Source organism: Exiguobacterium artemiae (assembly GCF_033342815.1).
Lineage (GTDB): Bacteria > Bacillota > Bacilli > Exiguobacteriales > Exiguobacteriaceae > Exiguobacterium_A > Exiguobacterium_A artemiae_A.
Genome location: NZ_JAWPEN010000003.1, coordinates 115343 through 172237, shown reverse-complemented (window position 1 = coordinate 172237; position 56895 = coordinate 115343). Strand labels below are relative to the sequence as shown.

Annotated in this window: 63 protein-coding genes (2 of these 63 only partly in view); 60 read left to right on the top strand and 3 right to left on the bottom strand. The window is 47.7% G+C overall.

Going from position 1 to position 56895, the window contains the following annotated elements:
* On the top strand, positions 1 to 41 hold the 3' portion of the coding sequence (locus R7V76_RS05140; protein ID WP_318091496.1) for a thiamine diphosphokinase. It extends 568 nt beyond the left edge of the window; the window shows 41 of its 609 coding nt (coding positions 569-609); the start codon falls outside the window, past its left edge; the stop codon is at positions 39 to 41.
* 64 nt (positions 42 to 105) lie between these two features.
* On the opposite strand, the gene R7V76_RS05135 is transcribed toward R7V76_RS05140, so the two are convergent.
* Together R7V76_RS05135 and rpmB are read right to left on the bottom strand one after the other, a co-directional pair.
* Complete coding sequence (locus tag R7V76_RS05135; RefSeq protein WP_318091495.1) at positions 106 to 1509, bottom strand: amino acid permease; 1404 nt, start codon at positions 1507 to 1509, stop codon at positions 106 to 108.
* A gap of 130 nt (positions 1510 to 1639) precedes the next feature.
* Positions 1640 to 1828, bottom strand: a complete 189-nt coding sequence (gene rpmB / locus R7V76_RS05130) for a 50S ribosomal protein L28 (RefSeq protein ID WP_012370787.1) — start codon at positions 1826 to 1828, stop codon at positions 1640 to 1642.
* 283 nt (positions 1829 to 2111) lie between these two features.
* On the opposite strand from rpmB, the gene R7V76_RS05125 reads away from it, so the two are divergent.
* The 11 genes from R7V76_RS05125 to rnc all read left to right on the top strand — a co-directional run bounded on the left by R7V76_RS05125 (position 2112) and on the right by rnc (position 12289).
* Positions 2112 to 2474, top strand: a complete 363-nt coding sequence (locus R7V76_RS05125; protein WP_026827974.1) for an Asp23/Gls24 family envelope stress response protein — start codon at positions 2112 to 2114, stop codon at positions 2472 to 2474.
* A 25-nt stretch (positions 2475 to 2499) separates the two neighbouring features.
* Positions 2500 to 4173 (top strand): DAK2 domain-containing protein, encoded by a 1674-nt coding sequence (locus R7V76_RS05120; protein WP_440137041.1) that lies wholly within the window; start codon positions 2500 to 2502, stop codon positions 4171 to 4173.
* A 91-nt stretch (positions 4174 to 4264) separates the two neighbouring features.
* Complete coding sequence (sdaAB, locus tag R7V76_RS05115; RefSeq protein WP_012370784.1) at positions 4265 to 4927, top strand: L-serine ammonia-lyase, iron-sulfur-dependent subunit beta; 663 nt, start codon at positions 4265 to 4267, stop codon at positions 4925 to 4927.
* Positions 4928 to 4931: 4 nt separating this feature from the next.
* Positions 4932 to 5828: an L-serine ammonia-lyase, iron-sulfur-dependent, subunit alpha gene (gene sdaAA / locus R7V76_RS05110; protein WP_026827977.1), complete on the top strand. Its 897-nt coding sequence runs from the start codon at positions 4932 to 4934 to the stop codon at positions 5826 to 5828.
* Entirely contained in the window at positions 5812 to 7842 is a 2031-nt protein-coding gene (gene recG, locus R7V76_RS05105; RefSeq protein ID WP_318091494.1) for an ATP-dependent DNA helicase RecG, read from the top strand. The genes sdaAA and recG overlap by 17 nt, the downstream gene beginning before the upstream one ends.
* 85 nt (positions 7843 to 7927) lie before the next feature.
* The gene (fapR, locus tag R7V76_RS05100) at positions 7928 to 8497 is read left to right on the top strand and encodes a transcription factor FapR (protein WP_012370781.1); all 570 of its coding nucleotides are present in this window, start codon (positions 7928 to 7930) and stop codon (positions 8495 to 8497) included.
* Entirely contained in the window at positions 8494 to 9489 is a 996-nt protein-coding gene (gene plsX, locus R7V76_RS05095; RefSeq protein ID WP_318091493.1) for a phosphate acyltransferase PlsX, read from the top strand. The genes fapR and plsX overlap by 4 nt, the downstream gene beginning before the upstream one ends.
* Positions 9490 to 9502: 13 nt before the next feature.
* Positions 9503 to 10423 carry an ACP S-malonyltransferase gene (fabD, locus tag R7V76_RS05090; protein WP_012370779.1) on the top strand — a complete coding sequence of 307 codons (921 nt, stop codon included), beginning with the start codon at positions 9503 to 9505 and terminating at the stop codon, positions 10421 to 10423.
* Entirely contained in the window at positions 10420 to 11151 is a 732-nt protein-coding gene (gene fabG, locus R7V76_RS05085) for a 3-oxoacyl-[acyl-carrier-protein] reductase (RefSeq protein ID WP_012370778.1), read from the top strand. The genes fabD and fabG overlap by 4 nt, the downstream gene beginning before the upstream one ends.
* Before the next feature lie 69 nt (positions 11152 to 11220).
* Positions 11221 to 11460, top strand: a complete 240-nt coding sequence (gene acpP, locus R7V76_RS05080) for an acyl carrier protein (protein WP_012370777.1) — start codon at positions 11221 to 11223, stop codon at positions 11458 to 11460.
* A 58-nt stretch (positions 11461 to 11518) separates the two neighbouring features.
* Complete coding sequence (gene rnc, locus R7V76_RS05075; RefSeq protein WP_012370776.1) at positions 11519 to 12289, top strand: ribonuclease III; 771 nt, start codon at positions 11519 to 11521, stop codon at positions 12287 to 12289.
* A 50-nt stretch (positions 12290 to 12339) separates the two neighbouring features.
* Here rnc and R7V76_RS05070 read toward each other — a convergent pair whose 3' ends face one another.
* Positions 12340 to 12540, bottom strand: coding sequence for a DUF1128 family protein (locus R7V76_RS05070; RefSeq protein WP_012370775.1), 201 nt, complete (start codon positions 12538 to 12540; stop codon positions 12340 to 12342).
* A gap of 126 nt (positions 12541 to 12666) precedes the next feature.
* Between R7V76_RS05070 and smc the strand changes: the two genes are divergently transcribed.
* The 48 genes from smc to R7V76_RS04830 form a co-directional block, all read left to right on the top strand.
* Positions 12667 to 16236 carry a chromosome segregation protein SMC gene (smc, locus tag R7V76_RS05065; protein WP_318091492.1) on the top strand — a complete coding sequence of 1190 codons (3570 nt, stop codon included), beginning with the start codon at positions 12667 to 12669 and terminating at the stop codon, positions 16234 to 16236.
* Positions 16233 to 17237: a signal recognition particle-docking protein FtsY gene (ftsY, locus tag R7V76_RS05060; protein ID WP_214763931.1), complete on the top strand. Its 1005-nt coding sequence runs from the start codon at positions 16233 to 16235 to the stop codon at positions 17235 to 17237. The genes smc and ftsY overlap by 4 nt, the downstream gene beginning before the upstream one ends.
* A gap of 101 nt (positions 17238 to 17338) precedes the next feature.
* Positions 17339 to 17659 (top strand): putative DNA-binding protein, encoded by a 321-nt coding sequence (locus R7V76_RS05055; RefSeq protein WP_012370772.1) that lies wholly within the window; start codon positions 17339 to 17341, stop codon positions 17657 to 17659.
* Positions 17660 to 17670: 11 nt separating this feature from the next.
* Positions 17671 to 19023, top strand: coding sequence for a signal recognition particle protein (gene ffh, locus R7V76_RS05050; RefSeq protein ID WP_012370771.1), 1353 nt, complete (start codon positions 17671 to 17673; stop codon positions 19021 to 19023).
* Positions 19024 to 19118: 95 nt separating this feature from the next.
* A complete protein-coding gene (gene rpsP, locus R7V76_RS05045) occupies positions 19119 to 19394 on the top strand; it encodes a 30S ribosomal protein S16 (RefSeq protein WP_012370770.1) in 276 nt (91 codons plus the stop codon).
* 89 nt (positions 19395 to 19483) lie between these two features.
* On the top strand, positions 19484 to 19993 hold the full coding sequence (gene rimM / locus R7V76_RS05040; RefSeq protein ID WP_290828837.1) for a ribosome maturation factor RimM: 510 nt from the start codon (positions 19484 to 19486) through the stop codon (positions 19991 to 19993).
* On the top strand, positions 19990 to 20718 hold the full coding sequence (gene trmD, locus R7V76_RS05035; protein ID WP_318091491.1) for a tRNA (guanosine(37)-N1)-methyltransferase TrmD: 729 nt from the start codon (positions 19990 to 19992) through the stop codon (positions 20716 to 20718). The genes rimM and trmD overlap by 4 nt, the downstream gene beginning before the upstream one ends.
* A 112-nt stretch (positions 20719 to 20830) precedes the next feature.
* Complete coding sequence (rplS, locus tag R7V76_RS05030) at positions 20831 to 21184, top strand: 50S ribosomal protein L19 (protein WP_012370767.1); 354 nt, start codon at positions 20831 to 20833, stop codon at positions 21182 to 21184.
* Positions 21185 to 21284: 100 nt separating this feature from the next.
* The gene (gene lepB, locus R7V76_RS05025) at positions 21285 to 21824 is read left to right on the top strand and encodes a signal peptidase I (protein ID WP_012370766.1); all 540 of its coding nucleotides are present in this window, start codon (positions 21285 to 21287) and stop codon (positions 21822 to 21824) included.
* Between the two features lie 214 nt (positions 21825 to 22038).
* Complete coding sequence (ylqF, locus tag R7V76_RS05020; RefSeq protein WP_214848876.1) at positions 22039 to 22905, top strand: ribosome biogenesis GTPase YlqF; 867 nt, start codon at positions 22039 to 22041, stop codon at positions 22903 to 22905.
* 59 nt (positions 22906 to 22964) lie between these two features.
* Entirely contained in the window at positions 22965 to 23717 is a 753-nt protein-coding gene (locus R7V76_RS05015; RefSeq protein ID WP_318091490.1) for a ribonuclease HII, read from the top strand.
* Between the two features lie 13 nt (positions 23718 to 23730).
* Positions 23731 to 24609: a hypothetical protein gene (locus R7V76_RS05010; RefSeq protein WP_290828829.1), complete on the top strand. Its 879-nt coding sequence runs from the start codon at positions 23731 to 23733 to the stop codon at positions 24607 to 24609.
* A complete protein-coding gene (locus tag R7V76_RS05005) occupies positions 24606 to 24866 on the top strand; it encodes an EscU/YscU/HrcU family type III secretion system export apparatus switch protein (protein ID WP_214763980.1) in 261 nt (86 codons plus the stop codon). The genes R7V76_RS05010 and R7V76_RS05005 overlap by 4 nt, the downstream gene beginning before the upstream one ends.
* An 88-nt stretch (positions 24867 to 24954) precedes the next feature.
* Complete coding sequence (sucC, locus tag R7V76_RS05000; protein WP_012370761.1) at positions 24955 to 26115, top strand: ADP-forming succinate--CoA ligase subunit beta; 1161 nt, start codon at positions 24955 to 24957, stop codon at positions 26113 to 26115.
* 13 nt (positions 26116 to 26128) lie between these two features.
* Positions 26129 to 27043, top strand: a complete 915-nt coding sequence (gene sucD / locus R7V76_RS04995) for a succinate--CoA ligase subunit alpha (protein ID WP_290828825.1) — start codon at positions 26129 to 26131, stop codon at positions 27041 to 27043.
* Positions 27044 to 27107: 64 nt separating this feature from the next.
* Complete coding sequence (gene dprA, locus R7V76_RS04990) at positions 27108 to 27935, top strand: DNA-processing protein DprA (protein ID WP_012370759.1); 828 nt, start codon at positions 27108 to 27110, stop codon at positions 27933 to 27935.
* A gap of 47 nt (positions 27936 to 27982) precedes the next feature.
* Positions 27983 to 30079 carry a type I DNA topoisomerase gene (gene topA, locus R7V76_RS04985; RefSeq protein WP_290828824.1) on the top strand — a complete coding sequence of 699 codons (2097 nt, stop codon included), beginning with the start codon at positions 27983 to 27985 and terminating at the stop codon, positions 30077 to 30079.
* Positions 30080 to 30082: 3 nt separating this feature from the next.
* The gene (trmFO, locus tag R7V76_RS04980) at positions 30083 to 31387 is read left to right on the top strand and encodes an FADH(2)-oxidizing methylenetetrahydrofolate--tRNA-(uracil(54)-C(5))-methyltransferase TrmFO (protein WP_318091489.1); all 1305 of its coding nucleotides are present in this window, start codon (positions 30083 to 30085) and stop codon (positions 31385 to 31387) included.
* Positions 31388 to 31558: 171 nt separating this feature from the next.
* Positions 31559 to 32437 carry a tyrosine-type recombinase/integrase gene (locus R7V76_RS04975; protein ID WP_318091488.1) on the top strand — a complete coding sequence of 293 codons (879 nt, stop codon included), beginning with the start codon at positions 31559 to 31561 and terminating at the stop codon, positions 32435 to 32437.
* Positions 32406 to 33002 carry an ATP-dependent protease subunit HslV gene (gene hslV, locus R7V76_RS04970; RefSeq protein WP_440137040.1) on the top strand — a complete coding sequence of 199 codons (597 nt, stop codon included), beginning with the start codon at positions 32406 to 32408 and terminating at the stop codon, positions 33000 to 33002. Before R7V76_RS04975 ends, hslV begins: the two co-directional genes overlap by 32 nt.
* Positions 32995 to 34365 carry an ATP-dependent protease ATPase subunit HslU gene (gene hslU / locus R7V76_RS04965; protein ID WP_318091487.1) on the top strand — a complete coding sequence of 457 codons (1371 nt, stop codon included), beginning with the start codon at positions 32995 to 32997 and terminating at the stop codon, positions 34363 to 34365. Before hslV ends, hslU begins: the two co-directional genes overlap by 8 nt.
* A 16-nt stretch (positions 34366 to 34381) precedes the next feature.
* Entirely contained in the window at positions 34382 to 35161 is a 780-nt protein-coding gene (gene codY, locus R7V76_RS04960; RefSeq protein ID WP_012370753.1) for a GTP-sensing pleiotropic transcriptional regulator CodY, read from the top strand.
* Between the two features lie 249 nt (positions 35162 to 35410).
* Entirely contained in the window at positions 35411 to 35773 is a 363-nt protein-coding gene (gene flgB, locus R7V76_RS04955) for a flagellar basal body rod protein FlgB (protein ID WP_318091486.1), read from the top strand.
* Positions 35774 to 35776: 3 nt separating this feature from the next.
* Positions 35777 to 36175: a flagellar basal body rod protein FlgC gene (flgC, locus tag R7V76_RS04950; RefSeq protein WP_318091485.1), complete on the top strand. Its 399-nt coding sequence runs from the start codon at positions 35777 to 35779 to the stop codon at positions 36173 to 36175.
* 16 nt (positions 36176 to 36191) lie between these two features.
* Positions 36192 to 36479 carry a flagellar hook-basal body complex protein FliE gene (gene fliE, locus R7V76_RS04945; protein WP_026828005.1) on the top strand — a complete coding sequence of 96 codons (288 nt, stop codon included), beginning with the start codon at positions 36192 to 36194 and terminating at the stop codon, positions 36477 to 36479.
* 28 nt (positions 36480 to 36507) lie between these two features.
* Positions 36508 to 38076 carry a flagellar basal-body MS-ring/collar protein FliF gene (gene fliF / locus R7V76_RS04940; protein ID WP_318091484.1) on the top strand — a complete coding sequence of 523 codons (1569 nt, stop codon included), beginning with the start codon at positions 36508 to 36510 and terminating at the stop codon, positions 38074 to 38076.
* A gap of 4 nt (positions 38077 to 38080) precedes the next feature.
* Complete coding sequence (gene fliG / locus R7V76_RS04935; protein WP_318091483.1) at positions 38081 to 39088, top strand: flagellar motor switch protein FliG; 1008 nt, start codon at positions 38081 to 38083, stop codon at positions 39086 to 39088.
* Positions 39072 to 39797: a FliH/SctL family protein gene (locus R7V76_RS04930; protein ID WP_318091482.1), complete on the top strand. Its 726-nt coding sequence runs from the start codon at positions 39072 to 39074 to the stop codon at positions 39795 to 39797. Before fliG ends, R7V76_RS04930 begins: the two co-directional genes overlap by 17 nt.
* Positions 39790 to 41103, top strand: a complete 1314-nt coding sequence (gene fliI / locus R7V76_RS04925; RefSeq protein WP_318091481.1) for a flagellar protein export ATPase FliI — start codon at positions 39790 to 39792, stop codon at positions 41101 to 41103. Before R7V76_RS04930 ends, fliI begins: the two co-directional genes overlap by 8 nt.
* Positions 41104 to 41116: 13 nt before the next feature.
* A complete protein-coding gene (locus R7V76_RS04920; RefSeq protein ID WP_318091480.1) occupies positions 41117 to 41551 on the top strand; it encodes a flagellar export protein FliJ in 435 nt (144 codons plus the stop codon).
* Positions 41548 to 42096, top strand: a complete 549-nt coding sequence (locus tag R7V76_RS04915; protein WP_318091479.1) for a MotE family protein — start codon at positions 41548 to 41550, stop codon at positions 42094 to 42096. The genes R7V76_RS04920 and R7V76_RS04915 overlap by 4 nt, the downstream gene beginning before the upstream one ends.
* Before the next feature lie 16 nt (positions 42097 to 42112).
* Positions 42113 to 43303 (top strand): flagellar hook-length control protein FliK, encoded by a 1191-nt coding sequence (locus R7V76_RS04910; protein ID WP_318091478.1) that lies wholly within the window; start codon positions 42113 to 42115, stop codon positions 43301 to 43303.
* Positions 43296 to 43766: a flagellar hook capping FlgD N-terminal domain-containing protein gene (locus tag R7V76_RS04905; protein ID WP_318091477.1), complete on the top strand. Its 471-nt coding sequence runs from the start codon at positions 43296 to 43298 to the stop codon at positions 43764 to 43766. The genes R7V76_RS04910 and R7V76_RS04905 overlap by 8 nt, the downstream gene beginning before the upstream one ends.
* Complete coding sequence (gene flgG / locus R7V76_RS04900) at positions 43766 to 44602, top strand: flagellar basal body rod protein FlgG (RefSeq protein WP_318091476.1); 837 nt, start codon at positions 43766 to 43768, stop codon at positions 44600 to 44602. The genes R7V76_RS04905 and flgG overlap by 1 nt, the downstream gene beginning before the upstream one ends.
* Positions 44599 to 44835 carry a flagellar FlbD family protein gene (locus R7V76_RS04895; protein ID WP_026828015.1) on the top strand — a complete coding sequence of 79 codons (237 nt, stop codon included), beginning with the start codon at positions 44599 to 44601 and terminating at the stop codon, positions 44833 to 44835. The genes flgG and R7V76_RS04895 overlap by 4 nt, the downstream gene beginning before the upstream one ends.
* Complete coding sequence (locus R7V76_RS04890) at positions 44810 to 45259, top strand: flagellar basal body-associated FliL family protein (protein ID WP_318091475.1); 450 nt, start codon at positions 44810 to 44812, stop codon at positions 45257 to 45259. The genes R7V76_RS04895 and R7V76_RS04890 overlap by 26 nt, the downstream gene beginning before the upstream one ends.
* 9 nt (positions 45260 to 45268) lie before the next feature.
* Positions 45269 to 46252: a flagellar motor switch protein FliM gene (fliM, locus tag R7V76_RS04885; RefSeq protein WP_012370738.1), complete on the top strand. Its 984-nt coding sequence runs from the start codon at positions 45269 to 45271 to the stop codon at positions 46250 to 46252.
* 1 nt (position 46253) lies between these two features.
* The gene (gene fliY / locus R7V76_RS04880; RefSeq protein ID WP_318091474.1) at positions 46254 to 47384 is read left to right on the top strand and encodes a flagellar motor switch phosphatase FliY; all 1131 of its coding nucleotides are present in this window, start codon (positions 46254 to 46256) and stop codon (positions 47382 to 47384) included.
* Between the two features lie 12 nt (positions 47385 to 47396).
* The gene (locus tag R7V76_RS04875; protein WP_012370736.1) at positions 47397 to 47762 is read left to right on the top strand and encodes a response regulator; all 366 of its coding nucleotides are present in this window, start codon (positions 47397 to 47399) and stop codon (positions 47760 to 47762) included.
* Positions 47759 to 48253 (top strand): flagellar biosynthetic protein FliO, encoded by a 495-nt coding sequence (locus tag R7V76_RS04870; RefSeq protein WP_318091473.1) that lies wholly within the window; start codon positions 47759 to 47761, stop codon positions 48251 to 48253. Before R7V76_RS04875 ends, R7V76_RS04870 begins: the two co-directional genes overlap by 4 nt.
* Positions 48250 to 48918 carry a flagellar type III secretion system pore protein FliP gene (gene fliP / locus R7V76_RS04865; RefSeq protein ID WP_114595506.1) on the top strand — a complete coding sequence of 223 codons (669 nt, stop codon included), beginning with the start codon at positions 48250 to 48252 and terminating at the stop codon, positions 48916 to 48918. The genes R7V76_RS04870 and fliP overlap by 4 nt, the downstream gene beginning before the upstream one ends.
* Positions 48919 to 48929: 11 nt before the next feature.
* A complete protein-coding gene (gene fliQ, locus R7V76_RS04860) occupies positions 48930 to 49202 on the top strand; it encodes a flagellar biosynthesis protein FliQ (RefSeq protein WP_012370733.1) in 273 nt (90 codons plus the stop codon).
* Complete coding sequence (fliR, locus tag R7V76_RS04855; protein ID WP_318091472.1) at positions 49199 to 49966, top strand: flagellar biosynthetic protein FliR; 768 nt, start codon at positions 49199 to 49201, stop codon at positions 49964 to 49966. The genes fliQ and fliR overlap by 4 nt, the downstream gene beginning before the upstream one ends.
* 1 nt (position 49967) lies before the next feature.
* Positions 49968 to 51059, top strand: coding sequence for a flagellar biosynthesis protein FlhB (gene flhB / locus R7V76_RS04850; RefSeq protein WP_318091471.1), 1092 nt, complete (start codon positions 49968 to 49970; stop codon positions 51057 to 51059).
* Between the two features lie 14 nt (positions 51060 to 51073).
* Entirely contained in the window at positions 51074 to 53098 is a 2025-nt protein-coding gene (gene flhA / locus R7V76_RS04845; protein ID WP_318091470.1) for a flagellar biosynthesis protein FlhA, read from the top strand.
* A gap of 3 nt (positions 53099 to 53101) precedes the next feature.
* Positions 53102 to 54181: a flagellar biosynthesis protein FlhF gene (gene flhF / locus R7V76_RS04840; RefSeq protein ID WP_318091469.1), complete on the top strand. Its 1080-nt coding sequence runs from the start codon at positions 53102 to 53104 to the stop codon at positions 54179 to 54181.
* On the top strand, positions 54178 to 55032 hold the full coding sequence (locus tag R7V76_RS04835) for a MinD/ParA family protein (protein WP_318091468.1): 855 nt from the start codon (positions 54178 to 54180) through the stop codon (positions 55030 to 55032). Before flhF ends, R7V76_RS04835 begins: the two co-directional genes overlap by 4 nt.
* A gap of 21 nt (positions 55033 to 55053) precedes the next feature.
* Positions 55054 to 56895 carry the 5' portion of a chemotaxis protein CheA gene (locus tag R7V76_RS04830; RefSeq protein WP_318091467.1) on the top strand. It continues 150 nt past the right edge of the window, so the window shows 1842 of its 1992 coding nt (coding positions 1-1842); it begins with the start codon at positions 55054 to 55056; its stop codon lies beyond the right edge, outside the window.

Here is a 56895-nt window from a genome sequence, read left to right as displayed (position 1 = left end):
CAGGTGAAGTCATCGCATTACGGAGTTTGTCGGATCAGTAAAAAAGCGTGTTCGTTAGGATTTCCTAACGAACACGCTTTTTGTGATTCTGCAGGTGGCGGTAGTTCAAGATTCTAATGTGGAACTGGCTGCCTGACGCTCGGTTTGAGCTGCAATATGTTTTCCTTTGACGAACAGGTGGTAACAACCCCATGTCAAGAGGAAGAACGGAACACCGATATACAGTGCGATCCGTTGATCCGCCTGAAACGCCAAGCTGATCAACACGAGCATGTTCAAAGAAAACGAGATGATTGGCAAGACCGGGAAGAACGGTGTCTTGAATTTCAATTCACTGACTGAATGCCCGTCTTTGATGAATTGACGGCGAAACGCAATTTGTGAAGCGGAAATCGAAATCCAACCGACTTGTGCCCCGAGTCCTGCTAGTGACAACAACCAGATGAAGACGGTATCTTCCGCGAAAAAGGCGGTCAGAAGCGATAACATCGCAAACAGCATCGTAAAGCATAACGCCCGCATCGGTACACCACGCGAGTTGACGATGGCAAGTTTTTTCGAGATCATACCTTCTTGAGACATCGACCATAACATCCGGGTAGCCGCGTATAATCCTGAGTTCCCGACCGACAGTAAGGCAGTCAGAACGACGATATTCATCAAATCGGCCGCGTACGGAATCCCGATCGCATCAAAGACCATGATGAACGGACTGCTGATACCGCCGGCTGTTTCATAAGGAATTAAGGCGCCGACGATTGTGATCGAAAGAACAAAAAAGATGAACGTCCGCCAAACCGTATTCCGGATCGCTTTCGGAATCGATTTTTCGGGATCGTTTGACTCTCCGGCCGCAACCCCGATCAATTCCGTCCCCTGGAACGCGAAGTTGACGGCGATCATCGTCGTCAAGACTCCGAGCGCACCGTTCGGGAACAATCCGTTTGAAGTAAAGTTGGCGAATAAACTTTCCGGACGTTCTGCCGTCATGTCGATCCAGCCAAACCAAGCCGCTCCCCCGAGCGCGATGAAAAATAGAATGGCCAGGACTTTCAGGCTCGAGAACCAGAACTCAGCCTCCCCAAAGGCTTTGGCAGATACAGCGTTAAGTCCGAATAAAACGACGGTGAAGATGGCACACCAGATGACGATAGGGGTGTTCGGAAACCACCGATCCATCAGACTTCCGGCTGCTGTGATTTCAAGTGCCACCGTCACGGCCCATCCGAGCCAGTAAATCCAGCCGACGGCAAATCCGATACCCGGTCCGATGAAACGTGTCGTATACGTTTGAAATGATCCAGAAACCGGCATATGGACAGCCATCTCTCCTAAACATAACATTGTCAGGTACATGATGGTCCCACCCACGATGTAACTGAGGACCGCCCCGAGTGGTCCTGCTTGCGAAATCGTTAATCCGGAACCGAGGAACAGTCCCGTACCGATAATCCCTCCGAGTGAAATCATGAAGAGATGCCGGCTTGTCATTTCTCTTTTTAACTGCATGTCTGACCCTTCCCCCTTGAAAAAAATAACTGCTCACTTATTGTAAGCGTTTTCAATTATTCCGACAATTAGTTTATAAGAAAAATAAAAAAAGAACCGGAAGGGAAGATTCCCATCCGGTTACTGCGCCTTATACGCGTTCGACTTTACCTGATTTGAGCGCTCGAGCTGAAACCCAAACCTTTTTAGGTTTACCGTCAACGAGGATACGTACTTTTTGTACGTTGATTCCCCAAGTGCGTTTCGTTTTGTTCAATGCGTGTGAACGGTTGTTTCCCGACTTCGGCGATTTCCCAGTAACGTAGCATTTACGTGCCATGTGTTCCGCCTCCTTTTATGTTGTTTTGCGTTCGTCCTAATAGACACTTTGCTATCTTAGCATGCTGTTAAGACGGTTGCAACATAAAAAAAGTAGCTGACAAGAAAAAAACTTGACAGACAACCTCAAAATTTAAAATAATGAATGAGGATGATGGTAAAAGTTCATTTGACCGCTACTATTTTTCACATATTCATTGTATAGTCAGTACGGCGACTTTTCAATAGTAGGTCCTTATAGTAGAATTATGGGAAGAACACAATTAACAAAGGGGGCTACTCAGGTGGCGATCGAGATGAAAACGACCTATGGAAAAATTGATGTAGACAACGATGTCGTTGCGCAACTTGCAGGCGGAGCGGCGATGGAATGTTTTGGTGTCGTTGGTATGGCATCCCAGTCACAAATCAAAGACGGGCTGGCTGAACTGCTGAAACGCGAAAACTTTGCACGCGGTGTCATCGTACGTCAGGTATCGGAACAAGTTCACATCGATATGCATATCATTGTTAGTTACGGTACGAAAATCTCAGAAGTCGCAAACAACGTCCAGAGCCGTGTGAAATACTCACTCAGCCAGGCACTTGGTTTAGAAGTGACATCTGTAAATATTTTTGTCCAAGGAGTCCGCTTGACGAATGTCTAAGGCGGGAATAGAGGAGGAAACTTTAGTGAGTGTAGATCGTTTAACAGGAGCGCAACTGGTCAAGATGATTCAGAATGGCGCAGCGAATCTCTATCAAAATGCGGATTTTGTCGATTCGCTGAACGTTTTCCCGGTCCCAGATGGTGACACGGGAACAAACATGAATTTGACGATGACGTCGGGTTCAAAAGAAGCAGCCAAAACAACAACAGACTCGGTCTCAGAAGTTGCCACGGTCTTTGCACGTGGTCTTTTAATGGGAGCGCGCGGAAACTCCGGCGTTATCTTAAGCCAATTGTTCCGTGGTTTCTCAAAATCAATCGAAGGAAAAGATGCGATTGATACAAAGGAATTCGCAGATGCCCTGCAAAAAGGGGTCGATACAGCGTATAAAGCAGTCATGAAACCGGTGGAAGGAACGATTTTGACGGTAGCACGCGAGACAGCTGTCGCGGCGATCGCCCAGTCCGAGACAACAACGGATTTACTCGAACTGATGCGCGGTGTCGTTGAAGCTTCAAAAGTGTCACTCGAAGGGACACCGGACTTGTTACCTGTACTTAAAGAAGTCGGTGTCGTCGATTCCGGTGGTCAAGGACTGGTTTGTATCTATGAAGGATTCCTTGCGACCCTCGAAGGGAAAGAGCTTGAGAAACCGCATGCGCCTGTCATGGAAGCACTCGTCGAAGCAGAGCATCACAAATCGGCTCAAAGCTTCATGTCAACGGAAGAAATTCATTACGGTTACTGCACGGAAATCATGGTGCGTTTCCAGGACGATAAATTAGCAGATACGCCGTTCAGTGAAGAAGCATTCCGGAACGAGCTCGCGGAATTCGGTGATTCATTACTCGTCGTTGCAGACGAAGAGTTACTGAAGGTTCATGTTCACGTGGAAACACCGGGTGAAGTCATCACGAAAGGTCAGCGTTTTGGTGAACTTGTTGCCGTCAAGATTGAAAACATGCGTCAACAGCACTCGACGATCCTCGAAGAAGAAGGCGTCAATCAAGTGGCGGCTCCGGTTGCGACAAAAGCAAAAGCCCAGTCAGCGCTTGTAACGGTAGCGATGGGTGAAGGAATCAGCGAACTCTTTAAATCACTTGGCGTCAGTGTCGTCATCGAAGGCGGACAAACGATGAATCCGTCAACGGAAGACATCGTCAAAGCCATTGAAGATGCCCATGCGGAACACGTCTACGTGTATCCGAACAACTCGAATATCATCATGGCAGCAGAACAAGCGGCATCAGTTGCTTCTTGTGGTGTGACGGTCGTGAAGTCGAAGACCGTACCTCAAGGACTGGCGGCGACCATCGTCTACAATCCGGAAGCAACAGTCGCTGAAAACGAACGTCATATGACGGATGCGATCGCAGCAGTTAAATCCGGTCAAGTCACATATGCCGTCCGCGATACAAGCATCGATGGTGTCGAGATTAAAAAAGACGATCATATGGCGATTGCCGAAAAACAAATCATTGCAACGGATCATTCAAGCCTCGGGGCTGTCAAGAAACTCGTGGATACACTTGTGACAGACGAAGATGAAATCATCACGGTTCTGTTTGGTGAAGGAGTGGCACAAGAAGAAGTCGACGAACTGGTCGCCTACATCGAATCCATCAATCCGGAAGCGGAAGTAGAAGTCCATGATGGAAAACAACCGCTCTACTCGTATATCTTAAGCGTCGAATAATATAAAACGTGAACGTACCTTTTCACATATCCCACCATCTGCGATAATAGAGGTGGGATTTTTGTTTAGTTGAAAGAGAGGGGAAAAGAAGATGAAGTATCGGAGTGTATTTGATATCATCGGTCCAATCATGGTCGGACCATCCAGTTCGCATACGGCGGGGGCAGCACGGATTGGATTGATGGCGGGGAAATTGTTTGGCGAGCAGCCGACGGATATTACGATTACGTTTTATGGGTCATTTGCGGACACGTACCGGGGACACGGAACGGACGTCGCCATTATCGGCGGTGTCCTCGGCTATGATACGTTTGACGACCGGATTCCGGAATCAATCAAGATTGCGGAACAAAAAGGAATCCGGATTCATTTTGAAACAAGTGAAGCCTTGACGGATCATCCGAACACGGCACGTGTTCATCTGACGGATGGACAGGCGGAGTTTGAGCTCGTAGGCATTTCAATCGGCGGGGGAACGATTGAGATTACCGAGTTGAACGGAGTACCGTTGAAACTGTCAGGCGGTGGACCGGCCCTGATCGTCCTGCACCATGACCGCTTTGGGGCCATCGCAGCTGTCACAAGTATTTTGGCCGATTATGAAATCAACATCGGTCACATGGAAGTATCGCGTCACGAAAAAGGCAAGCAGGCATTGATGGCGATCGAAATCGACGACCGCATGCCGACTGCCGTACTCGAAGAAATCAACCGTTTACCACAAGTCGAGCGTTCTGTCATGATGGGAGAGTGAAGAGATGTTTAAATCCGTAAAAGAACTCGTCGCACTGGCGACTGAAAAAAATGTACCGATTTCAGAAATCATGATTGAACAGGAAATGACGGTCCGGCACCTTGAACGGGATGAAGTCCTCGGAATGATGGAACGGAATCTTGAAGTCATGGAAGCAGCGGTCGAACGGTCGCTGACAGGGGATGGTGTCGAATCGGTCACTGGTCTGACCGGCGGCGATGCTGTGTTGTTACAGCGATATCGGGCAAGCGGACAAGGATTATCCGGCGATCTGTTGTTAGACGCCGTCAGTAAGGCGATTGGCACAAATGAAGTCAATGCAGCTATGGGGAAAATCTGTGCGACACCGACAGCCGGTAGTGCAGGCGTCGTTCCGGGCACGTTATTCGCAGTTCGGGAACGTTTGAATCCGAGTCGCGAACAGATGCTGCGCTTCCTGTTTACATCCGGTGCGTTCGGTTTTGTTGTGGCGAACAACGCGTCCATTTCCGGCGCGGCGGGCGGATGTCAGGCGGAAGTCGGTTCGGCAACGGCCATGGCAGCGGCGGCAATCGTTGAAATGGCAGGTGGAACACCCGATCAATCGGCCCACGCGTTTGCGATCGCCCTTAAAAACATGCTCGGACTCGTCTGCGATCCGGTTGCCGGACTCGTTGAAGTACCATGCGTGAAACGAAATGCCATGGGCGGAGCGAACGCGCTTGTTGCAGCCGATATGGCGTTAGCCGGTATCACGTCACGGATTCCGTGTGACGAAGTCATCGGAGCGATGTATGAAATCGGTCAAATGATGCCGTCCGCCTTACGGGAAACCGCGAAAGGCGGACTCGCCAACACACCGACAGGGCGTTGGCTCGAATCAAAAATCTTTGGGGAACTCTCGAATGAATCCATCAAATAAAGTAACCGCATTAAAAGGAGTCGGGCGCGATTTAGCCCGTAAACTCGAAGAAATGGATATGTTGACGATTGCGGACGTGCTTGAGCACGTCCCGTTTCGTTATGACGATTTTGTGACCGGCAGTCTGACAGAGGCAATCCATGAAGATAAGGTGAAATTCACAGGACAGGTTCAATCGGAAGCACTTGTCCGGTATTACGGAAAAGGAAAAAACCGACTCACGTTCCGTCTGCTTGTCGAAGACCGTTACAGCGTCACCGTGACGATGTTCAACCGTGCTTTTTATAAAGATCAGTTAAAACTCGGTGAAGAAGTGACGGTCAGCGGCAAATGGGATTTACACCGGATGACGATCTCAGCGACAGAATTACAATTCGGAGCGATTGAAGGGGAATTGACACCGGTCTATTCGCTCAAAGGGGACATGCGGATGAAGACGTTCCGGCGGGTCGTCGAACTGGCTTTTGCCGAATGCGAAGCCCTCGAGGAACGAATTCCGGAAAACATTCGTAAGACCTATCGACTACTGGACCGGATGACGATGTTGCGTCGGTTGCACTTCCCGACAACCCGGCAAGATTTAACGACTGCCCGGAGAAGTTATGTCTATGAAGAATGTCTGTACTTCCAACTGAAGTTACAGACGTTACGCCTCGGGAAACGAAAGGGACAAGGTCTTGCTTTACCGTTGTTCCAGCAAGAAATCGATCAATTCATTGCCACGTTACCGTTTCCGCTCACCGGAGCGCAAAAGCGGGTGACGGACGAAATTTTGGCTGACATGCATCGACCGGAACGGATGAACCGGCTTCTCCAAGGAGACGTCGGAAGTGGAAAAACAGTTGTGGCGGCGATTGCCCTCTTTGCGGCGGTCCGCGCGAATAAACAAGGGGCACTGATGGTGCCGACAGAAATTTTAGCGGAACAGCATGCCTCTTCGCTTGCACCGCTCCTCGAGCCGCTCGGCATTAAAGTTGGATTATTGACGAGTTCCGTCAAAGGAAAAAGCCGGCTCCTTCTGCTGGAAGCGTTACGGCAAGGGGAAATCGACGTATTGGTCGGGACTCATGCCTTGATTCAAGATACGGTCGTCTTCAAGGACCTTCATCTCGTCATCACGGATGAACAACACCGGTTTGGAGTCGAACAACGAAAACGCCTGCGGGCGAAAGCAGAACAGGCAGATGTTCTTTACATGACAGCGACACCGATTCCACGGACGCTAGCAATTTCCGTGTTTGGCGATATGGATGTCTCAATCATTGACGAGATGCCGGCAGGAAGAAAAGAAATTGAAACTTATTGGGCAAAACCGGAACAAATGGAACGGGTTTTCGGGTTTGTCGAAAAAGAGTTACTGCTCGGTCATCAAGCGTATGTCATCACGCCACTGATTGAGGAATCTGAATCACTGGATGTGCAAAATGCAATCGAGCTGCATTTGCTTTTAACAGAACGGTTTTCCACGCAACGTGTCGGATTGATGCACGGCCGTCTCAGTTCGTCCGAAAAAGACGACGTCATGCAGGCCTTTAAAGAAAATCAAGTGCAAGTCCTGGTCTCGACAACCGTCGTCGAAGTCGGTGTCAACGTCCCGAATGCCTCGATTATCGTCATTTATGATGCGGAACGGTTTGGTTTGGCCCAATTACACCAGTTACGCGGCCGGGTCGGGCGGGGAGCAGCCCAGTCTTTTTGTATCTTGATCGCCGATCCGTCTTCCGATACCGGAAAAGAACGGATTAAAACGATGACGGAAACGAACGACGGATTTAAGTTGGCAGAAAAGGATCTTGAGTTACGCGGAGCCGGAAACTTTTTTGGGACCGAACAAAGCGGCTTGCCACGATTTGTGTTGACCGATCCGGCACTCGACATCCAGGTGATGGAGACGGCGCGAAACGATGCGGTTCGTCTGCTCCGTTCCGATGCCTTTTGGCAACACCCGGAGTACGCGGTTTTACGCCGATATATCGAACAGCAGGGACTGCTGGATGGAGAAAGAATCGAATAATACTTGAAAGTGAACAACAAGGGATATATACTACTATTAGTACCAGGTAATAATGGTAGTTATCCTTCTTGTGGGAGGAACGTACATGCGGGTACCTAAAAAAGAGCGACAAACTGAACTACAGCATACAATTGAACAAAATCCGTTCATTACGGATGAAGCATTAGCCACTCATTTCAATGTCAGTATCCAGACGATTCGACTGGACCGGATGGAAATGAAGATTCCGGAATTACGTGAACGGATTAAACACGTCGCGACGGAACGGCTAGATGATGTGCGTACATTGACTGAAAATGAAGTCATTGGTGATATGATTGACCTGAAACTAGATACATCGGCGATTTCGATTTTAGAAATCCTACCGGAACACGCGTTCAGCCGAAATGCCATTGCCCGCGGACATATTTTGTTTGCCCAAGCCAATTCATTGGCCATCGCCTTGATTGATGATGAACTGGCTTTGACGACAAAAGCCAACGTCCAGTTTACACGGTCCGTTCACGTCGGTGAACGTGTCGTGGCAAAAGCATTCGTCAGTTCGCACCGGCAGGATGGCAGATCGGACATCAACGTCGAGAGTTTTGTCGGCGATGAGTGTGTGTTCATCGGTGAATTTACGGTGTATCGAAGTAGTAAGGAGGAGTCAAAATGATTTTAGCAGTAGACGCAATGGGAGGAGATCATGCTCCACGCGCCATCGTAGAAGGAGTCGTTCAATTTTTAGCGGAGCGTCCGACGGAACAGATTGAAATCCGTCTGGTCGGCGACGAATTGAAATTACGTTCGTATGACATCAAGGATCCGCGTGTGAAAATCGTTCACGCCGCATCTGTCATTACCGGAGAAGACGAACCGGTCCGAGCAATCCGTCGCAAGAAAGACAGCTCACTCGTGGTGGCTGCAAACCTGGTGAAATCAAAAGAAGCAGATGCTTTGATTTCAGCAGGCAACACGGGTGCACTCATGACAGCCGGATTGTTCGTGATTGGTCGGATTGAAGGGATTGACCGTCCGGCATTAGCGCCGACGTTCCCGACACGAAATGGAAAAGGGGTCGTCATCTTAGATGTCGGTGCCAATCCAGACGCAAAAGCCGAACATCTTTTGGATTATGCGATCATGGGGTCGGTCTACGCAGAACAAGTCAGAGGAATCAAACAACCGAAAGTGGCCTTGCTGAATATCGGATCAGAAGCCGGTAAAGGGAATGCCCTGACGAAAGAGACCTATCCTCTACTTGAGACCGCACCCATCCATTTTGTCGGGAATGTCGAAGCGCGAGAAGCGATGAGCGGGGAAGTGGATGTCATCGTGACGGAAGGTTTCGCCGGAAACACGCTGTTAAAGAGTACAGAAGGCGCCGCCAGTATGATCATGGGTGTCATGAAAGAACAATTCATGAGTTCATTCAGTTCAAAAATCGCGGCTTTGATTTTAAAACCGAAGCTGAAAAAAATGAAACAACTGCTTGCTTATGAAGAATACGGCGGAGCCGGGTTATTCGGAATTGCCGCTCCGGTCATCAAAGCCCATGGTTCGAGTAATGCCTATGCGTTCAGCCGGGCGTTGGTACAAGCAGAGCAGATGGTCGAACAGCAGGTAGTTACAAAAATCATCGAGGCAAAAACAACGAAAGAAATCTAAAGGGGTGAGACGGATGGGTAAAACGGTTTGGATGTTCCCAGGTCAAGGATCACAAATGCCAGGAATGGGACAAACACTTCTCCATCATGAAGAGTCACGTCAAGCATTGATGGACCTCGGGACACGGATTGGTCTTGATTTAACGGATCTGTTGACGACAGGGACAAAAGAAGATTTGAAACCGACGGAAATCGCACAACCTGCCATCGTTGCACACAGTACGCTGCTTGCGAATCGTTATGCGGCGCTTGGTCATCGGCCGGACTTCGTACTCGGACACAGCGTCGGAGAGTACAGTGCACTCGTTGCCGCATCTGTCTTGACGGCAAGTGAAGCGGTCTATCTCGTACGCGAACGAGGAAATCTGATGAATCAAGTAACGGGCGGGACGATGGCAGCTGTCATCGGTCTAAACGACGTCGAAGCAGCCCATCATGCTGTCGAGTCCATTGCGGCAACGGGAGAAATCGTTCAAATCGCCAACTACAACTGTCCCGGACAATTCGTGATTTCAGGACAAGTTGCAGCTGTCGAGACGGCGACTGCGAAATTAAAAGAGTTGGGCGCGAAACGTGTCCTGCCGCTTGATGTATCAGGAGCATTCCACTCGTCGTTAATGACACCGTTTGCCTCACGGTTCGAAGATATTTTGGTTTCTTCACCATTCCAGGCGGCAAAAACGAAATTCATTTCGAATGTCGACAGTGATTTCCACGATCAGCCGGATGAGTTGATCCGTTTACTTGTCCAACAATTGTATTCACCGGTTCGTTTTGAAGCCTGTGTGGAAAAATTGATTGCAGAAGGTGCGGATACATTCATTGAATTCGGTCCGTCGTCACCGCTCAGCGGTCTCGTCAAGCGGATTAAAAAAGACGTCAAGATTGTCAGCATCACGACACTTGAACAATTAGAAGCGGAGGCGATTCGTTGAATAAGGTAGCACTCGTCACCGGCGCCTCACGTGGAATCGGAGCCGCTATCGCCAAACGGTTGGCGGCAGACGGATTCCGGATTGTCGTGAACTACGCCGGGAATACAGCAAAAGCAGAAGAAGTCGTTTCGGCCATCGTCGATGCGGGCGGTGAGGCCATTGCCGTCCAAGCAGACGTGGCAGATGCCGAGCAAGTCAAGGCATTGCTGAAAACGGCACTGGATACTTACGGTCAGTTGGATTGTGTCGTCAACAATGCCGGAATCACGCGTGACGGTCTGTTAATGCGAATGAAAGAAGCAGATTTCGATGCGGTTCTAAACACCAATTTAAAAGGTGCGTTTCTTGTGACACAAGCGGCGACGCGGCCGTTGTTAAAGACGAGCGGTCGTATCATCAATATCGCTTCCGTCGTCGGCATTACCGGTAATCCCGGTCAAGCCAACTATGTAGCGGCGAAAGCGGGACTGATCGGATTTACGAAGTCGGTCGCACGCGAACTGGCAAGTAAAGGCGTTACGGCAAATGCGATTTGTCCCGGTTTCATTGAAACCGATATGACGGATGAATTGACAGAAGCGCAACGTAATCAGACGCTCGATCAAATTCCGTTAAAACGATTTGGTCAGACGGACGATATTGCATCGCTCGTTAGTTTCATCGCATCAGACAATGCTCGTTACATCACTGGTCAAACTTTGGCAGTCGATGGCGGCATGACAATGTAAGTGAACTGTGGTAGTACTTTGCCAAATTGGCAATCATCTTATATACTCAACTCATGGAGGGATTTTAAAATGACAAAAGAACAAATTTTAGTAGACGTGCAAGAAGCAATCGCAGAAAAATTAGGTAAAGAACAGAGTGAAATCACACTCGACAAATCGTTTAAAGACGATCTCGGAGCAGATTCACTTGAAGTCATGGAACTCGTAATGGATCTCGAAGATAAATTCGAAATCACAATCGAAGATGACCAAGCAGAAAACTTAAAAACAGTCGGCGATGTCGTTAGCTACATCGAAACACAAGTCTAATATATGAAGCTGAACCCACCGCGTATTTGCGGTGGGATTTAGCTGTTTAGGAGGCATTATGACAAATCAAAAAGGACGTCGTGTCCGAAAAGGACCCTATGTAAAGCGACGCAAAGACTCACGGGCTTTGGCGCAAATTGAACAGAAGTTCGGACAGCTCCAGGAACGGCTGGATATTCATTTTGCGAATGTAGAACTATTGAAGCAAGCATTTACACATTCTTCGTTTGTGAATGAGCAGCGTGAATCAGACGGGGATAATGAACGTCTTGAATTTCTGGGTGACGCGGTACTTGAATTGACAGTCTCCCGTTATCTCTTTCAACACTACCCGGAACGTTCCGAGGGGGAATTAACAAAGCTGCGTGCGGCCATTGTCTGTGAGCCGTCACTGGTACAGTTCGCGAATCATTACGAGTTTTCTGAAATGATTCTACTTGGTAAAGGAGAGGAACTGACAGGGGGAAGAAATCGTCCGGCACTACTCGCGGATGTATTTGAAGCCTTCATCGGTGCCTTATACCTCGATCAAGGGATTGAAGCTGCAGAACGATTCCTCGCCGAAGCGGTTTTTCCGAAAGTGGCGTCTGGATTTTTTGAAGAACAAACTGATTTTAAAAGTCAACTCCAGGAAGCGATCCAGCGGGTCGGACTGGGACAGATCGAGTATGAAATCATCGAAGAACGCGGACCTGCACACAGTCGGGAGTTCATCTCGCGCGTGCACATCGCGGATAAGCTGGAAGGCATCGGAACCGGCCGCTCGAAAAAAGAGGCGGAACAGCAGGCTGCCAAACAAGCCTTGCTTGAACTGAAAAACAGCTTTTGACATGAAAAAAGGCACCCATTTCAAAATGGAGTGCCTTTTTGTGAGGAATCTTAAACGGTTTTCAATGATTTCAGTTCATCGACGATGGCATCGACTTCTGCTAATGTCAACGACTCACGCATCATGACGAAATCATAAATCTCTTTTAAATCGTCATTTTTTGTTCCATCGAATTGTTCCGCCTTGATGACACCTTTGTTAATGATGTTCAATTTATCCAGGATCTCTACGATCATTTGTTCAATTGTCATGTCTTAAAATCTCCTCTTCATCTCTTTAAGCCTAACATTACCATAAAAGCTACCATTTTGTAGACCTTTCGGCTATGGTAAACTAAAAGAAAATCAAAAAGAAATTTAAACATATGGGTGGTCAAGATGTACTTAAAACGAATTGAAATCAATGGCTTCAAGTCATTTGCTAGTCGGACGGAGCTCGACTTCCTTCCGGGAGTCACGGCTGTCGTCGGACCAAATGGCAGCGGGAAGTCCAATATATCGGATGCAGTACGCTGGGTGCTCGGTGAGCAGTCGGCTAAATCATTACGCGGTGCGAAGATGGAAGATGTCATCTTTGCCGGAAGTATCTCGGAACACCGGAAACAATTTGCGGAAGTCACCCTCGTGCTCGACAATGAATCGGGGACGGTCGCTTTGCCGTATCAAGAAATCAATGTGACCCGGCGTGTCACGCGAAACGGAGACAGTGACTACTTCTTAAATAAAAAACCGTGCCGTTTAAAAGACGTGCTCGATTTATTCATGGATACCGGGTTGTCCCGCGATGCGTTTGCCATCATCGGTCAAGGACGGGTCGAACAAGTCATTTCCGGAAAACCGGAAGAACGGCGCTCTGTCATCGAAGAGGCGGCCGGTGTTTTGAAATACCGGAACCGTAAAAAACAAGCCGAAAGAAAATTAACGGATACAGAAACAAATCTTTCCCGTGTCGATGATATTCTGTACGAACTGGGTGGACGAATTGAGCCGTTACGGGAACAAGCGTCACTGGCAAAAGAATTTTTAGTAGCCCGTGAACGGTATGACTTCTTGGAACGGGGCATCATTGCGACCGAAATCGAGCAGTATATGACACAACTCACTGACGTGTCGACGGAAATCGAATCCTGCCAAGCCCAACTGCTTGCGGAGCAGGAGCGGTTGCAAGAGACAATAGCGACAAGGGAAACACAAGAAACATCGTTAGAAGAGAAGCGGCGCTTAGAAACGGAAATGCAGGACCGCCTGCGGCTCGTATCGACGAAACTCGTTGAAATCGAAGGAGCTTTAAACCTGGCGAAAGAACGGGAAAAGCACGGAGCGGAAATGAAAGCGCGTCTTGAACAGGAAGTAACGGTTGCAGAACAACGGGTAGCGCAAATCGAACAAGAAGAACAGACGGTGCTGAAGCAACAGCAAGAGACACAACAACTGTACTTGCAGACAGTCGCCAAACGGGAACAAGCCGATGCCGCCTTATCTTACTCCGACCGGGACTTTGAAAAGGAAGCCGAACAATTGCGTTCGGAAGCATTTGAAGTAGCGAGCCGGTTGGCGGCGACGACCAATGCATACCATCGGGCGCAACAAGATCTGTTACATGCAGAAGAGCAGCAACGGAGCTTTTCGGAAAACGTCGGCTCAAAACAAACGGATCGTTCGACGTATGAAGCGGAAACGATTCGCCTTGCACAGCAGGTAGAAGAATTACGGAATCGCTTGGAAACATTGCGTCAGGAAGAAAAGACACAGCAAGACCAGCATCGTCAGCAACAGGAGACGTTGCGCCAAATGGAACAATCAATCATCGATCTCCACCGACGCCGCGATAAGACCGAAGACCGGATTGAATTTTTGGAATCTGTCAAAGCCGACTACAGTGGTTATTTCGGAGCCGTCAAAACCGTCTTAAAACAGCGGGACCGGATTGCCGGTATCCACGGTGCCGTCGCGGAACTGATCACCGTTCCCGCCCGCTTCGAGGCAGCGATTGAAACCGCACTGGGCGGCGCGATGCAAAACGTCGTCGTCGATACCGATGTGACGGGACGGAAACTGATTCAAGAGTTGCGCCGGCTGAATGCCGGGCGGGCGACGTTTATGCCGCTCTCGTCGATTCAGCGCCGGGAACTGAGTGCTTCCGTCCAGCAAAGTGTGTCAGGGATGCCGGGATATCTCGGCGTCGCAAGTCAACTGGTCACGACGCGGGAAGACTTTACGAAACTAAAAGATAATCTGCTTGGGACGACACTCGTTGTCGAATCACTTGAACAAGCCAATGCCATCGCCCGTTCCACCGGACACCGTTACCGGATCGTGACGCTCGAGGGTGACGTCGTTAACGTCGGCGGATCGATGACGGGAGGCAGTCGTAAAAAAGGAACACCGCTCTTCAGCCAATCCCGTGAACTGGAAGAGTTGCAGGCGGGATTGAAACAAGGTCAAGCTGTCATTCGTGAACAAGAGCGTCGGCGTGATGAAATGAAAACAGCCATGCAACAACTCGTCGGCTCGCTGGAAACAAATACCCGTGATATTCAATTGGTTCAAGCACAGTTGGAAAGTGTTCGCGAAGCCTACACGGATGCGAAGCGCAGTCTAGCCGTCACATCTTCTGAATTATCGGTCCACGACGGTCAATTGACCCGTCTCGCTGAACAAGCGGCAGAGGCGAAGTCCATCATCGCGGCATCAGAGCGGGACATGGAACGGTTAACGAACCGGCAAGCGGAATTGCGGCAAGCAATCGATCAACTGAAGGAAGCACAGTCACGCGGAGCAGTTGCGGTCGAAGAATTAAAGCAACAGCAAGCGGAAGCCTTGCTTGAGGAACGGACTGTCAGCATGACACATGACCAAATCGACCGTGAGGTAACACGCCTCCGTGAGACATTGAGTCATGCAAAATTAGAACGAAGTCATAAACGCCGTGATCTGAAGCATGTCCTGGAAGGATTCGACGAAGCGAAGATTGATGCCCTGCACACTGAGAAAACGCAGATGCAACAGGAACAAACTTCAGTCGAACGCGAATTGACGCTTGTGACGGCAGAAATTCAGCAGGCGGCAGAAAACTTACGTCTGTTACGGATTCAGGAAGCGAAACTGACAGAAGCCCGGCAAGGGACGACACAGCGTCTCGATCAAGCCCGGCTTACTCAGGGACGGCTCAGTACACGCCTTGAGACCCGTCACGAGACACTGGAAGAGATGGGACTGGTCGCCGAGTTGATTCAACCGCTGACGATCTCATTCGAGGAGGCAAAGGAAGAATTGCATCTTCTGAAACGGCAACTCGAGGAAATCGGGATTGTCAATCTCGGTGCGATTGAAGAGTTTGCCGAAGTCGATCAACGTTTTACGTTCCTGTCCACGCAACGCGACGATCTGGTCAGTGCGAAGACCGATTTGTATGCGGTCATCGAAGAAATGGACCGGGAAGTCATCCGGCTGTTCAAACAGACGTATACAGCGGTCCGGGAACATTTCCGGGAAACGTTCCGCGAACTGTTTGGCGGCGGGGAAGCCGACTTGATCCTCGTCGACCCTACGGATCTGTTGACAAGCGGTATTGATATCGTGGCGAAACCGCCCGGTAAAAAGTTACAGAACCTGTCCTTGTTGTCGGGCGGAGAACGAGCGCTGACAGCGATTGCTTTATTGTTTGCCATCTTAAAAACACGCCCGGTGCCATTCTGTGTTTTGGATGAGGTCGAAGCAGCCCTCGATGAGGCGAACGTCGCCCGATTCGGAGAGTTCGTTCATCAACTGGCACGTGAGACCCAGTTCATCATCATCACCCACCGTAAGGGGACGATGGAGTCAGCGGATGTCCTGTATGGTGTGACGATGCAACAAAATGGTATTTCTGAAGTATTATCCGTTAAACTGGAAGAAGCGAGACGGACATTAAGCGAAGAAGTAGAACCAAAGGGGATAAAAAAATGAGTTTCTTTAAAAAGTTAAAAGACCGGTTGACGACTTCGACACAAGAAGTGACGTCGAAATTTACGGAAGGTTTGACGAAAACGCGGGACGGATTGGCGAATGCCGTCAATGATCTCGTCTACCGCTTCCGGGAAGTCGACGAAGATTTTTTTGAAGAGTTGGAAGAAGTCCTGATTCAGGCGGATGTCGGTGTCACGACGACGATGGATCTTGTCGAAAAGTTAAAAATTGAAGTCAAACGTAAAAACGTCAAGGATACAAAAGAAGTGCGTGACGTACTTGTCGAAGTTGTCGCCAACATGCTGGTGGAAGAAGAAGAGTCCGAACTTGATCTCAGTCATGAACTCAATGTGATCTTATTTGTCGGTGTCAACGGCGTCGGGAAAACGACGACAATCGGTAAACTGGCGAATCGTCTGAAAAACGAAGGCAAAACGGTGATGCTCGCAGCCGGCGATACATTCCGGGCCGGTGCAATCGACCAACTTCAAGTCTGGGGTGAACGTTCCGGTGTTCCGGTCATCCGTCAGGGAGAAGGATCGGATCCGGCGGCAGTCATCTATGATGCTGTCCAGGCCGCAAAAGCACGCCGTGTCGATGTCCTGATTTGCGATACGGCCGGCCGTCTGCAAAACAAAGTCAATTTAATGAATGAACTTGAAAAAGTAAAACGTGTCATCGAACGGGAAATTCCGGGAGCACCGCATGAAGTATTGCTTGCGCTTGACGCGACGACGGGTCAAAATGCAATGGTTCAAGCAAAAGCCTTTAAACAGGCGACCGATGTCAGCGGAATCGTTCTGACGAAGCTTGACGGAACGGCGAAAGGCGGAATCGTTCTTGCGATTAAGAATGAGCTGGATCTGCCGGTGAAATTCGTCGGTCTCGGTGAAAAAATCGATGACTTACAACCGTTCGATGCCGAACAATTCGTCTATGGATTATTCGGGGATGTCTTTGAAGAAAAAGAAACAGTCGAAGAAGTCCGAGAAGAGGACTGACCTCGATTTCCTTGTAAAGAAAAAAACTTGACAACACACTGTGAGGGCTGTACTATACTATCTGTAAAGGAATTTCACTTAACAACCGTGGAGGTGCTCGAATGACACTTGATAAGACGAACCGGATGAATTATCTGATTGACTTTTATCAGGAGCTTTTGACGCCGAAACAACGGAATTATATGTCACTCTATTATCTGGATGACTTTTCGTTAGGTGAGATCGCCGATGAGTTTGAAGTCAGCCGACAAGCAGTCTACGACAACATAAAACGTACGGAAGCGATGCTTGAACAATATGAAGAACGACTGGGTCTGTTTGCAAAGTATGAACAGAGAAAGTTACTCCTTGATCAGTTAAAGCAACTTGACCTTCCGAGCGAAGCTCACGTGACCATTGCGGCACTTGAGCAATTAGAGTAGGGGGCAATTTCATGGCATTCGAAGGATTATCGGAACGGCTTCAAGCCAGCCTCGCTAAAATGCGGGGTAAAGGTAAGATTTCTGAAGCGGACGTAAAAGAAATGATGCGTGAGGTCCGCCTTGCGTTATTAGAAGCTGACGTCAACTTCAAAGTCGTCAAACAATTCGTAAATGATGTGAAAGAACGTGCAGTCGGGCAAGATGTCATGACGTCTCTCACACCAGGTCAGCAAGTCGTCAAAATCGTCCATGACGAATTGACGAAACTGATGGGGTCAGAAGTTTCTCCGTTGACGTTATCGAACCGTCCGCCAACCGTCATCATGATGACCGGTTTACAAGGGGCAGGTAAGACGACGACGGTCGGAAAACTCGCGAATCATTTACGGAAGAAACAAAATCGCAGTCCACTGCTCGTCGCAGCGGATATTTACCGACCGGCTGCGATCAAACAGCTCGAGACGTTAGGGAAACAACTCGAACTGCCGGTTTTCTCAATGGGAGATCAGGTCAGTCCACAAGAGATTGTTACGAACGCTCTCGACTATGCAAAAGAGCATCACCACGATATCGTGTTGATCGATACGGCGGGACGCTTACATATCGACGAGGACCTGATGCAGGAACTGGTTGATGTGAAAGAAATCGCCAAACCAAATGAAATTTTCCTTGTCGTCGATTCAATGACGGGTCAGGACGCTGTCAATGTCGCGCAAAGCTTTAATGAAAAGCTGGGTGTGACAGGTGTCGTCTTGACGAAGCTCGACGGGGATACTCGAGGCGGAGCAGCACTCTCCATCAAGGCAGTCACCGGAGCACCGATTAAATTCGTCGGTCTTGGAGAGAAGCTGGACGCAATCGAGCCATTCTATCCAGAGCGGATGGCGTCACGGATTCTCGGCATGGGAGATATGCTGACGCTGATTGAAAAAGCGGAGTCTCAAATGGACGCAACTCGCGCCAAAGAGCTCGAAGGCAAAATGCGCGATGCATCGTTCACGTTTGACGATTTCATCGAGCAGTTACAGCAAGTGAAACAGATGGGTCCTTTGGATGAGTTGTTAGGAATGATTCCGGGTGCCGGTAAAGGAAAGATGAAGGGTCTGAAAAATGCCCAAATCGATGAGAAGCAACTCGTTTATGTCGAAGCGATTATTCAATCGATGACAAAACGAGAGCGGACTGAACCGGAAATTCTCAATGCAAGTCGTCGGAAACGGATTGCGCGCGGCAGCGGTCGCAGCATTCAAGAAGTGAACCGATTGATCAAGCAATTTGAAGACATGCGGAAGATGATGAAACAATTCTCCGGCCAAATGGGCAAAGGGAAAAAGAAAGGCGGCTTTGGCCTCCCATTCTTCTAAAAGTCTTTTCACTTTTGCTGGAACGTTGTATACTAGTGAAGTTGTCAATTTGACTAAACGAAAAAAAATTATTTATTATTTGGAGGGACTTACGAATGGCAGTTAAAATTCGTCTTAAGCGCATGGGCGCAAACAAATCACCTTTCTACCGTGTGGTAGTAGCAGACTCACGTGCACCACGTGATGGTCGTTTCATCGAGCAAATCGGATACTACAACCCGGTTGCTAAACCAGAAGCAGAAGTAAAACTTAACGAAGAGCTTGCTCTTAAATGGCTCGCTGAAGGTGCTAAACCTTCGGACACAGTTCGTAACCTCTTCTCAAAAGCTGGTATCATGGAGAAATTCCACAACGCGAAACTCGCGAAGTAAGACGATTGGAGGTGAGCGAAAGCTTACCTCCTTTTTGTATGGCAAAATAATAACAAGAAACAAGACTTGTGGATAAGGAAGTGAAACAGATGGAATGGTTGGAAGTCGCAAAAATCGCCAACACGCACGGTCTGAAAGGCGAATTGAAACTCCTCGCAAGCACGGATTTTCCGGAACAGCGTTTTAAAGTCGGCAATGAGGTATTTCTTGAATCGAACGGAATCTACACGCCGTTTACGATCAGCAGTTACCGCAAACATAAACAATTCATCATGGTGACGTTCAAAGGCATGCAACACATCAATGATGTCGAGAAATATAAAGGCTTGAAACTGTATGTGCAGCCGGAAGCCTTACAAGAGCTCGGAGAACATGAATATTATTATCATGAAATCATCGGCTGTACCGTCTTTGACGGCGAGGATGAAATTGGTGTCGTCTCCGAGATTCTCGAGACGGGCGCGAACGACGTCTGGACGATCAAACGGCCCGGCAAAAAAGATGTGCTGATTCCCTATATCGAACAAGTCGTCGCTTCAATTGACGTCGAAGCCAAACGGATTCAAATTACACCGTTACCGGGTTTGATTGAAGGATGAACATCACGGTCCTGACGCTATTTCCGGAAATGTTCACGGCGCTGAATCACTCGATTGTCGCCCGTGCGCAAGAGGAGAAGCGGATTGAACTCAACTATGTCAATTTCCGGGACTACTCGACGAATCGTCATGGTCGTGTGGATGATTCTCCTTACGGCGGCGGGGCAGGCATGTTATTGACGCCCCAGCCGATCTTTGACGCGATCGCCGACTTGCCTGAAGCAAAACGGCGTATCATTGCGTTGACACCAACAGGGCGTCGGTTTGATCAACGTCTTGCGGAAGAATGGTCCAAAGAAACGGATCTTGTCTTTTTATGCGGTCATTATGAAGGGTTCGACCAACGGATTCATGATGAACTGGTGACAGATGAAGTCTCACTTGGCGATTTTGTTCTGACCGGCGGCGAACTTGCAGCCATGACGATGATCGATGCGACGGTCCGCCTGTTGCCGGATGTTCTCGGAAAGGCCGCGAGCCATGAAGACGACTCGTTTTCGACCGGTCTGCTCGAATATCCGCATTACACACGGCCGGCTGATTTTCGCGGTTTGACGGTACCGGAAGTTTTATTGTCGGGCAATCATGCCCGGATTGAAACATGGCGCCGTGAACAGGCATTGAGTCGGACGCTTGAGCGCCGACCGGATTTACTCGAAACGGCCGACCTGTCCGAAACCGACCGCCGTTACCTGCAATCAATTTCAGGATTGTCAAACGACTGAAACTGTGATAAGTTAAAACATGTGGCAAAAGCCACCTATTAACGATGTTCCGCTGTTGGATGCCAGAGGCAAATGAAGATACGAACATTGGTGAAAAAAGGAGAAATCATTCATGAACACACAACAATTGTTCCGTGAAATTACACAAGAACAAATCAAGTCAGACGTCCCTGCATTCCGTCCTGGTGATACAGTCCGCGTCCACGTTAAAGTCGTCGAGGGAACGCGTGAGCGGATCCAGCTTTTCGAAGGCGTAGTCATCAAACGTCACGGTGGCGGCATCAGCGAAACGTTTACAGTTCGTAAGATTTCTTACGGAGTTGGCGTTGAGCGTGCATTCCCGCTTCACTCACCACGTGTTGCGCAAATCGAAGTCGTTCGTTACGGTAAAGTCCGTCGTGCGAAACTTTACTACCTCCGTAACCTTCGCGGTAAAGCGGCTCGTATTAAAGAAATTCGTCGTTAATCATGTGAAAAAGTGGCTTGTCTCCGGACAAGCTTCTTTTTTTTATCGTTTATGCGTATACTAGGTTTAGGCAAGAGATTGAGTTGAAGGAGTGGAACGCGTGAAGGAGTTATTTAGTTGGATTAAGGCGCTGGTCGTGGCGCTCGTAATTGCGTTCATCATCCGAACGTTTTTATTCGTCCCGGTTATTGTGGACGGCGAATCGATGATGCCGACCTTACACAATTCGGACCGAATGATTGTCAATAAGGTTCCTTATTATTTCAATGAACCGGAACGGGGGGACATCGTGGTCTTCCATGCGACAGAAACACGGGACTACATCAAACGTGTGATTGCTGTTCCAGGTGATACGATGTACTACAAAGATGATACGTTATATGTCAACGATAAAAAAGTCGAGGAACCTTATCTGAACGAATTTAAGGCACAGATGAATGGTGTTCCGTTAACAGAAGACTTTACACTAGAAGAAAAAACAGCGCAAAAGACTGTTCCAAAAGGAAAAGTGTTTGTGATGGGAGATAACCGTCAAAACTCGAAAGACAGCCGGGATATCGGTTTTGTGGACGAGGATCAAATCGTCGGTACGACGAATTTCGTCTTCTACCCGTTTAATGATGTCCGGTCCGTTGATTGATGACAGCGATCAGTTCTCAAGAAACGAAGTTCACAAAATGTGGACTTCGTTTTTTTGTTCGGACCGGGACAGGGTTCTTTTCTGTCGAAAAGTTGCGTATACTAGAGAATGGATCGTTTCTCTCGAACAGACAGTGAATCGGTAAAACGAGACACGACGTATAAATCGTTCATTATTAGCAGTCCAAGCACTATGAAAACTTGAGGTGGAAGAAATGACAATACAATGGTTCCCGGGACACATGGCGAAAGCACGCCGTGAAGTTACGGAAAAATTAAAATTGATTGATGTCGTCATCGAATTAGTGGACGCACGTTTACCGATGTCGAGCCGTAATCCGATGGTCGAACAAATTACGGCAGGCAAACCGCGACTGATTGTCCTGAATAAATCAGATATGGCGGATGCCCGGCTGACGGAAAAATGGATGCAGGCACTCCGTAAAGACGGTGTCGATGTCATCGCCGTAGATGCGAAGCACAGTAAAGGATTGGGCCAGATTCATGAAGGTGCTTTACGCTTGATGAAAGACAAACATGACCGGATGCGGGATAAGGGGCGGAACCCGAGTGCGATTCGGGCGTTGATCATCGGGATTCCGAACGTCGGGAAATCAACCTTGATCAATCGGTTAGCCGGACGGAACATCGCAATCACAGGCGATCGTCCAGGTGTGACGAAACGTCAACAGTGGATCAAAATGAAAACAGGTGAGATGGAACTGCTTGATACACCGGGAATTCTGTGGCCAAAGTTCGATGACCAGCTTGTCGGTTATCGTTTAGCGGCGACGGGTGCCATTAAGGATGATATCCTGAATATTGATGATATCGCCTTATTTGCAATCCGGGAGCTCAAGTCCCGTTATCCGGAGCAACTGAAAGCCCGTTATCGGTTACAGGACGTGTCAGGTGAAGCTGTCGAGGTGCTCGAGGCGATCGGTAAAAACCGTGGTTTCGTAACAGGCGGTTATGTCGACTTTGAACGGACAAGTGAAATGTTGCTTCATGAGTTACGGACGGAGAAGATTGGTCGGGTCACGCTCGAGACCGTCGAAGAGTGGGCAACCGTCACAGAATAAGACAGGCTTGGGTTTCTCATCATGAGAAATCCAAGCTTTTTTCAAAAAGGAGCTACGTCATGAACATAACGGAAATCAAAACCCGATTGGCTCACGTCTCGCGGGAAGAATTGGAACAAATGAAAAAGGAATTTGCCGAAGATGGCCGAAAAGGGGTTGTCACGGCCTTGAAACAAGCAGAACGCCGATTGTTACAGGAAGAGCAACAACGTGTCCAGTTCCAGGAGCGGTCCCTGTTCGAAGACCGGTACCGTGCACAAGGGCATCAGCGAATTGCCGGAGTGGATGAAGTCGGTCGTGGACCGCTCGCCGGTCCCGTTGTCGCAGCAGCTGTCATCCTACCGGCCGGCTTTTATCATCCCGGGTTGACGGATTCAAAACAGATGTCCAAAAAGCAACGAAGCGCCGCTTATCAGCATATTCAGGAGGTCGCAGAAGTCGCAATTGGTATCATCGAGCCGGAAGAGATCGACCGGATCAACATCTATCAGGCCTCGAAGCAAGCGATGCAACAGGCTGTTGCTCAGCTGACACCGGATGCCTTGTTAGTGGATGCAATGACACTCGATGTCGATCTTCCGCAAGAGTCCCTGATCAAAGGAGATGCGCGGAGCGTCTCGATTGCAGCGGCAAGTGTCATCGCTAAAGAAACGCGGGATACGATGATGGAACAATACGCCGTTCTCTATCCGGAGTACGGTTTTGATCAACATGCCGGATACGGGACAGCACAACACTTACAGGCGCTTGATCGTGTCGGGGTGACACCGATTCACCGGAAGACATTTAAACCGATCCTCGACCGACTTTAGGAGGTAAACCATCGTGCAGATTGAACATCGGGCCTTACTGCCTTTTAAAATCATTGATGCGACCAATCAACCGTTGCGTGAAGGAGCCAACGTCATCGGCAAAGTATTGAAACTTCTCCCAGACGGTCTGATGGAACTGCAGGTTGGCCAACGTGTCTTGACGGCAGGGACGACAGCCGAGCTGAAAGAAGGTGCGACCTACCGCTTTACCGTCACGAGTACAGATGGACAACCGGTGCTAAAAATCGTAGCAGAAGAGTCCGTGCCAAATAAGGCGACAGTCTTACCGGCCTTTAACCGGTTAACCGACTTTTCAAATGACTCGATCCCGCAAACGACGCGGGATGTGTTGCAACAGCTGGGGCAAAAAGTGATGGAAGGATCCGGAACGGCATTTAAACAAGCAATCATCGAATTGGTCCAACTCGCCCGGCATGCGGACGGCATGACGGAAGGACAACTGGACCGGAAGACCAGTGATCAAGTGCTTGCCCAACAGGTCATTCAAGCAACGAATGAAACCGGGCGCGGTATTTTTTTGTTTCAATTACCGCAATTCGGTCCTTTTGAGGAAGTCGATGTCACGATGGAAGCACCGTTTGATCAAAAAGAATTTAATCCCGATCACGCCCGCATCGCTTTTTACTTAAAACTGCCGAAAACCGGTGAAATCGCACTCGATTTATTAATTACGGATCGAAAGATTGCGATTTCCGTTTTTCATCCGGATGAGCGGATAGCAACGTTCATGTCCCATTATCAGCCGACTATCGAGCAGCGTTTGCACGAGCAAGGGTATGATTTGATTCGTTTTGAACAGATCGAATCGGAAAAAGAACGGATCTCATTTCAACCGACGGATCGAAACGGAAGGGTGGACTATCAGATATGAAAAAAGCCATCGCCTTATCGTATGAGGAACAGATGCAGGCGCCTAAGGTCGTCGCGAAAGGATCGGAACGGGTCGCGGAACGAATTCTTGAAGAGGCGTTACAGCACAACATTCCAATCCGTGAAGACGCGACACTGATTACATTGCTCGATGCCGTTCAAGTCTCGGAACAAATTCCAAACGAATTATACGGAGTCATTGCCGAGTTGTTTGCCTTTTTATATCAGCTCGATCAAACGGAAATTTTGAAGAAATAAATGCTTTCGGTCGATAACGATAGACAGCGCTTCCAATTTTAACTACAATGAAAGAGCCGAAACTAAAGGGGTTAAGGGGGATTTTTTCATGAATGTACATGAATATCAGGCAAAAGAGTTACTTCGTTCGTACGGTGTACCTGTTCCGAACGGAATTGCAGCATTTACAGTCGAAGAGGCAGTCGATGCAGCAGAACAATTGTCAGGTCCGATCAAAGTCGTAAAAGCACAGATTCACGCAGGGGGTCGCGGTAAAGCCGGTGGTGTTAAATTGGCTAAATCGCAAGAAGAAGTGAAAGAATTCGCGACAGAGTTACTCGGCAAAACACTCGTCACGCATCAAACAGGTCCAGAAGGTAAAGTCATTCAACGTCTTCTTGTTGAAGAAGGTTGTGCGATTGACAAAGAATACTATCTCGGGATTGTCCTTGACCGTGTAACGGGACGTGTCGTCATCATGGGTTCAAGTGAAGGCGGAATGGATATCGAGGAAGTCGCAGAAGCAACTCCGGAAAAAATCATCAAAGAAGTAGTGGATCCGGCAGTCGGCTTACAAGCTTTCCAAGCGCGTAAACTGGCGTTTGCAATGGGTGTTCCGGTTAAACTCGTCAACAAGTTCGTCGGTATGGTGACGAAATTGTATACATTCTTCGTCGATAAAGACTGTTCAATCGCTGAGATCAATCCACTCGTCACAACAAAAGACGGTGATGTTTTGGCACTTGATGCAAAACTCAACTTTGATTCAAACGCGTTATACCGTCATGCCGATGTCGTTGCACTTCGTGACGAAACGGAAGAAGATCCACGCGAAGTGGAAGCTTCTAAAAATGACTTAAACTATATTGCACTTGACGGAAACATCGGATGTCTCGTCAACGGTGCAGGACTTGCCATGGCGACGATGGATATCATCAAGCACTTCAGCGGCGATCCGGCAAACTTCCTTGATGTCGGCGGCGGTGCGACAAAAGAGAAAGTAACAGAAGCCTTTAAATTGATTTTGTCGGATGAGAACGTCAAAGGGATTTTCGTTAACATCTTTGGTGGAATCATGAAATGTGACGTCATTGCAGAAGGTATCGTTGCAGCAACAAAAGAAGTGGGCTTAGAATTGCCACTCGTCGTCCGTCTCGAAGGAACAAACGTCGATGCCGGAAAACAAATTCTCAAAGATTCAGGTCTAGCGATTACAGCAGCTACATCAATGGCAGACGGCGCAGAAAAAATTGCTGCGCTCGTGAAGTAAGGGGGAGCTAAGGATGAGTATTTGGGTAAATGAATCAACAAAAGTCATCATTCAAGGAATTACAGGGAATCAAGGAATGTTCCACGGTGAACAGATGATTGATTACGGAACGAACCTCGTCGGTGGTGTGACACCAGGTAAGGGCGGCACAGAAGTATTAGGTGTACCGGTCTTCGATACAGTCGCTCAAGCAGTCGGAAAAACAGGTGCCAATGCTTCGATCATCTATGTACCGCCTGCATTTGCAGCGGATGCCATCATGGAAGCGGCAGATGCGAACATCGCCTTGATCATCTGTATCACGGAAGGAATTCCGGTTCTTGATATGGTCAAAGTAAAACGTTACCTGGACGGAAAACCTGTTCGTCTGATTGGACCAAACTGTCCGGGTGTGATTACACCGGGCGTTGCGAAACTCGGAATCATGCCTGGCTACATTCATACACCAGGTCACGTCGGTATCGTTTCTCGTTCTGGAACGTTGACGTACGAAGCGGTTCATCAATTAACGACAGCAGGAATTGGTCAATCCACTGCAGTCGGAATCGGTGGCGATCCGGTCAACGGAACAGACTTCATCGATACGCTCAAAGCGTTTAATGAAGATCCGGAAACAAAGGCCGTCATCATGCTTGGTGAAATCGGTGGAACGGCAGAAGAAGAAGCGGCAGAGTGGGTCAAAGCCAACATGACGAAGCCGGTCATCGGATTCATCGGTGGACAGACAGCGCCTGAAGGCAAACGGATGGGTCATGCCGGTGCCATCATTTCAGGTGGTAAAGGAACTGCTGCAGAAAAAATCAAAACACTTCGTGCCAACGGGATCGAAGTGGCAGAAACACCAGCAATCATTGGTGAGACGTTAATTCGTGTCATTAAAGAAGCCGGTATTTACGATGAATGTGTCACAGGTTCAACTGTGAACTAAACAAGATGTCAGCTGTCCTGATCTAATCAGGACGGCTTTCTTCTATATAAAAGGAGCGTAATGAATGGAGAGAGAACTGTATGCACGTTTTGCGACTTGCCGGGTTCCGTATTCAATCGTTGTCTTGATCGAGCAGTACGGTCTTTTACCGGTAGAGGATTTGCCTGTGTCGAGATCCATAAAAAACCGCTATCAGCAAGCCCTACAATTGGATCAAGTCCCAACGAACCTTCTTGTTCCGGGAGATCCGTATTTCCCAATGCCGTTACTTCAGATTCCTCAACCCGTCTATGGACTTTTCTTCAGTGGTGATCCTTCCTTATTGAGACAGCCGATGATCAGTATCATCGGAAGCCGTCAACCTTCTCCTTCTCACTCAAAACGTCTATCTTTCTTACGTCCATTTTTTGAATCGCCGTTCGTTACCGTGTCGGGTGGCGCACTTGGTATTGATTCTCTTGTACACCGTCTTTCCCTCAAACATCATCAAGCGACGATTGCCGTACTAGCGAGCGGGTTTGACTTTTTGTATCCTGCAAGGCATGCGCCGCTGTTTCAACGGATTCAACAAGACGGACTGCTGTTATCGGAATATCCTGCTCCGACACCCGTTAAAAAACATCAGTTTTTAGAAAGAAACCGGATCATCTCAGGTTTGGCATCAGGATTGATCATCGTCGAAGCGACACGGAAAAGTGGGACGATGAATACAGCCGGACATGCGCTTGAACAAGGAAAAGACGTGTACTGCATTCCGGGATGTCCGACGGAAAAACACTTTCAAGGAACAAATCAATTGATTGCAGAAGGCGCGATTCCACTCTTAAATCCGGAAGAAGTTTCAAAAAGTATCTTGATGAACGTTGACAAATGGGAATCGAGACTACTATGATAAGTGAGATTAAAATACGAGTACGCCTCTAATAGGGAGCGATTGTAATGGCAAAATATTTAGTAATTGTCGAATCACCTGCAAAGGCAAAAACCATCAAACGTTATCTCGGTTCAAACTATACCGTGAAAGCTTCGATGGGACATGTCATCGACTTACCGAAAAGTCAAATGGGTGTTGACGTAGAACATGACTATGAACCAAAGTATATTACGATTCGTGGTAAAGGGCCGGTTTTAAAGGAATTGAAAACGGCCGCTAAAAAAGCACAAAAAATTTATCTCGCAGCCGACCCGGACCGTGAAGGGGAAGCGATCGCTTGGCACTTAGCGAAAGCCCTCGGTGTCGATGAATCGACAGAATGCCGGGTTGTCTTTAATGAAATCACAAAAGACGCCATCAAAGATTCGTTCAAGAGACCCCGCAAGATCAACTATGATCTTGTCGATGCACAACAGGCACGGCGTATCTTGGACCGTCTTGTCGGTTACAGCATGAGTCCGTTACTTTGGAAGAAAATTAAAAAAGGTTTGTCAGCAGGACGTGTTCAATCGGTTGCCGTGAAGATGATCATCGACCGCGAACAGGAAATCAATGCCTTTTTACCGGAAGAATATTGGACGATCAAACTGGAGCTTGATGCAAACGGCGAAAAGCTGGAAGCGAATTTCTACGGAATTGATGGAAAGAAACGTGAACTGCACTCGGAAGAAGAAGTCAATGAAGTACTGGCTAAACTATCCAAGTCCTTTACAGTCGATTCCGTGACGAAAAAAGAACGCCGCCGTAATCCGGCCTTGCCGTTTACGACGAGTTCGCTCCAACAGGAAGCAGCCCGCAAGCTGAACTTCCGGGCAAAGAAAACGATGATGATTGCCCAGCAGTTATATGAAGGAATCGAGCTCGGAAAAGAAGGCACGGTCGGTCTGATTACGTATATGCGGACTGATTCAACCCGGACATCCGAGACCGCCAACATCGAAGCGCAAGGATTCATCGAAAATGCCTACGGAAAAGAATACATCGCTGTTGAAAAACGGAAAGAGAAAAAAGCAGCGAATTCGCAAGATGCCCACGAAGCTGTTCGTCCGACGTCGACGATGCGTGACCCACAACTCGTCAAATCATATTTGTCCCGCGATCAGTTCCGGTTGTACAAATTGATTTGGGAACGGTTTGTTGCCAGTCAGATGGCTCCGGCTGTTCTCGATACTGTAAAAGTGGATTTGGTTTCAAACGATGTCATGTTCCGCGCAAACGGTTCAACCGTTAAATTTGCCGGATTCATGAAAGTCTATATTGAAGACACAGATGATGAGACGGTGACGGACGTCAAGGACGGTTTATTACCACCGCTTGAAGACGGGGAAGTCTTGGAGCAGGAAATGATTGAACCGAAACAGCACTTTACGCAACCACCACCGCGGTATACAGAGGCACGCCTCGTCCGGGCGATGGAAGAGCTCGGAATCGGTCGTCCGTCGACCTATGCGCCAACACTGGATACGATTCAAAAACGCGGATACGTGACGCTTGAAGAGAAAAAATTCCTGCCGACTGAACTCGGAGAACTGGTCATCGACATGATCAGTGATTATTTCCAAGAATTCATCACCGTTCAATTTACGGCGGATATGGAAGCCTTGCTTGATGCGATTGAAAAAGGAGACATGCAGTGGACCGAAGTCGTCGACCCGATTTATAAATCGTTCGAAAAACGACTGACGCGTGCCGAAGCCGAAATCGAAAAAATCGAAATCAAAGATGAACCGGCCGGAGAAGATTGTGAAGTCTGTGGTCACGCGATGGTCATCAAGATGGGCCGTTACGGTAAATTCATGGCGTGCTCGAACTTCCCGGAATGTCGGAACACCAAACCGATTCAAGTTGAAATCGGTGTCAAATGTCCGACTTGCGGAACAGGTGAGATCGTCGAACGCCGGAGTAAAAAAGGCCGTTTGTTCTACGGCTGTTCCAACTATCCGGAATGTGAATTTGTCTCATGGGATAAACCGGTCGAGGAACCATGTCCGGTTTGTAGCAGTATGATGGTACAAAAGAAAATCAAGAACGGTGTGAAAGTAGAATGTACGTCTTGCGGACATCATGAAACACGCATCGATCAGGAGCAAGAGGAGGAATGACCGATGAAACGGGTAACCGTAATCGGCGCCGGACTCGCAGGTTCTGAAGCAGCATGGCAACTTGCGAAACGCGGTGTACAAGTAGATTTATATGAAATGCGACCAGTCAAGCAGACACCTGCTCACCATACGGATCAGTTTGCCGAGCTCGTCTGCTCGAACTCACTTCGAGCGAACCAACTGACGAATGCAGTCGGCGTATTAAAAGAAGAAATGCGTCAACTCGACTCATTAATCCTCAAAGCTGCCGATCTTGCGAGTGTGCCGGCAGGCGGAGCGCTTGCTGTTGATCGGCATGACTTTGCCGGATATGTGACGGAAACATTAAAAAATCATCCGAACGTCACGGTTCATCATGAAGAACTTGAAGCGATTCCGGATGGTCCGACCATCGTCGCGACAGGTCCTCTCACAAGTGCCGCTTTGTCTGAATCACTGAAGCAGTTTACCGGAGAAGATTATCTGTACTTCTTTGATGCTGCCGCACCGATTCTTGACGGCGATACGATTGACCGCGATAAGGTGTATTTAAAGTCACGTTATGATAAAGGGGAAGCGGCTTACTTGAACTGTCCGATGACAGAAGAGGAGTTTACGCATTTCCATAACGAGTTGATCAAAGCAGAAGTCGTTCCCTTAAAGGAATTCGAGAAGGAAATCTACTTCGAAGGGTGTATGCCGTTTGAAGTACTGGCATCGCGCGGACCGAAGACTTTGTTGTTCGGACCGATGAAACCGGTTGGTCTTGAAGATCCAAAAACCGGTGAACGTCCGTATGCCGTCGTTCAATTGCGCCAGGATAACTCCGCCGGGACGTTGTTTAACCTCGTCGGTTTCCAAACGCATCTGAAATGGGGCGAACAAAAACGGATCATCCGTTTGATTCCTGGTCTTGAAAATGCCGAAATTGTCCGTTACGGTGTCATGCATCGGAATACGTTCGTCAATTCACCGAACCTGTTGCAACCTACGTATCAAACACGGACACGCCATGACTTGTTCTTTGCCGGTCAGATGACAGGTGTCGAAGGGTACGTTGAATCAGCGGCATCCGGCTTGACGGCAGGAATCAATGCAGCACGTCTCGTCAATGAGGCGGAACCGGTCGCTTTCCCGAAAGAGACGATGATGGGTGCAATGGCACATTACATCACGACGACAGAAGGAAAGAACTTCCAGCCGATGAACGCAAACTTCGGATTGGTACCAGGACTTGTCGGACAGACAGGTCGTATGAAGAAACCGGAAAAATACGCGCTCCTTGCCGAGCGGGCGTTAGAAGCGATTAAAGACTTTACCGATATGTAAATGGGATGGGGGAGAAGGCGCAATTCAGCGTTCTTTTCTCCCATTTCTTAATTTGTCATAAAAGCGTGATAATTTTGTCATTTTTCCGATTTTTGGTCTATTGTCAGACTACTTACGGTGTGCTATGCTAAGGGCGATTCGAGTATGAAATGGTTAGAAGGGGGCTCAGCCATGGGAGTAGACTCAGAGTTTGACGTACTGCGAAAATCGTTTTTACGGTATGTACACATCGAACGTCAATTATCTCCAAATACGGGCCGTTCTTATGATCAAACACTTCGACAATACGCCGCTTTTTGCCTCGATCATCAGCTGGGATCGATTGAATTGGCAACTGCACGGCGTTATTTGTTTGCTCTTTATGATCAAAAAGCATCTAAAGCAACGATCGCTCAAAAAGTATCTTGTTTGAAACAGTTCGGGCGTTTTATCACACGGGATACGAATGATGTCAATCCATTTGAAGGATTAAAGGCACCAAAACGTGTCCAAACGCTGCCGACGTTTTTAGTCCCATCAGAATACGAACGATTTTTAGAAGTCTTCCGGACATCAGATGCACTGGGTGTACGGAATGTGGCATTGATTGAGTTGCTGTATGCAACAGGGATGCGTGTCAGTGAATTAGCCGGATTGAACGTAAAAGATTTAGATTCGGACTTGGAATATGTTCATGTATACGGAAAAGGACGAAAAGAACGGATCACACCGATCGGGTCATTTGCGAGAAAAGCCTTGACCGACTATTTGGCGGAACGACAACCGACTGAGGACGAAGAACAAGCCGTTTTTCTTTCCCGTTCAGGCCGTCGTCTGACAACGGACGGGATTCGGAAAATCTTAAAAAAGGCAGACCCCTTTTTATCGAAACATGTGACACCACATGCTTTACGACATAGTTTCGCGACCGACTTACTGGAACGTGGAGCAGATTTACGAGCGGTGCAAGAATTGCTTGGGCATGCTTCATTATCGACGACAGGGCAATATACACACGTCACGACGGAGCGGCTACGACATGTTTATCAGCAAGCGCATCCGCGTGCCTAAGGGAGGAAATAGCATGTTTCATGCAACGACGATTTTTGCGATTCAACATAACGGTCAATCTGCCATGAGCGGAGACGGACAAGTGACTTTCGGTAATCAAGTCATCATGAAGAAAAGTGCAAAAAAAGTCCGGCGTCTCTATGGTGGAAAAGTGATTGCAGGATTTGCCGGAAGTGTAGCTGATGCGTTTACCTTGTTCGAAAAGTTTGAAGCAAAACTTGAGATGTATAACGGGAACCTGCAACGGGCAGCCGTGGAATTAGCAAAGGAATGGCGCGGCGATAAAATGTTACGCCAACTCGAAGCCTTGTTGCTTGTCATGGACGGAACACATTTACTGCTTGTTTCCGGTAATGGAGAAGTCATCGAACCGGATGACGGCATTTTAGCCATCGGTTCAGGCGGCAACTATGCTCTCGCGGCGGGTCGTGCACTTGCTCGGCATGCCGGACATATGACGGCTGAGCAAATTGCCCGTGCAGCTCTTGAAACAGCAGGAGAGTTATGTGTATTCACAAATGATCAAATCATTTTAGAGACGATTGGGGGAAGTGCAGATGCATGAATTTACACCGAGACAAATCGTGGAAAAACTAAATGAACATGTCATTGGTCAGGCAGACGCAAAACGAGCCGTCGCGATTGCACTTCGAAATCGTTACCGCCGGCAACTGCTCGATCCGAGCATGCGTGATGAAGTGACACCAAAGAATATCCTGATGATCGGACCGACCGGTGTCGGGAAAACAGAAATTGCCCGTAGACTTGCTAAACTGGTCCGCGCACCGTTCGTTAAAATTGAAGCGACGAAGTTTACAGAAGTCGGTTATGTCGGCCGGGACGTTGAATCAATGGTCCGTGATCTAGTCGAAGCTTCACTCCGCCTCGTCAAGGATGAGAAGAAGGAAGCTTTAAAAGAACGGGCTGAAGCGGTCGCGAATGAACGGATTGTGGATGCACTTGTCGGTAAAAAATCGTCGACGGGTCTTGGTGGAGGAAATCCATTCGAGATGTTGTTCGGTGGCAATCAAAAACCGCCTGAACAAGAAACTGCAAATGACACCGCCGATCGTTCCGTCATTCGACAACAGCTGTTCCAAGGTCAACTAGAAGACCGCATGATTGATGTCGACATTGAAGAACGCCAAATGGATTTGTTCTCCGGACAACAAGGCATGGAAGGTCTTGCGAATCTGCAGGATATGCTCGGACAAGTCATGCCGAAAAAAACAAAAAAACGTCAGCTGAGCGTTAAAGAGGCACGTCCGATTTTGACCGCAGAAGAAGCAGAACGTTTACTCGATTTAAATGAAGTCCATGATGAAGCCGTTCGTCGTGCAGAACAGATGGGGATCATCTTCGTTGATGAAATCGATAAGATTGCCACGAAGGGACAAGACAGTGCCGGTGTATCGCGCGAAGGTGTCCAGCGTGATATCCTTCCAATCGTTGAAGGTTCGACTGTCGTAACGAAGTACGGTCCTGTGAAGACCGATCATATGTTATTCATTGCAGCCGGGGCTTTCCACATGGCAAAACCATCCGATCTGATTCCGGAGTTGCAAGGGCGTTTCCCGATTCGTGTCGAACTCGACAGTCTGACGGAAGATGACTTCGTCAAAATTTTGACAGAACCAAATCAAGCGTTGCTCAAGCAATATAAAGCTTTGCTTGGTGCAGAGCAAGTCCATGTCACATTTACCGAAGACGCGATTCGTCAAATTGCACGGATTGCGGCACAAGTAAATGATGAAACAGATAATATCGGTGCTCGCCGTTTATATACCATCATGGAACGTGTACTAGAAGAATTATCGTTTGAAGCGGCAGAGATGCCGGAGACAGACGTCACCATCACACCACAATATGTCATGGACCGCGTCGGAAAAGTAGCAGATGATCGTGACTTAAGTCAGTTCATCTTATAAGTGGAGGAAGAAAATCATGAATTTACTGGCAAAAACACGAAAGCTCAACACGATGTTACAACAAGAAGCAAGCACACATGTCGACTTTAAGGTCATGGCAGATCGGTTAAGCGAAGTCATGGAATCAAATACCTTTATCGTCAGCCGTCGTGGAAAGTTGTTAGGGATTGCAATCAAACAACAAATCGAGAATGCACGGATTCGTGGATTCCTCGAAGAGCGCCAGTTCCCGGAAGATTACACCAAAAAATTGTTTAACGTCACGGAAACGACGGCGAACATCGCGATTGACAGTGAGCACACAGCGTTCCCGATCGATAACCGCGATATGTTCGAAACCTCAAAAACGACGATCGTTCCGATTATTGGTGGCGGGGAGCGGCTTGGAACACTTGTCCTTGGCCGGATGCTCGAAGACTTTAATGAAGAAGACTTAGTGCTTGCTGAATACGGGGCAACGGTTGTCGGAATGGAAATCTTACGCGAGAAAGCCCATGAAGCGGAAGATAAGGCGCGGAAAAAAGCCGTCGTCCAAATGGCGATCAATTCTTTATCATATTCGGAGCTTGAAGCAATCGAACATATCTTCGAAGAGTTGGATGGAAACGAAGGATTACTCGTCGCTTCTAAAATTGCCGATCGTGTCGGTATCACCCGTTCCGTCATCGTCAATGCCCTGCGTAAGCTTGAAAGCGCCGGTGTCATCGAGTCCCGTTCACTCGGGATGAAAGGGACGTATATCAAAATTTTAAATGACAATTTCCTTTATGAGTTAGAGCGCATTAAATCGAACTAAAAAAAGGAAAAGCTAGAATTATAAAGAAGACCTAGTAATGTACTAGGTCTTCTTTTTTTTATAGGTATTATTTATCATTTTTATAAGAAAAGGGTTTAAAAAGCGAAATATTAACATCTCATTCCCCTCTTTTTCAAAAAACTTCTTTTCAAACATTGACCTATTTGTTTCAATTATTTCAGATATGTTACTAACCGCTTACGGTATAATACTAAGTTTTACGAGATAAATAGGGGTGGAGGTTGAATGATGAACTGGCTTGGTTCAGATTATGCAACAATGACACAGGCCGTCGATCGGACGGTGGCAGCGCAGAAAGTAATTTCAACAAACATTGCGAACGTCGATACGCCCGGATACAAAGCAAAACGTGTCGTGTTTGGTGATGTCTTGGACTCAGAAATGAAGATGAGTTTAAAACGACACGCGACAATCGGCACTTCAGGAAGTATCGTTGAACAATCGTCTGCTATGCGTAACGATGGAAATGGAGTCGATATTGACCTCGAAATGTCTGAATTATCACGCAATCAAATTGAGTACGAAGCATTGGTCGAACAATTGAACCGGAAATTTTCTGGAATTCAATCTGTTATCCGAGGAGGACGTTAAACCATGAGTATGTTTTCAGGTTTTCATACATCGGCAACAGGACTGACGGCACAGCGGCTGCGACTTGATACCGTCTCTGCTAATATTGCCAATGCCCAGACGACACGCGGTGAGCTAGTCAACGGAGAGTGGCAACCGTATGCCCGTAAGCTGGCCGTCTTAAAAGAGACAGGTACTGGTGTGACAGTCAGTGAGATTCGAAAAGATCAGGAACCGTTTAAGCTGGAATACAATCCGAATCATCCCGATGCAGATGAATTAGGCTACGTTAAAATGCCGAATGTGGATTTATTGAAGGAAATGGTCGATATGATGGGGGCGACGCGTTCTTACGAAGCCAATGTCACGGCGTTAAATGCAACAAAAGCAATGTTAGTCAAAGCGATGGAAATCGGCAAGTAATGAAGGAGATGACACGATGGCGATTCAACCGATTCAAAGCATGCAGATGGTCTTACCGTCTCAATCTGTTGCCAAAACGACACCAAGTGATTTCAGTGAAGTACTCAGTCAAGCCATGAACGGTCTGAATGAAGCGCAACAAGCTTCTTCGCAGGCACGAGTAGATCTTGCGACTGGGAAAACGACGGACTTACATAACATCATGATCAAAACAGAAGAAGCATCGCTTTCTATGCAACTCGCTATCGAAGTCCGGAACAAAGGCATCGAAGCATACCAAGAAATGATGCGTATGCAACTGTGATTGTTAAGGAAAGCGTGGGAGATGTTTGATGAATGAAGGACTAAAAACGCGCTTTGGCGCATTAAAAATGACATGGCAGGAATGGTCGCTCGTCAAAAAGGCAACAATCATCGGAATCATCTTATTTTTAATCGCTGCGATCATTGTTGCAGCGATTTGGTTAAGTAAACCAACGATGACACCACTCTACTCAAAGTTGTCGCCACAAGAGGCTGGGCAGGTAACAGAGAAATTAAATGAAGATGGTGTACAGTCCGAAGTCGTCAGTGGGACTGACGGTGTAACGATTCTTGTACCGGAAGAAAGTGCCGAAAACTTAAAAGTGGAGTTGGCGACAGCTGGAATACCTAAATCAGGTCAAATCGATTATTCCTTCTTTAGCGAAAACGCCGGTTTTGGAACAACAGATAAGGAAATGAACATTCTCGAGCGGGACACGATGCAGACGGAATTAGAAAATCTGATCACGCAAGTCAACGGGATTGATGCTGCGAAGGTCATGATTACATTACCGGAAAAAAGTGTTTTCTTATCAGATAAAGAAGAGACGTCAACCGTCTCGGTCGTCTTGACATCAAGTGCCGGCAGTGACTTGAATCAGCAGACCGTTCAAGGGTTGTATCATCTGATTGCGAAAAGTATTCCGAATTTAAAAGAAGAAAACATTACCATCATGGATCAGTACTTTACGTATTATGAACCGGGCAAGGGAGCACAGACTGCGGGCGGAACAGATCCGATGCAGCTGAAGAAAACAACAGAAAAAGATTTGCGTCAACAAATTCAGCAAATGTTGTCGGTTGTTCTTGGTCCACAAAAGGCATTGGTTTCTGTTACGGCAGACGTCGATGTCACGCAACGTCAGGAAGAACAAAAACTGGTCGAACCGGTGGATCCCGATAAAATCGAGGGAATTGTGACATCGGCAGAGAAAGTCGCCGAAGCATATACAGGAGCGGCTAATGAAGGAACTGCAGGAACTGGTGAGAATGAGACCATTAACTTCCCACAAGGTACAGGGACGGCAGGAGACACAAGCGAGAAGACACACGACATCATCAATTACGAAGTCAATCGAATCACAAAACAGATTACCGGTGCTCCTTATGAAATCCGTGATTTAGGAATTCAAGTCATCGTCGAGCCACCTAAAGGACAAAATCAGATTGATCCGCAACTTCAAACGGACTTGCAGACGATGATGTATTCAATCATCCGGACTTCATTGACGAAGACCGATGCGAAAACGACCTTGACCGATGCAGAACTTGCGAATAAAGTCGTCGTCATGTCAAGACCGTTTGCCGAGACACCAAAACAGACAGTCACAACGGAAACAACACCGATGTGGGTCTGGTTTGCATTAGGTGCCGCAGCACTCGTCGTAATCGGAGCGATCTTCCTCTTGATGCGTAGAAGAAAAACAGCTGAAATTGAGGAACTGGAAGAATGGACACCAATCGAGACAGAAGTTCCTGAACTGTCGACAGAGGACACAAGTGACGGAGCGGTTAAACGGAAACAGCTTGAGAAGCTTGCCGCATCCAATCCGGATGAATTTGCGAAGTTGTTACGCACCTGGTTAGCGGAGGATTGATGAAATGAAGAAGTTAGAGATGAGTAGTCGGGAAAAAGCCGCTATTTTAATGATTTCGCTTGGACCGGAAGTCGCGGCCAGCGTATATAAACATTTATCCGAAGAAGAAATGGAATGGCTGACATTACAGATTTCGAGCATGAAGCGGATTGATCCGGAGGAAAAGCTTGAAGTATTGGAAGAGTTCCATGAACTAGCGACAGCACAAAACTATATCACGCAAGGTGGTATCGGATTTGCTAAATCGGTCTTGGAAAAAGCATTAGGGGAAGAGAAAGCGATGGAACTCATTTATCGTTTGACATCGACGCTCCAAGTCAGACCGTTTGAGTTTGCCCGTAAAGCAGATCCGAAACAATTGCTGAACTTCATTCAAAATGAGCATCCGCAGACGATTGCTCTAGTATTGGCGCATCTGGACCCGGTTAAATCGGGACAAATTTTGTCAGAACTGCCGGCAGAGGCCCAGTCCGATGTCGCGAGACGAATTGCGACGATGGACCGGATGAACCCGGAAATCATTAGTGAAGTCGAACAGATTCTCGAACGGAATTTATCACAAGCGGGAATGCAGGATTATGCTCAATCTGGCGGAATCGAAGCGGTGGTTCAAGTCTTGAACGGTGTCGACCGGACGACGGAACGAACGATTCTCGATACACTCGAAATTCAGGATCCGGAGTTGGCGGAAGAAATCAAGAAGCGGATGTTTGTCTTCGAGGATATCGTTACGCTTGACGCCCGGGCCATCCAACGGATTATCCGCGAAGTTTCGAATGAAGACTTGTTACTATCACTTAAAGTCTCGTCGGAAGACGTCAAAGAAATGGTGTACCGCAACATGTCGCAACGAATGGTCGAATCGTTCAAAGAGGATATGGAGTTCATGGGACCTGTCCGGTTACGGGACGTCGAAGAAGCGCAAAGCCGGATTGTCGGCATCATCCGTCGTCTAGAAGATATGGGTGAGATCGTGGTAGCCCGTGGTGGAGGAGATGATATCGTTGTCTAACGTCATTAAACGTCAAGTTGTCTTCGACCGGACGCAACGAACGATTTTTCATCAGACAGAAACCGAACCAGTAATGGAAACCGAACCGCTTGTTTCTTATGAAGAGATGATGCGAGAAGGACAAGCGCAACTAAAGCAACAGCAACGGTTGATTGAACAACAGGAACAAGCGCGTCAGGCTGTGCTGGAGCAAGAGCGGCTCCTAGTACTTGAAGAAGCGAGACAACGTGGTTACGAAGAAGGTTATCAGTCGGGACAACAAGCTGGACATTTACAGTACGAAGAACGGATTGAAGAGACGAATCAACTGGCAAGCCGGCTCGAACAGATGTTTTCAGAACGCATCATCCTGATGGAAGATGAATTGTGTGCACTGGCTCTTCAGTTGACACACCAGTTTTTGGAGCAGCTCCACGATAAAGATGAAGAAGCGCTTTATCAGACGATTCACCAGTTGATTCTTCAGTTCAGAGACCGTGAAAAATTAATCGTCTACACTTCAGCCGAAGACTTTGAACGGGTTGTCCTGCTGGATGAACGGTTACAGACGATTTTAGGCGGGAGCGCAACCATAAGTTTACGGATCGATCCGGAACTGGCGGCACGTGACTTCCGGATTGACTCGGAGAACGGTGCCATCACAGGCGGACTGTCAATCGGATATCAAAGATTGATGGAACAACTTAACGAGGTGGTACGTGATGTATAAGCTCAAGCAACTGCAAGCTGCAATACGAGATGTTCGCCGGGAAGAGCTGGTCGAGCATTCCGGTAAAGTCGTTCAAGTCATCGGGTTGATGATTGAATCACGTGGCCCGACGGCTGTTGCGATCGGAGAACGGTGCTTGATCCGGATTCATCGTGGCGACGAAATCGAGGCAGAGGTCGTCGGTTTTCGGGAAGGACACGTCTTACTGATGCCGTATGGTGAGACGACGGCCATCGCACCGGGATCGATTGTCATTGCGACCGGCAAACCGCTTCATGTTCCGGTCGGAGACGATCTGATTGGAACTGTCCTCGACGGTCTCGGACGATCTTTGGACGGCAAGTCACTGGCACATTTACGGACGACTTCGATTGTCCGGAAACCGCCAAGTCCACTCGATCGTCCGCGGATAGATGAGGTGTTATCGACAGGAATCCGTGCCATCGACGGTTTATTGACCGTCGGACAAGGTCAACGGGTCGGCTTATTTGCAGGATCCGGTGTCGGTAAATCGACTTTACTCGGTATGATTGCCAAACGATCAACGGCTGATATCAATATCATCGCCTTGATTGGTGAGCGGGGCCGTGAAGTGAAAGAGTTTATTGAGGCAGAGTTAGGTGAGGAAGGGATGAGCCGTTCGATCATCGTCGTAGCGACAAGTGATCAGCCGCCACTCGTCCGACTCAAAGGAGCGTATACGGCGACGGCCATTGCTGAATATTTTCGGGATCAAGGAAAAAATGTCGTATTGATGATGGATTCCGTCACACGATTTGCCATGGCCCAGCGTGAAATTGGTCTTGCGACCGGCGAACCGCCTGCTTCAAAGGGATATACGCCCAGTGTATTCGCCTTACTTCCGCAACTGTTGGAACGAAGCGGGAAAACGACAGAAGGTTCCATCACGGCATTTTATACCGTCTTAGTGGATGGGGATGACATGAATGAACCAATCGCAGATGCTGTCCGCGGGATTCTCGATGGTCACTTTGTTCTTGACCGGAATCTGGCCAACAAAGGACAATATCCGGCGATTCATATCTTACGTTCCATCAGCCGGGTCATGAATCAAATTACCTCGACTGAACATAAGGATAGTGCCATTTCGTTCAGACAGTTATTGTCCACCTATCTTGATGCGGAAGATTTGATCAATATCGGTGCATACAAAAGTGGTACGAACCCAGATATTGACCGGGCTGTTGAAAAGTATCCTGAATTGATTGGGTTTTTGAAACAACGTGTCGAAGAAAAAAGTCATTTCGAAGATGGAATGAGTCGTCTGATTTCGACAATCCGTTAAGGGAGGTTCACGAATGAAAACCATATATGAACGCATCATTCCTTTAGCGGAAGCGGAGAAGGATCGTGTTTCGAAACACACTGCTGAAAAAAAGAAGCAATACGAAATCGAGGTCGAGAAGCTGTATCATCTGCTCGTTCGTTATGAGGCCTTCTTGAAAGCACAAAACGAAACCGGCACGGTTGAACTACTTGCGTCTCAATACCGGGAACGGGCACGAGATGTCGTCAAGCAACAAATTGAACGCCAACAATTGTATGTCACCCAGGCGAAAAATCAGTATGAACGGGCTCAAGTCGATTTAAAAGAGGCGTTGATTGAAGAAAAGAAATTTACACGACTGCAATCGAATCAATTAGAAGAAAGCCGGCGGACACTGGCCCTCGTGGAACAGAATCAAATGGATGAATTAGCATTATTGCAGTTTGGAAGAAGGCGAACGACATGAGTGAAACCAAATCATCAAAACAATGGATTTTGCCCTTATTGATTATCCCGTTGTTATTGTTATTGTTTACAGCCTATCTCGTTTTAAATTATGCCAACGGGCGGCCGATTTTCTCACTGCCTTTTGCATCAGAAGAAGTGGCGGACACAAAAGCGACGACTTCAAAAAACCCGGAGATTGAACAACGCCTGAAATTAGCGAATGCTGAAATCAAAAAGCTGCGGGCGAAGACGACGGATCAGGCAGAACTGATCCAAGCGAAAGAGCAGGAAGTCGTCCGATTGATAGCGGAACGCGATCGGTTGAAAAACACGCCGGCTACACCGGCAGCTGCAGATAAACCGGCTCCAAAAAAGACGGCTGATGTGACGGATGTGTATGCAGAAATGACACCAAAAGATGCGGCTAATATCTTTAACGAATTGAGTCCGACGGAAGTCGTCACGATCATTAAAGAAATTGATGCCGAGCAACAAGCGGCGATCATGGCAAAGATGGATCCTAAAAAAGCAGCGGCCTTGACACAATTGTTGGCAGTCCAATAAGGGGTGAGTAAATAAGATGAACTTGACGGATGTACAGCAAACACAAACGGCTAAACCGCTTACAAAGTTTAACGGGAAAGAGCTGCCGGCAAGCGGAGTTGGGAATTTTGCTTCATTGCTCCAATATTTAGTACAACCTTCAGTTGAGACCGGACAGAACCATTCACTTGATTCGCAAACGATGCCGACTGAAGGAACGACAGATCTTGAAGTCAAACCGTTGGTGGAGCAATTGACGGCACAGCCGGAAAAAGTATTACAACTCTTGGAACAACCCGATGTGGAAAAAATGACGCATGATTCAAAAAAAGCGATGCAACTGATTCAGTTCATCAAAACGATTCAAGACGGTCAGTCAGGGCAAGCATTGGAGTTATTCGAACAATTTCCTGCTTCGATCCAACAAGTCCTGACAGCCGCTATGTCGACTGTTGTCGGGACCGCTAAAGAACATGTAAAAGTAAATGAATTACCGGTTGAAAAGAATGCGCCTGTCACACACAAGACGGATCCTTCAGGAACTATCCTGCCGTCTCCGCTCATGTCGGTGCCGTTAGTAGCCGCCTTACCTCCAGCATTGAGTGATGATGGAGTGGTCAAAAAAGAGGCGATTGTGCCGTCGATTTTGAACCGCCTTGTATCTTCTGAGCCATCGACACCAATCTTGAAAGCTGCCGGCTTGACTAAAAAGGGAATTGAATCCATGCCGATGATTGCGGATCCGGAAGGGAAGGAACAACCAGCACCACTGACCGGACTAAAACTTGAACGAATGACTAGTGTGGGACCCGCAATTGTTCGCCCGCAAGTTATGCATTCGAGTGTTGACGAGCAACTCACGTCACGCATTGAAGCAGCGATGAAACAAGCACCTTTTTTGAAAGGGGCAGACGGTTCAACACGTATGTCAATCCGGTTGTATCCAGAACAGTTAGGTGAGGTCGTCATTCAGTTGGATAAAAAAGACGGGTTACTGACGGTGAAGCTTTTTGCGGCGACGGAACAAGCGAAACAACTGCTCGATCAGCAACTCGGAAAGTTACATACGTCGTTGCAACCACAAGCACCACTCGTGAAGGTCGAAACCGGGATGTTAGCAGCGAGTGTCAAAGACTTTGAACAAGGTTTGCCGCAAGAACGACGGGAACGTCAGCAGGAAGAACCAACACCGTACGAAGAAGAACTAGAGGAGGATGAAGATGACTGATTCCGTCAAAAATGATGCGTCGTCTTATCAGTTACCGGATAAAACGAAAGTGCCGTCCAGTAATTCGATGGATAAAGACATGTTCATGAAAATCCTGATTGCCCAATTATCCAATCAAGATCCGACGGCACCGATGGAAGACAAGGAGTTCATTTCCCAAATGGCTCAGTTTTCTTCTCTTGAACAGATGCAATCGATCGGTAAAGGGATTGAGACGATGATGTTAAATCAGCATGCTGCTGCTTTGATGAATTACAGTAATTTGATTGGAAAGAAAGTCAGCTATGAGAGTGAAACCGTCACAAAAGATGCGACAGGAGCCGATGTGACATCAACTGTCAAAGAGACGGCCAACGTTCTCAGCGTCAAACGCGACGGAGTCGATATCCTCGCTGAATTATCGAACGGAAAAAGTGTCAGTGTCTATGACCTGACAGAGATCAAACCAAAGGAGGAAAAATAATGTTACGTTCAATGTATTCAGGAATCAGTGGGTTAAAGAACTTCCAAACCAAGTTAGATGTCGTCGGGAATAACATCGCCAACGTTAATACGTTTGGGTATAAAAAAGGCCGTGTCACGTTTAAAGATCTTGTCAGTCAATCTGTCGGTTCGGCATCAGGCAATGGCGGGGGTGTCGGTGGGGCAAACCCGAAACAGGTCGGACTCGGAGCATCCATGGCTACCGTTGACAGTGTTTCAAACCAAGGAGCTTTACAAAATACAGGCCGCACATTGGATGTTGCCATCTCAGGTGAAGGATTCTTCCAGGTTCAAACGGCTGACGGTGTCCGTTATGCCCGGTCAGGAAACTTTTACACGGATCTTGACGGGAATTTAGTAACAGGAGACGGGAATTATGTTATCGGTTCAAACAATGCCGGACCACTAGGTCAACCGACGATTCCGCTGGGTGGGGACTACAAGACGATCAATATCCCAGCCAACGCACAAAATCTTTCGATTGCGAAAGACGGTCTTGTCACGTATGTCGATCCGGCAGGTGAGCTTCAGCAAGCAGGTTACATCTCATTGGCCAACTTCCCGAACCCGGGTGGTCTTGAAAAGTCCGGTTCGAATATGTATGCGATTTCTCAGAACTCGGGTCAACCGACATCCGCTACGCCAAGTACAAACGGTCTCGGTCAATTGACTTCCGGTACACTCGAGATGTCAAACGTCGATTTATCAGAGGAATTTACGGAAATGATCATCGCGCAACGCGGATTCCAGGCGAATACGCGGATTATCACGACATCCGATCAGATTTTAGAAGAACTCGTTAACCTGAAACGATGATTACACTGACGACATTGCGTGAAACACCGCTCGTCTTAAATGCAATTTTGATTGAAGCGGTCCGGTCGACACCTGATACGACGATTCAGTTGGTCGGGGGACAGACTTATGTCGTTAAAGAAACGCTAGAAGAGGTAAAAGCCGCCACAATCGATTTTTACCGACAAGTCGGTTTAACGGGCTTGAACAGTGCTAGGAGGCTCGAAGATGGCAGAAGAAAAGAAGAAGAGTAAATTAAAATTACCACTCATCATGATTGTTGTCGCCATCATGATGGTGGGCGCCGGTTATATGCTTTCGAAATATTTGTTGACGAGTGATCCGACCGAAGCGAAGGTGGAACAACCGACAGGCGCGGAGCTCGAAGAACGAAGCTTTCAGACGGACGATTTAACGACGAATATCGCAGACGAACGTTTCTTGAATGTTCAATTTACAATCGTCACGGATGACGCGGCGACTCGAGAAGAATTGGAATTACGAAAATTCCAAATCAACAATATCATCTTAGGTGATCTCGCTTCAATGAAAAAACAGGAGTTAGATTCCAAGCAGGACATGGCAAAACTCGAAGAAAAATTACGGGGGCAATTTAAAAAGCTTCTGCAAGAAGGCGATGTTCAACGTGTCTACACGACGAAAAAAATCATCCAGTGAGGTGGCCGCATGAGCGAAGTATTATCACAACATGAAATTGACGCCCTGCTATCAGCCATTTCAAGCGGAGATATGGAAGTCGAGGAAATACGCAGTCAAGAAGAAGAACGTCGTGTGAAAGTGTACGACTTTAAACGGGCGTTGCGATTCTCAAAAGACCAAATGCGAAACTTAACGCGGATTCATGAACAATTCGCACGAGTCTTGACGACCCATTTCTCAGCACAGCTCAGAACATACGTCCAGTTTACGGTCAATACGGTTGAACAACTTCCTTATGATGAATTCATTCATTCCATTCCGAATATGACGCTGATCAATCTGGTGAACCTTCATCCGTTAGACGGACGGGTGATCTTCGAAGTGAATCCGAACATTGCTTATGCGATGCTCGATCGGTTACTCGGTGGCCCGGGGGAGGGCATGAATAAGATTGAGAACTTAACGGAAATCGAAACCCGGATTTTGACGCAGTTGTTTAAACGCGCCTTTGTCCAGTACGGGGCAGCGTGGGAATCGATTGCCGAAATCGAAGCCGAGTATGATGATTTGGAAATCAATCCACAATTTCTTCAACTCGTCTCACCGAATGAAACGGTCATTCTCGTCTCGATCTACGTGACGGTCGGAGAAGTGAGCGGAACGCTTAACGTCTGTCTGCCGTTCGTGACACTCGAACCGATCATCCCGAAACTATCGAGTCACTTTTGGATGCAACAAGAGAAACGAAAGTCAGCCGATAACCAAGAGTCAGAACATATGCAAACACAGTTGATGGGATCCATCGTCGATTTGAAAGCAGTGCTCGGCCAGACGGAACTTTCGTTTGGAGAATTGTTACACCTCGAGGTAGGCGATTGCCTGTCCCTCCAGACACGTACATCCGATCCGGTTGAATTGTTCGTCGATGATCGGAAAATGTTCAAAGCGCGGCCTGGTCTGAACGGGAAGCATCTCGCTTTACAAGTCTTACAACGAATTGAGGAGGAATAACATGAGCGATATGCTTTCGCAAGATGAAATCGATGCATTATTACGTGGAACCCCATCGGCTGAAGAACCAACCGATACCAGCTCGACAGAGGACTTACATCAACTGGATGAGATGGAAATTGACGCGCTCGGAGAAGTCGGCAACATCTCGTTAGGGAATTCTGCGACAGCCCTGTCCGCGTTATTAAATCAAAAAGTCGAAATCACGACGCCGCATGTCCGGATGATTACGATGGAAGAATTGCGGAGCCGCTATCCGATTCCGCACGTCGCCCTTCGTGTCGGATATACAGAGGGATTCAAAGGAGAAAACGTCTTGATTTTGACACAACGGGATGCGTCCGTCATTGCGAACTTGATGATGGGTGGAGACGGTGTCGTGGACGAGAGTCTTGAGATGGAACCGATTGCGCTGTCTGCCGTTCAGGAAGCGATGAATCAGATGATGGGGGCAGCAGCGACCTCGATGTCGACCGTCTTCTCGATGCGGATTGATATCTCACCTCCTGCAGTCGAAATTTTCGACTTCTCACAAGAAAAAAGTATCGTCGATAGTTTCTCGTTGTGGGAGAGCATGGTTATCATCGAATTTGATTTGAAAATCGGAACGCTGATCGACTCGAAAATCGTCCAATTGGCACCACTTGATTTTTCTAAACAATTGATTCAGAAATTATTCAGTGCCAGTACGACAACGACTGAATCAGCGCGAACCGCTCCAACCAGTTCACAAGAACCGGTCCGGGAACAGGCGACTGCTCCTCAGCCGCCACCAGAACCCCGGTATGAAGCACCGCCGGAACAGAAAAAAGAGCCGGTGGGCGTCAGTCCTGTCCAATTCGGACAATTTTCGGAAGTACAACAAGAGGGTCCACCCGGCAACATCGGGATGCTTTACGATGTACCGCTGAATGTTACGGTCGAACTGGGGCGGACACGCCGATCCGTTCGGGATATTTTAGAACTGACACAAGGCTCGATCATTGAGCTGGATAAATTAGCAGGAGAACCCGTTGACGTGTTCGTCAATAATACATTGATTGCAACGGGAGAAGTCGTTGTCATCGAAGAAAACTTCGGTGTCCGTATTACAGAGATCGTCAATACAAAAGAACGTCTACGGATGTTCTAAGGAGGAAATAGGATGAGTGCAAAAGTTTTGATTGTAGATGATGCAGCTTTCATGCGAATGATGATTAAGGAAATTTTATCTAAGAACGGCTATGACGTCGTCGGAGAAGCAGAAAACGGTCGGGAAGCCGTTTCGAAGTATAAAGAATTAACGCCAGATCTCGTTACATTGGACATCACGATGCCGGAAATGGACGGGATTTCAGCACTGAAAGAAATCAAAGCGTTTAACCCGGCTGCTAAAGTCATCATGTGTTCTGCCATGGGTCAACAATCGATGGTCATCGATGCGATTCAAGCCGGAGCAAAAGACTTCATCGTCAAACCGTTCCAGGCTGACCGCGTACTCGAAGCCGTTTCGAAAACCATTTCATCATGAGAAGACTGACCTGTTTGACCTGTCTTCTCCTGTTCCTGCTGACGCATCCGGTCGGTGCCGAAACAGTAGAAGAGAAGCTCAATCCATCTAAGAACAATGAACCTACAACACAACAGGTCGACGGGTCATCGACAGTCGTCACGGTCGTCAAAATCGTCGTGACACTCGCAGTTTTGATTGGTGGATTTCTTCTAGCCGTCCGTTTCATCAATGAGCGGACAAAAGGAGTCCGCCAATCGAGCCGCCTGTCTCATCTCGGAGGTGTCCCGCTTGGCAAAGATCGATCCGTTCAGCTCGTGAGGGTGCACGGTAAGATTTATGTTGTTGGTGTCGGTCAAAATGTTGAACTGCTTGATACGATTGAAGAAGATGATGAATGGTTAGCAACGGATACATCCGATAGCTCAGCACATACGTCAACCGCATCTCCGTTTCTGGAATCATTTAAGCAACAGCTGGATCAGTTCCAGAAGAAACGAGGACGGTCATGACGACGATTGAAAACTTGATTTCCTTGGATACGCCGTCCGGGACGGCGACTTCCATCAAATTACTGGTCTTACTTACGCTTTTATCATTAGCACCGTCGCTATTGATTTTGATGACCTGTTTCACACGGGTCATCGTCGTCCTATCCTTTGTACGTTCTGCTTTAGGGACACAACAAACACCGCCGAACCAACTGCTCGTCGGACTGGCGTTATTCATCACATTGTTTGTCATGGCACCTATTTTAACGGAATTGAATACGACGGCGTTACAGCCGTACATGGACGATAAAATTAGTCAAGAGGAAGCTTTTGATCAAGCCGGCGGAACGATGAAACGTTTTATGTCTCAGTACACGCGAAGCAATGACTTAGAACTCTTTTTGAAGTATGGCAATTACGAGAAGCCAGAGAAGGTCGAAGATATTCCGCTTGTCGCGTTAGTACCGGCTTATGCTATCAGCGAGTTAAAGACAGCATTTCAAATTGGATTCATGATTTTCATCCCGTTCCTCGTCATCGATATGGTCGTCTCGAGTGTCTTGATGTCGATGGGGATGATGATGTTACCGCCGGTCATGATTGCCTTACCGTTTAAATTATTATTGTTCATTTTAGTAGATGGTTGGCATTTGATTGTCGAATCACTACTCGTCAGCATGCGATAGGGAGGGACGACATGACGCAGGAAATGATTATTCAATTAGCCAGTTCGGCTGTATGGACCTTGTTAAAGGTGTCAGCACCGCTCTTGCTCGTCTCACTCGTCGTTGGACTTCTCGTCAGCATCTTGCAGGCGACGACTCAAATTCAGGAGCAGACCTTATCGTTTGTTCCAAAGATTGTTGCCGTTTTTCTAGCACTCGTCTTTTTTGGACCATGGATCATGGAAGAGCTCAAAACGTTTACTATTGAAATTTTCAAACAGATTGCCGAGGTTTCACGGAAATGACGTTACTGTCCTTTGTCAGTGTTTTTTTACTTGTATTTGGTCGGCTTGTCGGATTTTTAGTGGCTGCGCCTTTGTTCTCATCAAAGCAGTTACCTGCCCAGCATAAGCTGGCAATTGCTGCCGGACTTGCTTATTTTGCCAGTTACGCGGTTAAGACGACCGTTCAAGTCGATGACATCGATTTCTTTTTTCGCATGGGAACAGAAGTCATCATCGGGTTAGCACTCGGATTACTTGCGAGTTTTTTACTGTATGCGCCACAAATGGCTGGATCGATCATTGATTTACAGATGGGTCTTGCCATGGCCTCGGCATATGATCCGATGTTTGGGGGGCAATCGCCGATTGTCGGGCGATTTTTTTACATGATGACACTCCTTGTATTGCTGGCTTCCGATATGCATTTAATTTTACTGGACGGGATTTATACGAGCTTTCAAATCTTTCCGCCCGGTAGTGCGATTAATGTTTCCGGAGAAGCCGGCATGAGCTTAGTCGTTCGTGTCGTGGGTCTTGCTATGCTCACGGCCCTTCAAATGGCGATGCCACTTGTTGTTGCCTTGTTTTTAGTTGATTTGGCGCTTGGTTTTTTAGCAAAAACCGCACCACAGTTCAATATTTTTGCAATTGGATTTTCCGTCAAGTTATTGATGGGTTACGCGATTCTATTTTTACTCGCTGGAGCGACCATCACTGGAATTTCCCGATTTGTTCCGTTGTTACAAGACGTACTGTCCGATGCGATTCAATTACTAGGAGGTTGAGATGGGAAAATATACATTAACGCTTGACCTCCAGTATTTTGCAGGTGAAAAGACGGAAAAAGCATCGCCAAAAAAACGTGATGATTCTCGAAAAAAAGGTCAGGTCGCAAAGTCAGCTGATTTAACGAGTAGTTTGATGTTGTTTGGCATGTTTCTGATTTTATTTTTCTTTGGTCCGTTTCTAGGCAAACGGTTCGTCATGGTATTAGAAGATGGGCTGAGTGCGCAAACCGTTTTAGTCGCTGTCGAAGAAGGACGCGTCCAGGAAGTGATGATTGAAATGTTGGTCCAAATGAGTATTCTCGTGGCCCCATTTTTTCTGACAGCCGTCGTTATCGGTATCTTAGGGAATTTTGTACAAATTGGAGCCTTACTCAGCACGGAATCGATTCAACCGAAACTCGACCGGATCAATCCGCTGCAAGGGGTCAAACGAATCGTCAGCATGAAAGCATTGATTGAATTCTTAAAATCCGTTTTTAAATTACTTGTCATCGGTGTGACGAGCGGAACCGTTTTATGGAATAACAAAGTAGAAATTTCACGTTTGACGTCAGAACCGATTGGTGACGCCCTGGCGATTATCGGTCATCTGACTTTCCTGTTGGGAATTTCGGTCAGTATTGCGTTGATTGTCCTTGCCGTCCTCGATTTCGCTTATCAAAAATTCGATTTTGAAAAGTCGATTCGGATGAGTAAACAGGATTTAAAGGATGAGCATAAGAATACGGAAGGTGACCCGCAAATCAAAGGGAAAATCAAACAGCAACAACGGGAGATGGCGATGCGGCGGATGATGCAGGAAATACCGAACGCTGATGTTGTCATCACGAACCCGACCCATTACGCCGTCGCGATTCAATATGATGACGGCAAACATGCCGCACCAATCGTCGTCGCTAAGGGAGTGGATGCTGTCGCATTCCGGATTCGGGAGAAGGCGACAGCAGCTGAGATCCCGATTATTGAAAATAGACCGCTCGCACGAGCATTATTCGCAAAATCAGAAATAGGAATGGCAGTGGATGAATCATTTTATCAGGCACTCGCTGAAACACTCGCCTTTGTCTATCAAATGAAACAAGCGAAATGAAAGGATGAAGCATCATGACCATTTCAACACGAGATTTATCTGTCCTGCTAGGCGTCATTATGATTGTCTTCATGCTCGTCATTCCACTGCCAGGATTTTTACTTGATTTTCTTATCATTATCAACATTTTAATTGCCTTAATGGTCTTACTTGTCGCGATGAACGCGAAGGAAGCATTGGAATTTTCGGTCTTCCCGACACTCTTACTGATCGTGACCTTGTTCCGATTGGCACTTAACGTCTCGACGACCCGGTCGATTCTCTCGAACGGGAACGGTGGAGAAGTCATTGAAGCATTTGGTAGTTTCGTTGTCGGTGGAAACGCGTTGGTTGGATTCGTTGTCTTCCTGATTCTTGTTTTGATTCAGTTTTTGGTCATCACAAAAGGATCGGAGCGGGTATCGGAAGTATCGGCCCGCTTTACGCTCGACGCGATGCCCGGAAAGCAGATGGCGATTGATGCCGATTTGAACTCCGGTATGATCGACGAATTACAGGCTCGGACACGCCGTCAGAAAATCCAGTCAGAAGCCGATTTTTACGGCGCGATGGACGGGGCATCAAAATTCGTTAAAGGAGATGCGATTGCCGGTATCATCATCGTCATCATCAACTTGATTTTCGGAATGATTATCGGTGTCGTCCAACAAGGGTTACCGATGACCGAATCAATCAGCTTATACACCTTATTGACGGTCGGTGACGGGCTGGTCAGTCAAATCCCAGCCTTATTGATTTCCGTTGCAACCGGTATCATTGTTACCCGCTCGACTTCTGACGGAAACCTAGGGGAAGACATCATTGGACAGCTCTCGCGGACCCCTTTGCTCGTCATGATTGGAGCCGGCGCCATCTTCCTGTTAGGTCTTTTTACAGCGATTCCCGATTACGTGACGATTCCTGTCGCGGCTGCAGCAGCCTTCTTCGCTTGGCGATTGACACGAACGTCAAAAGCAGCGCAGGAAGAAGTCGCTGTCGAAGAGGCACCGGCTGAAAATCTACGATCGAGCGAATCGGTCATTTCACTCTTGAATGTCGATACGATTGAGTTTGAATTCGGTTATGGTTTGATCCCGCTCGCTGACGAAGCACAAGGCGGCGATTTGCTCGACCGGGTGGTCATGATCCGGAGACAGCTGGCACTTGAACTCGGGTTCGTCTTACCGACGGTCCGGATTCGCGACCATCTGCAACTCCCGCCAAACCACTACCGGATTAAAATCCGGGGTAGTGAGATGGCAACCGGTGAATTGTTGCTCGATCATTATCTGGCGATGAGTCCCGGTGTCGATGATCCGGAAATTCAAGGGATCGAGACGGTTGAACCCGCGTTCGGGATGCCGGCCTTATGGATTGACGAGCGGACGAGAAGCCGAGCCGAGATGTCCGGATACACGGTCGTTGATCCGCCGTCTGTCGTCGCGACGCACTTAACCGAACTTTTGAAAAAACATGCGGCCGATTTACTCGGTCGGGAAGAGACGAAACAACTGGTCGATCATTTGAAGGAGTCGCATCCGATTTTAGTCGACGAAGTGACACCACAATTGTTGTCAGTTGGCGAATTACAAAAAGTATTCGTTCAGTTGTTAAAAGAAAAAATTTCGATTCGAAACTTGCCGCTTATTTTCGAAACACTTGCTGATTATGCCACTGTGACGAAAGACAGTGATTTGCTGGCTGAATATGTCCGTCAAGCCTTGGCACGACAAATCACGGAACAGGTCTTGCAAGGAGACGTCTTACACGTCGTGACGGTATCGAGTGAGCTGGAGATGGATATCCAGTCAGCGATCCAAAAAACAGAGTTCGGTAATTATTTGGCACTTGATCCTGATAAAGCAACACGTTTCATCGAATCATTAAATGAATTGACGGCAGAATTCGAACGGTACGGGGCTCAGCCAATCGTCTTGGCATCACCAAGTATTCGGATGTTTGTTCGTCAATTGACAGAACGGTATTTCCCGGATGTACCCGTCCTGTCCTATAACGAACTGATTCCGACCATTGAAGTCAAGAGTATTGGGGTGATTTAACACATGATGGTAAAACGAATTGTCGCAAATTCTGTCAGCGAAGCCATGGAACTGGTCAAACAGGACTTAGGGAACGATGCCATTATTTTGAACACGCGCCAGATTAAAGTAGGCGGATTGTTTGGTCTATTTGCACAAAAGAAAGTGGAGCTGGTCGCTTCAGTAGAAGAGCATCCGGTTGTGAAAACGGTCCAACCGATCCAACCAATTGCTCCGCAAGCTTCATCCGAACCACGTCCGATTAAACCGGTAATGGAAAAACGTCCATCGTCTGTAGAATCGGTCAGTCCAAAAATTGTTTCGTTTGCGTCACGCCGGTTGCCGGAAGCGCTCCGTGCCTATGAAGTTTTACTCGCTGAACCGGCCTTGCAACACGAAGCGGAAGCGCTTTATGACTTGTTAGTGTCGACTTTTTACAAAACCAATGATTTAAACCAGGTCGAGCAAGTTTTCGCTGCAACCGTGACGGATTCGATTCGAGTCACAGCGGCGACTTCACGTTTCATCATGGTGACAGGACCGACGGGAGTCGGGAAAACGACGACACTGGCTAAACTGGCTGCTTATTACCGTTTGACGAAACAACAAAAAGTCGGATTGATCACGACGGATACATACCGGATTTCAGCTGTTGAACAATTACGGACGTATGCCGACATCATCGATATTCCGTTGCGCGTCGCATACGATTTACAGGAGTTTGAACAAGCGAAAGTCGACTTGTCAGATTGTGATGTCATTCTGATCGATACGGCAGGACGAAATTTTTTGGACGCAGGTTATGTCGAGCAGTTAAAAAAACGGCATGATTTTTCAGAGACCGATGTGTTTCTTGTACTCAGTCTCACGTCGAAGTACCGCGATTTAGAACAAATCCAACAACGTTTCGATCAAGTGCCGCTGTCCGGCTTTATTTTTACCAAAGCCGATGAAACGACGGATTTATGGGCGATTTATGGACTTGTGAAGAAAACACAGTTACCGCTGTTTTGTCTGACGACCGGACAGGAAGTGCCTGAAGACATCATCTGGCCGACAAGTGCAGAAGTTTCCCGAATGATTGTAGAAAGAGGGTTAAGATGATGCCAGAAGATCAGGCACGTGCGTTAAGATCAAAAGTTTCCGTCCGCGAAACAAAGACCATTGCCATCGTCAGCGGTAAAGGTGGGGTCGGAAAAACGAATGTTGCGGTAAACCTTGGTGTGGCACTATCGTTGCAGGCTAAAAAAGTATTGATCATTGATTTGGACATCGGAATGGCGAATGTCGGTGTATTGCTCGGAAAATCTTCTAAAGTCTCATTAATGGATTGTGTCAAGGAACGGTCCCCGTTGACTCAAGCTGTCGTCGAAGCGACGCCGGAGCTGCATTTCATTCATGGTGGGAGTGGATTTACAGAACTGATGGACCTGACGGATCATGATGTCGAATTCATGATGAGCGAGTTTCGTTTTTTTTATGAATACGATTTTGTATTACTTGATTTAGGCGCAGGGGCGACTCACCAGACCTTTGATTTCATCAGCAGTGCCGACGAAGCCTGGTTAGTCGTGACACCTGAACCGACGTCCATCATGGATGGCTATGCTTTCGTCAAATTGGCACATCATCATGCAAACGAACTTCCGGTCGCTGTCATTGTCAATCGGGCGACGAACGGCCAGGAAGCACTTGAGACGTTTGATCGGTTGCAACAGGTCAGTCAGAACTTTTTGGGGAAATCGTTACGTTTTGTCGGTTTTTTACCGGACGATCCGACTGTTATGAAAGCCGTCAAAGCCCAGCGCCCATTTTATGTATTTGATCGGACGAGTGATGTCAGTTGGCGGCTCGACCACATCACGACGTCGCTGACGGGACTTCAGGTCCAGGAACAGAAATTTTTAGACCGGTTACTGAATCGTTTGAAAAAACGCCATAACCGTGTCCGCTAACTATAAAGGAGGATACGTTCCATGGATTTAAATGAATATTTAGGATTGTTTCTCGATGAATCAATTGAACATTTACAAGCCATCAACTCGAGTTTGCTGATTTTTGAACAACGACTCGACGATGAAGCCGTCATCGATCAAATTTTCCGCTCCGCCCACACCTTAAAAGGGATGTCCGGAACGATGGGATATGATGCGATTGCCGATTTAACACATGAAATGGAAAGTGCCCTGGATTTGGTCCGTTCAAAGACACAACCAGCCACACCTGAATTAATCGATGTGCTGTTTGTCGCAGCTGAACAACTCGAAACGATGGTTGAGGATATCAGTCAAGGCGGAACAGGCAAGTTGGATGTCACAACAACCGTTATTCGTTTGAAGAAGTTTATCGAGCCGGGTACGGAGTCAACTCAGAACATGGTTAAACCCGCTGGGACAGTCATGAAGAATTTTGAGTGTGACGTTTACTCCGAGTCGGTTGTCCGTCAATCGATGGCTTCCGGTTATCAGGCGTACGTCATTACAGTCGAATTATCGGCCGATGTCATCTTGAAGGCAGCCCGGGTCTATATGGTATTTGACCGGTTGCAAAACCTTGGCGATGTCATCTTGTCAAATCCGACTTCGGATGAGCTGGAACAAGAACAGTTCGAGACACGTTTCGATGTTTTGTTCGTGACGATGAAGTCTGCTGAAGACATTCAACAGGAAATCAAATCCGTTTCGGAAGTTGCTCAAGTTTTGATTCAGCCATTCGAAGTGTCTGTTGAACCGGCAGCGGCAGCGACGTTGCTCGAACCGGTGGAAGAGACACCGGCCGTCAATACTTCGACAGAGACTTCAAATGAGACGCAGACACCAATCGCGGCAAAAACGATTCGGGTCAACCTCGAACGAATTGATCGGCTGATGAATCTGTTTGAAGAATTCATCATTGACCGCGGACGTCTCGAACGGATTGCGGCAGAGGTCGGTTCGTCTGATTTGACAGAAACAGTTGAACGGATTAAACGCGGGACAAATGAATTACAATCACTAGTCCTGACGTTGCGGATGATGCCGATCGAACAAGTCTTCAATCGTTTTCCGCGGATGGTGCGTTCGGTATCAAAAGATGTCGGCAAAAACATCAAGCTGCACATTACAGGAGCAGAAACGGAACTCGATCGGACGGTCATCGATGAAATTGGCGATCCGCTTGTCCACTTGATCCGAAATGCCGTTGATCATGGAATCGAGAGTAAAGCCGACCGGATTTTAGCCGGAAAACCAGTCGAAGGCAATCTGTCACTTCGGGCCTATCATTCCGGAAACCGTGTCTTCATCGAGATTGAAGATGACGGCGCAGGCATCAATCACGAACGTGTGACGAAAATCGCACTGGAAAAAGGATTATTGACGGAAGAAGAGGCGGCACTATTAACGCCGGAAGAAGCGGCAATGTTGTTATTCGCTCCCGGATTCTCAACAGCAGAAACTGTCACCGACTTATCCGGTCGCGGTGTCGGACTGGACGTCGTCAAATCGAAAATTGAATCACTCGGTGGAGAAGTCTTTGTTGAGACGAAACGCGGGGAAGGAACGATTTTCAGAATCAGTTTACCGCTGACGTTATCGATTATTTCGGCAATGCTTGTCAAACTGGGTCAAGAAACCTACGCGATTCCTTTGACTGCAATCATTGAGACAACATCTTTGAAGCAGGACGTCATTTTACAAGCCCACCGGGAAAAAGTATTCGATTTCCGTGGTCAGCTCGTTCCGTTAATTTCATTAAATCAAGTATACGGATTACCGCACGTGGAGGCCGATGCTTATTCTGTCGTCGTCGTCCGAAGCGGAGAAAAATTAGCCGGATTA

Excerpts from the sequence above, each read along its gene's own strand:
- acpP (WP_012370777.1), top strand. The coding sequence starts at position 11,221 with ATGACAAAAGAACAAATTTTAGTAGACGTGCAAGAAGCAATCGCAGAA.
- R7V76_RS05015 (WP_318091490.1), top strand. The coding sequence starts at position 22,965 with ATGAACATAACGGAAATCAAAACCCGATTGGCTCACGTCTCGCGGGAA.
- codY (WP_012370753.1), top strand. The coding sequence starts at position 34,382 with ATGAATTTACTGGCAAAAACACGAAAGCTCAACACGATGTTACAACAA.
- R7V76_RS04875 (WP_012370736.1), top strand. The coding sequence starts at position 47,397 with ATGAGTGCAAAAGTTTTGATTGTAGATGATGCAGCTTTCATGCGAATG.
- smc (WP_318091492.1), top strand. The coding sequence starts at position 12,667 with ATGTACTTAAAACGAATTGAAATCAATGGCTTCAAGTCATTTGCTAGT.
- ffh (WP_012370771.1), top strand. The coding sequence starts at position 17,671 with ATGGCATTCGAAGGATTATCGGAACGGCTTCAAGCCAGCCTCGCTAAA.
- ftsY (WP_214763931.1), top strand. The coding sequence starts at position 16,233 with ATGAGTTTCTTTAAAAAGTTAAAAGACCGGTTGACGACTTCGACACAA.
- flgB (WP_318091486.1), top strand. The coding sequence starts at position 35,411 with ATGAACTGGCTTGGTTCAGATTATGCAACAATGACACAGGCCGTCGAT.
- R7V76_RS04915 (WP_318091479.1), top strand. The coding sequence starts at position 41,548 with ATGAGTGAAACCAAATCATCAAAACAATGGATTTTGCCCTTATTGATT.
- flhA (WP_318091470.1), top strand. The coding sequence starts at position 51,074 with ATGACCATTTCAACACGAGATTTATCTGTCCTGCTAGGCGTCATTATG.
- dprA (WP_012370759.1), top strand. The coding sequence starts at position 27,108 with ATGGAGAGAGAACTGTATGCACGTTTTGCGACTTGCCGGGTTCCGTAT.
- fliR (WP_318091472.1), top strand. The coding sequence starts at position 49,199 with ATGACGTTACTGTCCTTTGTCAGTGTTTTTTTACTTGTATTTGGTCGG.
- plsX (WP_318091493.1), top strand. The coding sequence starts at position 8,494 with ATGATTTTAGCAGTAGACGCAATGGGAGGAGATCATGCTCCACGCGCC.
- flhF (WP_318091469.1), top strand. The coding sequence starts at position 53,102 with ATGATGGTAAAACGAATTGTCGCAAATTCTGTCAGCGAAGCCATGGAA.
- sdaAB (WP_012370784.1), top strand. The coding sequence starts at position 4,265 with ATGAAGTATCGGAGTGTATTTGATATCATCGGTCCAATCATGGTCGGA.
- ylqF (WP_214848876.1), top strand. The coding sequence starts at position 22,039 with ATGACAATACAATGGTTCCCGGGACACATGGCGAAAGCACGCCGTGAA.
- sdaAA (WP_026827977.1), top strand. The coding sequence starts at position 4,932 with ATGTTTAAATCCGTAAAAGAACTCGTCGCACTGGCGACTGAAAAAAAT.
- rnc (WP_012370776.1), top strand. The coding sequence starts at position 11,519 with ATGACAAATCAAAAAGGACGTCGTGTCCGAAAAGGACCCTATGTAAAG.
- hslV (WP_440137040.1), top strand. The coding sequence starts at position 32,406 with ATGTTTATCAGCAAGCGCATCCGCGTGCCTAAGGGAGGAAATAGCATG.
- trmFO (WP_318091489.1), top strand. The coding sequence starts at position 30,083 with ATGAAACGGGTAACCGTAATCGGCGCCGGACTCGCAGGTTCTGAAGCA.
- rpsP (WP_012370770.1), top strand. The coding sequence starts at position 19,119 with ATGGCAGTTAAAATTCGTCTTAAGCGCATGGGCGCAAACAAATCACCT.
- flgC (WP_318091485.1), top strand. The coding sequence starts at position 35,777 with ATGAGTATGTTTTCAGGTTTTCATACATCGGCAACAGGACTGACGGCA.
- rpmB (WP_012370787.1), bottom strand. The coding sequence starts at position 1,828 with ATGGCACGTAAATGCTACGTTACTGGGAAATCGCCGAAGTCGGGAAAC.
- R7V76_RS04910 (WP_318091478.1), top strand. The coding sequence starts at position 42,113 with ATGAACTTGACGGATGTACAGCAAACACAAACGGCTAAACCGCTTACA.
- trmD (WP_318091491.1), top strand. The coding sequence starts at position 19,990 with ATGAACATCACGGTCCTGACGCTATTTCCGGAAATGTTCACGGCGCTG.
- R7V76_RS04975 (WP_318091488.1), top strand. The coding sequence starts at position 31,559 with ATGGGAGTAGACTCAGAGTTTGACGTACTGCGAAAATCGTTTTTACGG.
- R7V76_RS05070 (WP_012370775.1), bottom strand. The coding sequence starts at position 12,540 with ATGACAATTGAACAAATGATCGTAGAGATCCTGGATAAATTGAACATC.
- hslU (WP_318091487.1), top strand. The coding sequence starts at position 32,995 with ATGCATGAATTTACACCGAGACAAATCGTGGAAAAACTAAATGAACAT.
- sucD (WP_290828825.1), top strand. The coding sequence starts at position 26,129 with ATGAGTATTTGGGTAAATGAATCAACAAAAGTCATCATTCAAGGAATT.
- topA (WP_290828824.1), top strand. The coding sequence starts at position 27,983 with ATGGCAAAATATTTAGTAATTGTCGAATCACCTGCAAAGGCAAAAACC.
- fliE (WP_026828005.1), top strand. The coding sequence starts at position 36,192 with ATGGCGATTCAACCGATTCAAAGCATGCAGATGGTCTTACCGTCTCAA.
- rimM (WP_290828837.1), top strand. The coding sequence starts at position 19,484 with ATGGAATGGTTGGAAGTCGCAAAAATCGCCAACACGCACGGTCTGAAA.
- recG (WP_318091494.1), top strand. The coding sequence starts at position 5,812 with ATGAATCCATCAAATAAAGTAACCGCATTAAAAGGAGTCGGGCGCGAT.
- rplS (WP_012370767.1), top strand. The coding sequence starts at position 20,831 with ATGAACACACAACAATTGTTCCGTGAAATTACACAAGAACAAATCAAG.
- R7V76_RS04930 (WP_318091482.1), top strand. The coding sequence starts at position 39,072 with ATGATATCGTTGTCTAACGTCATTAAACGTCAAGTTGTCTTCGACCGG.
- R7V76_RS04920 (WP_318091480.1), top strand. The coding sequence starts at position 41,117 with ATGAAAACCATATATGAACGCATCATTCCTTTAGCGGAAGCGGAGAAG.
- fliF (WP_318091484.1), top strand. The coding sequence starts at position 36,508 with ATGAATGAAGGACTAAAAACGCGCTTTGGCGCATTAAAAATGACATGG.
- fapR (WP_012370781.1), top strand. The coding sequence starts at position 7,928 with ATGCGGGTACCTAAAAAAGAGCGACAAACTGAACTACAGCATACAATT.
- R7V76_RS04895 (WP_026828015.1), top strand. The coding sequence starts at position 44,599 with ATGATTACACTGACGACATTGCGTGAAACACCGCTCGTCTTAAATGCA.
- R7V76_RS04905 (WP_318091477.1), top strand. The coding sequence starts at position 43,296 with ATGACTGATTCCGTCAAAAATGATGCGTCGTCTTATCAGTTACCGGAT.
- fliI (WP_318091481.1), top strand. The coding sequence starts at position 39,790 with ATGTATAAGCTCAAGCAACTGCAAGCTGCAATACGAGATGTTCGCCGG.
- R7V76_RS05005 (WP_214763980.1), top strand. The coding sequence starts at position 24,606 with ATGAAAAAAGCCATCGCCTTATCGTATGAGGAACAGATGCAGGCGCCT.
- R7V76_RS04835 (WP_318091468.1), top strand. The coding sequence starts at position 54,178 with ATGATGCCAGAAGATCAGGCACGTGCGTTAAGATCAAAAGTTTCCGTC.
- flhB (WP_318091471.1), top strand. The coding sequence starts at position 49,968 with ATGGGAAAATATACATTAACGCTTGACCTCCAGTATTTTGCAGGTGAA.
- R7V76_RS05055 (WP_012370772.1), top strand. The coding sequence starts at position 17,339 with ATGACACTTGATAAGACGAACCGGATGAATTATCTGATTGACTTTTAT.
- sucC (WP_012370761.1), top strand. The coding sequence starts at position 24,955 with ATGAATGTACATGAATATCAGGCAAAAGAGTTACTTCGTTCGTACGGT.
- fliM (WP_012370738.1), top strand. The coding sequence starts at position 45,269 with ATGAGCGAAGTATTATCACAACATGAAATTGACGCCCTGCTATCAGCC.
- flgG (WP_318091476.1), top strand. The coding sequence starts at position 43,766 with ATGTTACGTTCAATGTATTCAGGAATCAGTGGGTTAAAGAACTTCCAA.
- fabD (WP_012370779.1), top strand. The coding sequence starts at position 9,503 with ATGGGTAAAACGGTTTGGATGTTCCCAGGTCAAGGATCACAAATGCCA.
- fliY (WP_318091474.1), top strand. The coding sequence starts at position 46,254 with ATGAGCGATATGCTTTCGCAAGATGAAATCGATGCATTATTACGTGGA.
- fliQ (WP_012370733.1), top strand. The coding sequence starts at position 48,930 with ATGACGCAGGAAATGATTATTCAATTAGCCAGTTCGGCTGTATGGACC.
- fliG (WP_318091483.1), top strand. The coding sequence starts at position 38,081 with ATGAAGAAGTTAGAGATGAGTAGTCGGGAAAAAGCCGCTATTTTAATG.
- R7V76_RS04890 (WP_318091475.1), top strand. The coding sequence starts at position 44,810 with ATGGCAGAAGAAAAGAAGAAGAGTAAATTAAAATTACCACTCATCATG.
- R7V76_RS05135 (WP_318091495.1), bottom strand. The coding sequence starts at position 1,509 with ATGCAGTTAAAAAGAGAAATGACAAGCCGGCATCTCTTCATGATTTCA.
- fliP (WP_114595506.1), top strand. The coding sequence starts at position 48,250 with ATGACGACGATTGAAAACTTGATTTCCTTGGATACGCCGTCCGGGACG.
- R7V76_RS04870 (WP_318091473.1), top strand. The coding sequence starts at position 47,759 with ATGAGAAGACTGACCTGTTTGACCTGTCTTCTCCTGTTCCTGCTGACG.